We start from the raw sequence: 57,287 nt of genomic DNA, 5'->3' as shown, positions 1-57,287 counted from the left end.
TGCCATGCGCCGCACAGCCCGCCGCCAGGCGCTGCTCGGAACCAGGCACCTTGAAGTGATCCTGCACGCGGGCAATCACCACGATCAGCAACGGCGCCCGCAACGGCATGGCACGCGCCTTGTCCAGTGCAGCCTGGCTGGCGTCCCCCTTGCTCTGCAGCGCTTCGGCGAACAGCTCGCCCAGTTTCTCGCGGCCCTGGCCTTCGATGGTCAGGAACCGCCAAGGCCGCAGCTGGCCGTGATCCGGGGCACGCAGGGCGGCCTGGAACAGCGCCTCGCGCTGGGCGGCATTGGGCGCCGGGTCGGTCAGGCGTGGCACGGAAACACGGTTGAGCAATGCGTCGAGAGCCTCCATCGGCTACCCTCCTGGCAGGTGAATGTGGCGCCATTCTAGCGTTTACATCACCAGACCCATAGGTAGAATGGCGCCCTTCCGTTTCGAGTCAGAGCAGATCACATGGCGTTGCCGACCTTAAGGATCATTGGTTTCATCATCGGCATCTTCCTGATTACCCTCGCTGTCAGCATGGCCGTGCCAATGACGACCCTGGTGATCTTCGAACGCACCGCTGACATGCCGTCGTTCCTCTGGTCCAGCCTGATCACCTTCATCGCCGGCCTGGCCCTGGTGGTCCAGGGCCGCCCCGAACACGTCCACCTGCGCCCGCGCGACATGTACCTGCTGACCGTCAGCAGCTGGCTGGTGGTGTGCGTGTTCGCCGCCCTGCCCTTCCTGCTGACCCAGCACATCAGCTACACCGACGCCTTCTTCGAAAGCATGTCGGGCATCACCGCCACCGGCGCCACCGTGCTCAGCGGGCTCGACAGCATGTCGCCGGGGATCCTGATGTGGCGCTCGATGCTGCACTGGCTCGGCGGCATCGGCTTCATCGCCATGGCGGTGGCGATCCTGCCACTGCTGCGCATCGGTGGCATGCGCCTGTTCCAGACCGAATCGTCCGACCGCTCGGAAAAGGTCATGCCCCGCTCGCACATGGTTGCCAAGTCCATCGTCGGGGTCTATGTCGGCTTCTCGATCCTCGCCGCGCTGGCCTTCTGGTGGGCCGGCATGAGCCCGTTCGATGCGATCAACCACGCCATGTCGGCGATCTCCACCGGCGGGTTTTCCACCTCCGACCAGTCGCTGGCGAAATGGGACATCCCCGCCGTGCACTGGGTCGCCGTGGTGGTGATGATCATGGGCAGCCTGCCGTTCACGCTGTACGTGGCGACCCTGCGCGGCAACCGCAAGGCGCTGCTTCGCGACCAGCAGGTACAGGGCCTGCTCGGCATGCTGGTGACCACCTGGCTGGTGCTCGGCACCTGGTACTGGGCCACCACCCAGCTGCATTGGCTCGACGCCCTGCGCCACGTGGCCCTGAATGTCACTTCGGTGGTCACCACTACCGGCTTCGCCCTGGGTGACTACAGCCTGTGGGGCAACTTCTCGTTGATGCTGTTCTTCTACCTGGGCTTCGTCGGTGGCTGCTCCGGCTCGACTGCCGGTGGCATCAAGATCTTCCGCTTCCAGGTCGCCTACATCCTGCTCAAGGCCAGCCTCAACCAGCTGATCCACCCGCGCGCCGTCATCAAGCAGAAGTACAACGGCCACCGCCTGGACGAAGAAATCGTACGCTCGATCCTGACCTTCTCGTTCTTCTTCGCCATTACCATCTGCGTGATGGCGCTGCTGCTGTCGCTGCTGGGGGTGGACTGGATGACCGCCCTGACCGGCGCTGCAGGCACGGTCTCGGGGGTCGGCCCGGGCCTGGGTGAAGTGATCGGCCCGTCAGGCAACTACGCCAGCCTGCCGGACGCTGCCAAATGGATTCTCGCCAGCGGCATGCTGCTCGGCCGCCTGGAGATCATCACCGTGCTAGTGCTGTGTATGCCAGCGTTCTGGCGTCACTGAGCGTCTCGGCCGGCGCGCCCCGGCGGGCACGGTACTCGCTGGGCGTGGCGCCAAACCAGCGGCGGAACGCCCGGTAGAAGTTGCTGGGGTCGGCAAAGCCCAGCAGGTAGGCGGTTTCCAGCAAGGTCATGCCGGGCTGGGCCAGGTACTGTTCGGCCAGTTCGCGACGGGTTTCGTCAAGCAATGCCTGGAAGCTGGTGCCCTCTTCCTGCAGGCGCCGCTGCAAGGTGCGCTGCGACAGATGCAGCGCCTGGGCCAGGGTTTCGCGCTTGGGCTCGCCCTGGGGCAGAATGCGGCACAGTACCTGGCGCACGCGGTGGGTGACCCGGGTTTCGGAAAAACGCGCCAGGTATTCCCCGGCAAAACGGTCGTGCAGCACCGCCATGGCTTCGTTGGCGGTGGGCAGCGGTGCCTCCATGTCGGCCCGCTCGAACAGCAGCGCATCGTGCGCCGCGCCGAACACCAGCGGGGCATGGAACGCCAGCTTGTAAGGCTCGACATGCTTGGGTTGCGGCCCCTGCAGCAGCACCCGGCGCGGCTGCACCGGTCGGCCGCTGAGCCATGAGCACAAAGCCAGGCCGCAGGCCAGCGACGCTTCGGCACTGTGCCGGGTGGGTGGCAGATGGTCGCCGTGCACGGTGAGGATCAGCGAATAGCCTTCGGGGTCGGCGACGAAGCTCAGGTCGCAACTTTCGGCAATGATGCGCTGGTAACGCACCAGGCGCTCGAAACCCTCGGCCAGGGTGCGGCTGGACATCAACGCATAACCCGCCACATGGAACGACGCCGGGCGCACCACCCGCGCCATGTTCAGGCCGATGGCCTCGTTGCCCGACAGTTCCACCGCCAGTTGCCACAGGCGGGTCATGGCGTCCTGCGGGAAGCGCGCATCGGGGTCATCGAGGGCGGCGAAGTCCAGCCCCAGTTGCTTGAACATGGCCCGGCAGTCCAGCCCTTCCAGCTCGAGTGCCTTCACGATCCCAGTTGCCCAGCAGGCTGACGTGGTTCTTTCGCTCATGACAGGCTTCTTATGCAGACCGCTCCTGCGGTGAACCCCAAGGATATTCAATTGGCGCCTATTGTCACTGGAAGGCACCGCCAGTCACTCTAGACTCGAATCAGGCTCCACGCCGTGCATCCTGTCCAAAAGTATCTGCCGGAGCAGTGCCATGAACCGCACAGCGCAGTTTCGCAGTTTTGCCGAGTTCTATCCGTACTACCTGGAGGAGCACAGTAACCCGACCTGCCGCCGCCTGCACTTCGTCGGTACCAGCCTGGTGATCGCCCTGCTGGCCTATACCATCGGCAGTGGCAAATGGGCGTTGCTGCTGGCCGTGCCCGTGTGCGGCTACGGCTTTGCCTGGGTCGGGCATTTCTTTTTCGAAAAGAACCGGCCTGCGACCTTTACCCATCCGCTGTACAGCCTGATCGGGGATTTCGTGATGTTCAGGGATATCCTGCTGGGCAAGATCAGCCTGTAGACGTTTGGGGGCCGCTTTGCGGCCCATCGCGACACAAGGCCGCTCCTACAAGGCCCACGTAAATTCCAGGCTTGCGCGGTCATTGTAGGAGCGGCCTTGTGTCGCGATGGGCTGCAAAGCAGCCCCTGGGCCCTCAAACCCTACGCCGGTTCGCGCACCGCCGCCGCTGCCTGCGCTTCACGCGCCTGCGCCTCGGCCAACCGGAACAGCTCGATCGAGCCATCCCAATGCTCGATCAGCGCCGTGCACGACTCCACCCAATCCCCGCAATTGAGGTACTCCACCTCCCCCACCTGGCGAATCTCGGCATGGTGGATATGCCCACACACCACCCCATGAAAACCACGACGGGTGCACTCGTGGGCAATGGCATCCTCGAAGTCGCTGATGAAGTTAACCGCCCCCTTGACCTTGTGCTTCAGGTAAGCCGACAGCGACCAGTAACCATAACCGTAACGGGCCCGCCAATGGTTGAGCCAGCGGTTGAGCACCAGGGTGAATTCATAGGCACGGTCGCCGAGAAACGCCAGCCAGCGGTGGTAACGGGTAATCACATCGAACTGGTCGCCATGGATCACCAGCAGCCGGCGGCCATCGGCGGTCAGGTGCTCGGCCTCGTCCACCAGCTGGATGTTGCCGAGGATCAGCCTGGAATAACGGCGCAGGAATTCGTCATGGTTGCCGGTGACGTAGACCACCTCGGTACCGCGCTTGCTCATGGTCAGCAGGCGGCGCAGCACGTTGGTGTGGGCCTGCGGCCAGTAGATCCCGCCGCGCAGTTTCCAGCCATCGATGATATCGCCCACCAGGTAGATGCGGTCGGCCTGGTAGCCCTTGAGAAATTGCGCCAGGTGTTCGGCCTGGCAATCACGCGTACCCAGGTGCACATCGGAGATCCACAAGGTTCGCACACGCTGCTTGCGCGAGGGACGGGACAGTTCGGCATGGGTCATGGGCAGGCTCCGGCGCAGTTTGCTGGAGACTGGCAGGCGCGGATGACAGTGCCGTGGCAATACCGTGACGAGTGATGGGCTGCCGGGATTCAGGCACAATGCGTGTCTGCCCTGCCAGGACACTCCCATGAGCGGCCCGATCCTCTCGCTGCGCCATTACCGCCACAGCCTGATCGCCCACAGCCACGAACACCCGCAACTGGTGTTCGGCCTGCGCGGCCGCCTGGAGTTCGAAGTCCAGGGGCGTGGCGCCGGGATCGATCGGCAGGGGCTGGTGGTGGTACCGGCGGGTGCCCATCACACCTGCGCCAGCACCGGCGGCAGCGACTGCCTGGTGCTGGATGTGCCCGGGGAGCACTGGTTGTGCGAACAACTGGGCGAGCATGCCGATGCCAGCCGCCGGCTGCTGGACCGCCCCGCCGCCCTGGGCCTGAATGAGCGCCAGCAACAGCTGGTGGACTGGCTGGCGGCCAGCCCGGTGCACGACCCGCTGATTGCCCGGCAAGGCGCGGCGCTGCTGCTGGCCAGCCTCACCTCCACGGCGGCTGCCAGCAGTAGCGCCTGCCAGCGGCTGCCGTATGCGGCGTTCGATGCGCATATCGAGCAGCATGCCGCCTACCCGCTGCAGGTCGCCGACCTGGCACGCATCGCTGGGTTGTCCTGCACCCGCCTGCATGCACGCTTTATTGCCGAATGCGGCATGACGCCGATGGATTACGTGCGCCAGCGGCGCCTGCTCAAGGCGCGGCGGCTGGTGCTGCAGACCTTGTTGCCGATGGGGGAGATTGCGGCGCAGGTGGGGTACGGCTCGCAGAGTGCATTTTCAGCGGCGATGTTGCGCGCGTTTGGTTGCACACCGCTGGCATTGCGGCGAGCGTCTGGCGACAACGCGCACTAGCCTGGCGACAGAACGCGTTCGCCTGAGCCTTTACACTATGGCTGTGCCGGCCTCTTCGCGGGTAAACCCGCTCCCACAGGTACTGCACAGGCTCCGAAAGCGGTGCGATACCTGTGGGAGCGGGTTTACCCGCGAAGAGGCCGGCACTGTCAGCAGAGATCTTGAGCAAGGACCCTCCATGAACCACCGCACCGCCCTCGGCGCCCTGCACATTGGCGCGCTGTTCTTCGGCCTCACCGGCGTCTTCGGCAAGCTGGCCGCCAGCGCCAGCCCGGCGATCATCGTGTTCGGCCGCGCCGCCTTCGCCGTGCTCGCCCTGGCCCTGTTCGCCAGCCTGACCGGCCCGGGCTGGCAACGCCTGAGCGGCGAGGATGGCCGCCGCCTGCTGCTTGGCGGCGTGCTGCTGGCTGGCCACTGGGTGAGTTTTTTCGTCGCCGTGAAAGTCGCTGGCGTGGCCATTGCCACCCTCGGCTTTGCCAGCTTCCCGGCCTTTACCGTGATCCTCGAGGGCCTGCTGTTCCGCGAGCGTATCCGCCGCAACGAAGCCATGCTGGTGCTGCTGGTGAGCATCGGGCTGGTGTTGGTCACTCCAGCGTTCGACCTGGCCAGCCAGGCCACCGGCGGCCTGCTCTGGGCACTGCTGTCAGGGCTGCTGTTCGCCTTGCTGTCGCTCACCAACCGCGCCGGCTCCGGGCGCCTGCCGGCGGTGCAGGCGGCGCTGTGGCAGAACCTGGTGGTGGGCCTGTGCCTGCTGCCGTTCGCGGGCCCGCAGTTGGCCAACGTAGCCAGCCGGGACTGGCTGTGGATCGCCCTGCTCGGCATCTTCTGCACCGCTGTCGCCCACAGCCTGTTCGTCGCCAGCCTGGCGGTGATCAAGGCGCGCACTGCCGCCGTGGTGTTCGGCATGGAGCCGGTCTACGGCATTGCGGTGGCCTGGGTGGTGTTCGCCGAAACCCCGACCCTGCGCATGCTGCTGGGCGGCGCGCTGATCATCTTCGCCATCGTGCTGTCCAGCCGCCTGGCCGCCGAGCAGGCACCCCGGCAACGGCCTGCGGCCGAGGGCAACTGATCAGCGATCGTTGTGCCCCAGGTCACGCTGCGGGTCGATCTGGTCACGCACCCGCTGCTTCAATACCTTGGCCTCCGGGAAGCCACCGTCCGCCTTGCGCTCCCAGATCTGCACGCCGTTGCAGGTGATGCGGAAGATCCCCCCGGTGCCCGGCTCCAGCGCCACCCGCCCGAGGTCATCGGCGAAGGTGCTGAGCAGTTCCTGGGCCAGCCAGGCCGCACGCAGCAGCCATTGGCACTGGGTGCAATAGGTGATCACGATTTCGGGTTTGCTGTCGGCCATGGTGCAACGTCTCCAGGTGAGTGGCCGCTTATACTAGCGGTCTTTAGCCCACGGTTTGAGACTCACAATGCGCCGTTTGCTGTTCTGTTTGCTGCTCGCCCTCACCGCCTTCACGGTTGGCGCTGCCGAACCGGCCAGGCCCAAGGTTGGCCTGGTGCTGTCGGGTGGCGCAGCCCGCGGCCTGGCCCACATCGGTGTGCTCAAGGCCCTGGAGGAACAGGGCGTGCGCATCGACGCCATCGCCGGCACCAGCATGGGCGCAGTGATCGGCGGCCTGTACGCCTCGGGCTACAGTGTCGAAGAGCTGGAAAAGCTCGCCACCACCCTCGACTGGCAACAGGCGCTGTCCGATGCCCCGCCGCGCAAGGACGTGCCGTTCCGGCGCAAACAGGATGACCGCGACTTCCTGGTGAAGCAGAAACTCAGCTTTCGCGACGATGGCAGCCTGGGACTGCCATTGGGCGTGATCCAGGGCCAGAACCTGTCCTTGCTGCTGGAAAGCAAGCTGGCACACACCGCCGACACCCGCGACTTCGACAAGCTGCCGATTCCTTTCCGGGCAGTGGCCACCGACATTGCCAGTGGCGAAAAAGTGGTGTTCAGCCGTGGCCACCTGCCCCAGGTGATCCGCGCCAGCATGTCGATCCCGGCGGTGTTCGCCCCGGTCGAACTGGACGGCCGGCTGCTGGTGGACGGCGGCATGGTCGACAACATCCCCGTGGACGTGGCCCGCGAAATGGGCGTGGACCTGGCCATCGTGGTCGACATCGGCACCCCGCTGCGTGACCGCAAGCAACTGGCCACGGTGGTCGACGTGCTCAACCAGTCGATCACCCTGATGACCCGACGCAACTCGGACGAACAGCTGGCCAGCCTGCACCGCGACGACATCCTCGTCCAGCCACCACTGAGCGCCTTCGGGGTTACCGATTTCGGTCGCGCCCGGGAGATGATCGACGCCGGCTACCGCGCTACCCGCCTGCTCGCCCCTCGCCTGGCCGCCCTGCGCCAGCCCGAGGGCGACAGCAGCCTGGCGGTGGCCCGCTCGCCGCGCCAGCGCACACCAATCATCAGCGCGATCAGGATCGAGAACGACTCCAAGGTCAGCGACGAGGTCATCCGTTCGTACATCCGCCAGCCAATCGATGCGCCGCTGGAACTGGACCGGCTGCAGACCGACATGGGCACGCTGTATGGCCTGGACTACTTCGACCGGGTGCAATATCGCGTGGTCCACAAGGGCGACGACAACACCCTGGTGATCAACGCCCGGGGCCGACGCGGAGGCACCGACTACCTGCGCCTGGGCCTCAACCTGTCGGACGACCTGCGCGGCGACAGCGCCTTCAACCTCGGCGCCAGCTACCGGGTCAACGGCATCAACAGCCTCGGTGCCGAATGGCTGACGCGTGGCCAGATCGGTGACCAGCAGGAACTCTATAGCGAGTTCTACCAGCCGCTGGACGTGGGCTCGCGCTATTTCATCGCGCCGTACCTGGACTTCAATTCGCAGAACATCGAAGCGACCCTGGACAACGACCCGGTCGCCGAGTACCGCCTGGAACGTTACGGCTTTGGCCTCAACGTGGGCCGGCAGATCGGCACCAACGGCGAAGTGCGCCTGGGCGTGGGCAAGGCCTGGGGCGAGGCGCAGGTGCGCATTGGCGACCAGGACTTGCCCAAGGTCAGTTTCAACGAAGGCTTCTACGAGCTGAAGTACTCGTTCGACACCCTCGACAACGTGTACTTCCCGCATCGCGGCGAGGATATCGGCCTGACCTTGCGCAAGTACGACAAGTCGCTGGATTCCGACCAGGATTACCGGCAGTGGCTGATCAACCTGGACAAGGCCATCAGCAGCGGGCCGAACACCTTCGTGCTGGGTGGGCGCTACGGGCGCACGCTGGACGCTACCGAAGTGGTCACGTCGAGCTTCGTGCTGGGTGGGGCGAGAGAGCTGTCCGGCTTCCGCCAGGACTCGGTGTCCGGGCAGAACATGAGCCTGCTGCGCATGGTCTATTATCGCCGCCTGACGCCACGGGCCTACCTGCCGCTGGACTTCCCGTTGTACCTCGGCGGGTCACTGGAACGTGGGCGGGCGTGGAACAACGACAACGCGTTCGACAGCGGCTACATCAACGCGGCAAGCATCTTCCTGGGGCTGGAGACGCCGTTGGGGCCGTTGAATTTCACCTACGGCGCCAACAGCGCGCATGAGCAGGCGGTGTACCTGAACCTGGGGCATACCTTCTGAACCGTCGGGGCTGCCTTGCAGCCCATCGCGACACAAGGCCGCTCCTACAGGAGTTCGCGATCCCTGTAGGAGCGGCCTTGTGTCGCGATGGGCCGCAAAGCGGCCCCAGGGCCCCTCAGGATTTCTCCAGGTTGGCCAGGATCCTGGCATGCACCCGCATGCACACCTGCAGGTCCGCCTCATCCACCCCGGTGAACAACTCCACCCGCAGCTGGTTGGCAATGGTCTCGATCTGGTCGATCAGCGGCTTGGCCGGCGGGCACAGCACGATCTTCTTCGCTCGCCGGTCCTCCAGCACCGCCTGCCGGCGCACCAGCCCCTGCGCCTCCAGGCTGTCGAGCAGGCGCGCCAGGGTCGGGCCTTCGACACCCACGCTCTGGGCCAGCTCGCGCTGGGTCGGGGCCTCTTCGAAACGGGCCAGGTGCAGCAACACCAGCCAACGCGCCTGGGACAGGTTGAGCCCGGCCAGGCGGCGGTCCAGCTCGGCACGCCAACCCCGGGACATCTGGGCCAGCTGCATGCCGAAGCGGTGTTGATTGTCGGTCAAGGGCATAAGCAACTCATTGAACAGATCTAATTATTAGGCAGCTAACCATGGCCCGCTCCACGAGGCAAGGCTCGGGCCCTGGTGACTGGCCGATTATCGTGCAAAAACATGACAAAGGTCAGTAGAGGGCACTGCCGTCGAGCCTAGCGCCGGTCACAGCTCGAACTCCGCCGCCAGTGCCGCCCGTACGCAATACAGCACGCCTTCGGGCACGCGGCCACCGAACAACGGCGCAACGGCCGACACCGGTGGCAGCTCGCCCTCGCCGTCGAGGAAGGCATCCTGCACCTCCATCATCAGGTCTTCCGGCAGGTCCAGGGCCTGTTCCAGGCTCAGCTCCTGGCGGCCAAGTGCCTCGGCCAGCAGGCTGTAGACGTTCTTTTCGCTGCAATCGAGCTGCCCGGCGATCTGCGCCGGGGTCATGCCGGCGCGGGCCAGGCTGACCAGTTCGTGGCGCAGGTCGAGCACCACTTTCGGCGCCTCGTCGGTGCCGCCGCTGTTGTTCAGCACTTCGAGGAAGGCCTGGCCATAACGCTCCAGCTTGCGCGCCCCCACGCCGCTGACCTGGGCCATGTCGCTGAGGCTGACCGGCTGGCTGCGCAACATCTCCAGCAGCGTCGAATCGGGGAAGATGACGTAGGGCGGCACGCTGTGTTCCTCGGCCAGCTTGCGCCGCAAGGTGCGCAGCGCCTCCCACAGTTCGCGCTCCTCGGCACGCACCAGTTGGCTGGCCGGGCTGCCACCGCCGGACGACGAAGTCCTGGCGCTGGTCTGCGGCTTGAGGTCGCGGCGCAGCTGCAAGGTCACTTCGCCACGCAGCAGCGGCCGGCAGCTGTCGGACAGGCGCAGGCCGCCATAGCCTTCCAGGTCGATATCGACCAGGCCACGCGCCACCAACTGGCGGAACAGCGAACGCCACTCGACCTCGGCCAGGCCCTTGCCGACGCCAAACACCGAGAGCTTCTCATGGCCGAAATTGCGTACCTTCTCGGTGTCCTTGCCCAGCAGCACGTCGACCAGGTGGCCGACACCGTAGCGCTGTCCGGTGCGGAACACTGCCGACAGCGCCTGGCGAGCTGGCTCGGTGGCGTCCCAGGTCTGCACCTGGTCGACACAGTTGTCGCAGTGCCCGCACGGCTGTTCGAGGGTTTCATCGAAATAGGCCAGCAGTGCCTGGCGCCGGCAGCGGGTTTCTTCGCACAGCGCCAGCATGGCGTCGAGCTTGTGCTGCTCGATGCGCTTGTGGCGCTCGTCGCCTTCGGAGTTCTGCAGCATCTGCTTGAGCATCACCATGTCCTGCAGGCCGTAGGCCATCCAGGCATCGGACGGCAGGCCGTCACGCCCGGCACGGCCGGTCTCCTGGTAGTACGCCTCCAGCGACTTGGGCAGGTCGAGGTGGGCGACGAAGCGCACGTTGGGCTTGTCGATACCCATGCCGAAGGCAATGGTGGCGACCATGATCAGCCCCTCCTCGTTGAGGAACCGGTGCTGGTTGGCCGCGCGCGTCTCGGCAGGCAGGCCAGCGTGATAAGGCAGCGCCGGGAAGCCCTGGTCGCAGAGGAAGGCGGCGGTTTCGTCGACCTTCTTGCGCGACAGGCAATAGACGATGCCGGCGTTGCCACGGCGTTCGCCGAGGAAGGCCATCAGCTGCTTGCGCGGCGCCTCCTTGGGCACGATGCGGTAGAAGATGTTGGGCCGGTCGAAGCTCGACAGGAAGCGCTCGGCACCTTGCAGGTGCAGGCGCTGCACGATCTCTTCGCGGGTGCGCATGTCGGCCGTGGCGGTGAGGGCGATGCGCGGCACATGCGGGAACAGCTCGGCCAGCTGGCCAAGTTGCAGGTACTCGGGGCGGAAGTCGTGCCCCCATTGCGACACGCAGTGGGCTTCGTCGATGGCGAACAAGGCGATGTCCAGGTCGCGCAGGAAGTCGAGCATGCGTGGTTGCACCAGGCGCTCCGGCGCCAGGTACAGCATTTTCACTTCGCCGCGGCGCAGGCGCCCGGCCAGTTCACGCTGCTGCTCCGGGGTCAGCGTGGAGTTCAGGGCGGCGGCCGGCACCCCCAGTTCATCGAGCGTGGCAACCTGGTCGTCCATCAGCGCGATCAGCGGCGAGACCACCACCGTCAGGCCCGGACGCAGCAAACCCGGTACCTGGAAACACAACGACTTGCCGCCACCGGTGGGCATCAGCACCAGGGCATCGCCGCCATTGGCCACGCAGTCGATGATCGCTGCCTGGCGCCCGCGGAAACTGTCGTAGCCGAAGACGTCCTTGAGAACGCGCTGAGCCTGTTCGAGCATGTGCAACTCCACAAATCGCCGTACCATCCTGGACACAGGCTGGACGAAAAACCCGCCCCGCACACGCCAAATGCGTAAGCGGTTTTTGCCAGGCAGCCGGCAAAACCTGCCCCTGGATGAAAAATCGCGGAGTATACCGCAGCACTGCACCGCGCAGGGCACACGGTGATAGACGTTCCCTTTCCCCCGCCGCCGCCGCAAGGTGCTAGAATTCGTTATCGTTTATTCCCAAGGTAGCCCCGTAATGTCCTTCGCCGAGCAACTGACCCGCCTGCAAACCTTCCTCGACGCCGACGAGCTGCACGAAGAAGCGCTGGACTACGTCGCCGCCCACGGCTACCTCACCGCCTTGTCGATCAACGCTGAGGAGGTGCCGGAGCGCGAGTGGATCGACGCCCTGTTCGCCGAAGAACCGCATTACGCCAGCGAGGCCCAGCGCACCGAAATCGAAGCCACCCTGGTGGCGCTCAAGGCGCACATCGCCCGCCAGCTGGCCAGTGACGACGAGTTCGAGCTGCCGTGCGAACTCGACCTGACCGACGAGCCGGACGATTCCGACCTGCGCGGCTGGTGCATCGGCTTCATGGAAGGCGTGTTCCTGCGTGAAGAGGCCTGGTTCGAGAACGCCGAAGAAGAAGTCAGCGAGATGCTGCTGCCGATCATGGTCGGCTCGGGCCTGTTCGACGAGCAGCCAGAGTTCGCCGACATCGCCAGCAACCCCAACCTGCAGGACGACATGATCGTACAGATCCCTGAAGCGCTGACGGCGCTGTTCCTGCTGCTGCACGCACCTGACGAAAAGCCGGCGCTGCTCAAGCCTCGCCACCACTGAGTCGCCTGTGCGCTACGTGCTGCTGGCCACCGGCTGGCTCAGCGTCGCGCTGGGGGTGTTGGGGATCTTCCTGCCGGTATTGCCGACCACCCCATTCCTGCTTCTGGCGGCGGCCTGCTTTGCCCGCAGCTCGCCGCGCTTTCACCACTGGCTGGTCCACCACCCCAAGCTCGGGCCGTGGATTCGCGACTACCTCAGTGGTGAAGGCATTCCCCTCAAGGGCAAGCTCTACGCCATCGGCCTGATGTGGGCCAGTATCGGCCTGTCATGCTACCTGGTCCCCCTGTTCTGGGCTCGCAGCTTCATGCTGGCCAGCGCCGTATTGGTCAGCCTGTACATCCTCAGCCAGAAGACCCTCCGCAAGCCGAAGTGACAATATTTTGTCGCCAAATATCAATTTCGCCTAGCGGCTGTCCTATTTATCCGAAATCATTCTGGAACCCGCGCAAAGCCCGTATTTACTGGCTTTAACGCCTTGCCTCGGCGCCTTGAAACGTGCACGTACACCTGTTTTTTAGATTGAACAGGCCTTACATGGCTTTTTGATATGAATAAATCTTCTTATTTATCATGATGAATGTACTTAGCTGTGTCGTTAAAAACCTGCAACACTATGTCCGATAACTTTTTCGTCATTTTTTTGGCGAGCAGCAGGATCAATTCCAGGATCAGGGAGATGTACCATGCGCGTTTTGAACCCCATCACCAGTGCGTTACTGTTGGCCCTGGCGAGTGCCAACGTACAGGCGATGTCGATCACCGAGGCTGTCCAAAACGCCGTGGACTACCATCCGCAAATCAGCTCCAACCGCAACAGCAAGCTGTCGGCCGATGAAGATGTGAAATTTGCGCGTGGTGGCTACTACCCTTCCGTGGATCTGGTCGCTGGCTATGGCCGCCAGCGTTCGGACAACACCAGCACCCGTGCCCAGGGCAACCACAACAAGGAAACCCTCAACTACACCCAGTCCGAGCTGCGCCTGCGGCAGATGATCTTCGACGGCTTCAACACTTCCAATGAAGTCGGCCGCACCGAAGCGGTCTCGACCTCTCGCGCCTACTACACCCAGGCCGTAGCGCAGGATGTTGCCCTGCGTGCAGTCGAGGTGTACCTGGAAGTGCTCAAGCGCCGTGAGCTGGTCACCCTGGCCAAGAACAACCTGCAAGCCCACCTGCGGGTCAACGACCAGATCGGCCTGCGCAACGAACGCGGTGTCGGCAGCACCGCCGACCTCGACCAGTCCCGCGCACGTCGCGCCCTGGCGGAAAACAACCTGGACACCGCGGAAGTCGACCTGGCCGACGCCGAGGCCAACTTCTTCAGCGTGGTCGGGCGCATGCCGGACGAGCTGGAAGCCCCGCCGTCGATCAAGGTGGCAATGCCCGCCAACCTCGAGGAAGCACGCGAGGGCATGCGCCAGAACAACCCGTACATCAAGTCGGCTCAGGCAGATGTCAACGCTGCCGAGAAGCAGTACGAAGTGGCCAAGTCGACCTTCTACCCACGCTTCGACGCCATCCTGGCCACCGGTGCCAACAACAACACCGGCGGCGAAAAAGGCCACAACAACAACGACTGGCAGGCCGGCGTGGAGATGAACTACAACCTGTTCCGCGGCGGCAGCGACAAGGCTCGCCTGCAGTCCGACGCGCACAAGATCAACCAGGCCCTGGACATCCGCAACAACGCCCTGCGTGAGCTGACCGAGAACCTGAGCCTGGCGTGGAACGCCATGAACAACGCCAGCAAGCAGCTGCCGACCGCACGTGAATACGCCGAAACGACCAAGCGCGTGCGTGCCGCCTACCAGGACCAGTTCGGCCTGGGCCAGCGTACCCTGCTGGACGTACTGGACAGTGAAAACGAGCTGTACAATGCCGACCGCCGCTACACCGAAGTGCGTTATACCGAGGAATTCTCGCGTTACCGCGTGCTGGCGACCATGGGCGAGCTGTTGAGCAAGCAACGCATTTCGCTGCCGCCGGAGGCGCTGGCTTCTACCGAAGTGACCACCGAGGCGCGTTTGCCCGAGATGCGTTGATCGGTTTGCGATTGCCGGGGCCGCTTTGCGGCCCCCAGTTTCACTCGGTACCGTGGTTACGCTGGTATGTCTCGACACCCATGGCCTTGATCTGCCCCTCGATCAACGCCTCGAACGGCGCCAGCAGCGCGTCGAAGCAGGCCGGCTGTTCCAGCGCATTCAATGCCCCCACCACCGCCTCGATGGTCGACAACGCCCCCGCCTCCGGCGCCTTGCGCAACCGATAGCGCGACGGCGCAACAGCCCCCAGCGTCACCCTCGGCAACGCCTCCAGCAGCGGGTTCAGGTACAACAGCTTGCGCGCCTTGCGCCAGGTACCGTCAGGCACGATCAGCAGCAAGGGTTCGTCGTGCGCCTGGTCATAAGGCGCCGGCACCTGGGCCTGATCGCCCGGGAACAACAGCGCCGGCCGATAGCCGGGCGTGGCCAGCAGCGCGTGCAGGTCATCGAACACCTCGCCGACCCGTAACTCGGCATTGGTCAGGCCTAGGGCAGCCAGGCGGGCGGTGTTGAGCGCATGGTTGGTTTCACTGCGGTGCTGCAGCAGGACGACGCGGGTGCGGCTGTCGAGTGCCGGGATCAGTGGGCAGAGGCAATGGTCGAACGGGCGCTGGCAGCGCTCGCAGCGGGGTCTGGGCATGGGGTTCTCCTTGGCCGGAGCAGTTTGCCACAAACCCGGGGCCGGCAAAGCGGCCCCGGCCAGCTCAGCGGTTGAAGCGCTCGGCCAGGCTGTGCAGGTACTCGGCCATGCGCTCCAGGTCCTGGCTGATTTCCGCGCCTTGCCTGGCCTGCCCGGCGCTCTCGTCGCACAGGTGAGCAATCCTCACGATCTGCTGATTGATGTCCTCGGCGACATGGCTTTGTTGCTCCGACGCAGTCGCCATCTGCTGGCTCATGCCAGTGATCCGGCTGACCGCCTGGGCAATACCGCTCAACGCTGCCTGCACCGCCTCGACACTGTGCACGCTGTCGCGGGAAATCTGTTCGCCACGGCTGGCAGTGCTCACCGCCCGCTCGGCCCCGGCACGCAACGAGGCGATGATCTGGTGGATCTCCTCGGTCGACGCGCGGGTACGCTGGGCCAGCGAACGCACTTCATCCGCCACCACGGCAAAGCCACGCCCCTGCTCGCCGGCGCGGGCCGCCTCGATGGCCGCATTGAGCGCCAGCAGGTTGGTCTGCTCGGCGATCGAGGTAATCACATCGACCACGCTGCCGATCGACTGGGTCTGTTCGGCCAGAGCATTGACCGCCTGGCCGATGTCGTTCACCGCATCGCTCATGCTGCCCATGGCCTTCAAGCTCTGCAGCGCCAGCTCGCTGCCCTGCTGCGCCAGCTGGTCTGCATCGCCGGCGGCATGGGCCGTGCTCTGCACGTTGTGGGTGACTTGCTGGATGGTCGCCGCCATCTGCGCGATGGCGGTGGCGGACTGGTCGGTCTCGTTGCGCTGACGGTCGAGCATCTGCGCCTGGGCATCGGACAGGCCAGCCGACTGCGCGGCTCGCGACTTCACCCCGACGCCGGCGTCGACCAGGCGGGTCAGGGCGGTTTGCAGGCGCGCTTCCTCGCTGATGATGGCCAGGTCGAGCTGGCCCTGCAGGCCTGGATTGTCGCTGTAGGTCAGCGCCACCAGCGGGCTGGTGAAGGCCTTGGGGTGTTCGGCCAAAGTACGGCGAATGGCCTGGTTCTGGCGCAGCTCGACCAGGTACCAGGCCAGCAGCAGGCTGGCCATCAGCACGCCCAGCGCGGCATAAGGCGGCAGCCACAGGTAGCCTGCCGCCGACAGCAGGCCAGCACCGATCAACGGCCAGCCGTGGCCCAGCCCATGCCCCAGCCGGGCCGCCCACGGCACCGGCGCACGGCCGGCGCGCAAACGCGCATACAGCGCTTCGGCGCGGCGGATCTGCTCGCGCGTGGGTACCGAGCGCACCGACTCGTAGCCGCTGATGCGGCCTTGTTCGTAGATGGCCGTGACATACGCGCTGACCCAGTAGAAATCACCGTTTTTCGCCCGGTTCTTGACCACGCCCATCCACGGCTTGCCCTGCTTGATGGTGTCCCACATATGGCCGAACACTGCCGGCGGCATGTCTGGGTGACGCACCAGGTTATGCGGTTGGCCGACCAGCTCGTCATAGGTGAAACCGCTGATCGCCACGAAGGCGTCGTTGCAATAGGTGATGCGGCTGTTGAGGTCGGTGGTGGAAATCAGGCGTTGATCGCTGGAGAAAGTTCTTTCGAGCTCAGTGACGGGCAAATTCATGCGCATCTTGGGCGATCCTTGCAGGATAATTTAGTGGGAAAATCATCAGCGCAAGTTGATATGTAGCAGAGCGCTATCAGTTTAGCGGCCTGCATTTGCAGGAAATTAGGGCATCCCGACGGAATGTTATGAACGCCGTGTTTATCAGCCCACGTTGAGCTGGCTTTTCAACAGGTCGCGGAAGGTCTGGATCAACGGCTCGCGGCTGCGCCCGCGGCGGATGATCAACGAAAACGGCGCCTGGTAGCCGAAGGTGGCAGGCGACAGCACGCGCAGGTCACCCTTGTCGACCCAAGCCTGGGCATAGTGCTCGGGCAGGTAGCCGATGTAGGCCCCGGAAAGAATCAGGATCAGCTGCGCTTCCATGCTCTCCACCGTCGCCGCGCTGTGCTTGAAGCCATGCCGGGCCAGCTCGGCCTGGCTCCAGTAGCCGCGCCCGACCATGCGTTGCTGGGTCACCACCTGCTCGGGGATTCGCCGCTCGCCATACAGCGGGTGGCGGCTGCTGCAGTACAACCAGTGCTGTTCGCGGTACAGCGGTTGATACAGCAGCCCGCTCATGCGCGAGGAAAACGCCCCGATGGCCAGGTCCAGGCGGTTGTCCTGCACGCCCAGCTGCAGTTCGTAAGGGCTGGACACCGACAGGTGCAGGTGCACCGCCAGGTGTTCCTGGCTATAGGCGCCGATGGCCTCGGCCAGCGGCAAGGCCCGGTCACCGACCGTGGAGTCGATCACGCCAAGGTTGAGCGTGCCGCGCAACTCGCCCTTGAGCGCAGCGGCGTACTGTTCGAAACCGTCCAGCTCAGCCAACAGGCGCAGGGTTTCCTGGTGGAACAGCTCGCCCTTGCTGGTGAGGCTGAAGCCGCCACGGCCCCGGTGGCACAGGACGATGCCCAAGGCGCCTTCCAGCTGACTCATGTAGGTACTGATGGCCGAGGTCGACAGGTTCAGCTCGCGCTGGGCGTTGGCGAAACCCTGGTGGCGCACCACGCTGACGAAGATGCGCAGCAGTTTCAGGTCGGGCAAGGTCGAGGCCATGGGGCAGCAGTTCCACAACAGTGTTTTCGCGCAGTCTAACCGCTGCGCCCGCGTTTAGTTCAGAAATTCCTGAACTAAGTATTTGCCGGCAGCGATTTGTCCCCGACAGTACCTTCAGCAGACTTGGCCGAAATGTCCCTGCCCGCCGTCAAGCAACAGGCGTGCGGCGGCACAGGTTCGAACAAACAGAACAATCGACCGACTGATGAGGCCCACCGTGGACAAGATTCTCCACCAACCACTGGGCGGCAACGAAATGCCGCGTTTCGGCGGCATCGCCACCATGCTTCGCCTTCCCCACCTGCAGAGTGCCCAAGGCCTGGACGCCGCTTTCATCGGCGTCCCCTTGGACATCGGTACTTCGCTGCGCTCCGGCACCCGCTTCGGCCCACGGCAGATCCGCGCCGAATCGGTGATGATCCGCCCGTACAACATGGCTACCGGGGCTGCCCCGTTCGACTCGCTGTCGGTGGCCGACATCGGTGACGTGGCGATCAACACCTTCAACCTGCTGGACGCCGTGCGCATCATCGAAGAAGCGTATGACGAGATCCTCGAACACGACATCATCCCGCTGACCCTGGGCGGCGACCACACCATCACCCTGCCGATCCTGCGCGCACTGCACAAGAAGCACGGCAAGATCGGCCTGGTGCATATTGATGCCCACGCCGACGTCAACGACCATATGTTCGGCGAGAAGATCGCTCACGGCACCACCTTCCGCCGCGCCGTGGAAGAAGGCCTGCTCGATTGCGAGCGCGTGGTGCAGATCGGCCTGCGCGCCCAAGGCTACACCGCCGATGACTTCAACTGGAGCCGTCGCCAGGGCTTCCGCGTGGTCCAGGCCGAAGAGTGCTGGCACAAGTCGCTGGCACCCCTGATGGCCGAAGTGCGGGAAAAGGTCGGCGGCGGCCCGGTGTACCTGTCGTTCGACATCGACGGCATCGACCCGGCCTGGGCGCCAGGCACCGGCACCCCGGAAATCGGCGGCTTGACCACTATCCAGGCGATGGAGATCATTCGCGGCTGCCACGGCCTGGACCTGATCGGCTGTGACCTGGTCGAAGTCTCCCCGCCCTACGACACCACCGGCAACACCTCGCTGCTCGGTGCCAACCTGCTGTTCGAGATGCTCTGCGTGCTACCGGGCGTTGTCCGCCGGTAAACGACGGCCCTTGGTAGGAGCGGCCTTGTGTCGCGCCTACCAAAAGCGCCCGCAGTAGTTGCTACACCCCCGGCAGGAGCCATGAGGGAGGGCCACTGAGGCCCGCCAACACACGACAGGACCGCCGGGCGCCGTGAACCCGCCCGGGTGGTCGATCTCGCCATAATAAAGATAATCGGGAGACCCCCAATGGCCTTGGACATCATTGTTGTAATGATCTACACCGCCGGCATGCTCGGGCTTGGCTGGTATGGCATGCGCCGCGCGAAAACCCACGAAGACTACCTGGTCGCCGGGCGCAACCTCGGCCCGGTGCTGTACATGGGTACCATGGCCACCACCGTGCTCGGTGGCGCCTCCACCGTTGGCACCGTACGCCTGGGCTATGTGCACGGCATTTCCGGCTTCTGGCTGTGTGCCGCCCTGGGCCTGGGTATCATCGCGCTGAACCTGTTCCTGGCCAAACCCCTGCTGCGCCTGCGCATCTTCACCGTGACCCAGGTGCTGGAACAGCGCTACAACCCCACTGCACGCCAGGCCAGCGCGGTGATCATGCTGGCTTATGCGCTGATGATCGGCGTGACCTCGACCTTGGCCATGGCCACCGTGTTGCAAGTGCTGCTGGACCTGCCGTTCTGGGCCTCGCTGCTGCTCGGCGGCGGTGTGGTGGTGCTGTATTCCACCATCGGCGGCATGTGGTCGCTGACCCTGACCGACATCGTGCAGTTCGTGATCAAGACCGTCGGCCTGATGTTCATCCTGCTGCCGGTGTGCCTGTACAAGGCCGGTGGCTGGGACACCTTGGTGGCCAAGCTGCCGGCGGCCAGCTTCCAGCTGACCACCATTGGCTGGGACACCATCATCACCTACTTCCTGATCTACTTCTTCGGCATCCTCATCGGCCAGGACATCTGGCAGCGGGTATTCACTGCCCGTGACGAGAAGGTCTGCCAGCGTGCCGGCACCACCGCAGGGGTGTACTGCGTGCTGTACGGCCTGGCCTGTGCCACCATCGGCATGGCCGCGCATGTGCTGATGCCTGACCTGGCCAACCCGAACAACGCCTTTGCCGAAATGATCAAGACCACCCTGCCCGATGGCATCCGTGGCTTGCTGATGGCAGCGGCGCTGGCGGCAATGATGTCCACCGCGAGTGCCGGCCTGCTGGCCGCGTCGACCACCCTGACCGAAGACCTGCTGCCCAAGCTGCGTGGCGGCAAACAATCGAGCCTGGCCGTCAGCCGCCTGTTCACCCTGCTCACCGGCCTGGTGGTGCTGGGCATCGCGCTGGTGGTGAACGACGTGATCAGCGCCCTGACCCTGGCCTACAACCTGCTGGTCGGCGGCATGCTGATCCCGCTGATCGGGGCGATCTTCTGGAAGCGCGCGACCACCGCCGGGGCCATCGCCAGCATGTCGCTGGGCTTTGCCACCGCGTTGCTGTTCATGTTCCTGGACGGCCTGGAGGCCAACACACCGATCTACTACAGCCTGGTGGTTGGCCTGCTGAGCTTTGTGGTGGTGAGCCTGATGTCGCGTAAGTCGGTGGCGGCGGCGAAGCTGGCCTGATAGATCCCGGCTGCCTTTACTGGCCCTTTCGCGGGTAAACCCGCTCCTACAGGAATATCACAGGCCTCGAGTGCTGTGGGTTACCCTGTGGGAGCGGGCAAGCCCGCGAAGAGGCGGTATAGGCAACACACAACTGGCAGACACAAAAAGGCCGCTGCACCCACCCAGGTGCAGCGGCCTTTGTCTGTATCAGCGACGACGCGGTTGGCGTTTGCGCTGCTCTTCATCAGTCGGGATCGGCACCGGCTGCAAGGGTGGTGGAATCAGCCCCAAGGCGACAGCCAGGTCATGGAGCCAGTTGGACAGTGGTTTATTCATAATGCCCCCTTGACGGGTCAGCCTCACGGCAATTCAATCCTGCGATGCTTCATACAGATCATAGCCCCATGTTCTGTATAACGCATGCCTCTGTGCCTACAGATACGGGCCATTTTGATACGGATCAAGCCGTAACGGGGCATTCCGACGACTGGTTAATCGTTTCGCTTTGTTGCAGGTCGATCCACGCCTGCAAATTCGCCCCGCGCATGCCCTGGCGCCACATCAACCAGGTGACCGCCTGATCGAACGGCGCCTGCAAGCGGTGCACCCGCACCCGGTCACGCCCGGGCAGGCTATCGAGCATCGACTGGGCCATCAGCGCCACCCCCGCACCGGCGATCACGCAGGCCAGCATGCTTTGGTACGACTCGATCTCCATCACCCGGCCCATCGGCGTATGGGCATGGGCATACCAGGCCTCCAGGCGCATACGGTACGAACAGCCCTGGCGGAAGGTGAACACCGCCTTGCCCGCCACGTCCCGGGCCGTGTGCACCGGCGGGTGCTCGGGGCTGGTGATCAGCACCAGTTGTTCATCGCATAGTGGTACCCCATCCAGCCCGGCCAGGCTCGGCGGCCCGTCCACCAGGGCCGCGTCCAGGCTGTGGTTGAGCAGACCCTCCAGCAGCTCGCCACTGGGCGCCGCACGCACCTGCAGGTTTACCGCCGGGTAAGCCTGGTGATAACGCGCCAAGAGCCCCGGCAGGTGCGTCGCCGCCGTGCTGTACATGGTCCCCAGCACAAAATCCCCGGCTGGCTGGCCGCCGCGCACGGCGGCCTGGGCCTCGTCGCGCAAGGCGGACAGGCGCTGGGCGTAGTCCAGCAACACCTTGCCCGCAGGCGACAACTGCAGGCGCTGGCGTTCACGCAGGAACAGCTCGACGCCCAGGTGTTCTTCCAGCTGGCGCAAGCGCGTCGACAGGTTCGACGGCACGCGGTGCAGGCGCTCTGCGGCACGGGTGAGCGAGCCCTCCTCGGCCACGGCCTGGAAGATACGCAGTTGGCTGAATTCCACGACATTCTCCAAAACAGAACAACTTCATCATCATTATTCAATTTTATTGAAAATAAAACCGCCCTAACCTGCCGGTCATCGCTTACATCCGTGCAGGAGACTTGTCATGTCGCCACTCATTCAACTGCTGGCCAGCGCCGTGGCGCTGATGATGGCCATGGGCATCGGCCGTTTCGCCCTGACCCCGCAGCTGCCGCAACTGATCGCCGAAGGCCAGTTCGACCTGACGGTCGCCGGGCTGGTGGCCGCGGCCAACTACCTGGGTTACTTCATCGGCGCGGTCGATGCCATGTTCGCCCGCTCGCCGGGCCAGGTGCGCCTGCGCCTGCACGGTGGGCTGTGGCTGTGCGTACTGCTGACCCTGGCCTCATGGGCCGCAGACGGGTTCTGGAGCCACCTGCTGTTGCGCTTCGGCACCGGCGTGGCCAGCGCCTGGGTGCTGGTGATGATCACCAGCCTGAGCCAACAGGTGGCCAATGCCGACAACCGCCAGCGCCTGGGTGCCCTGGTGTTCGCGGGGCCCGGCCTGGGCATTGCGCTGACTGGTTTGCTGGCGCTGGTGGCGCATTTGTGGGGGCTCGGCTCGGCAGCACTGTGGCTGATCTATGCCGTGGCCGCGCTGGTGATGCTGCTGGCGGTCAGGCCCTGGCTACCCCAGGCACTGCAGGCAGCGCCCGCACCGTCTGTACACCAGGGCCCGCAACGCCGCGTCGGTATCGGCCGCCTGGGGCTGGTGTATGCCCTGTATGGCGTGGGTTACATCCTGCCGGCCACCTTCCTGTCGCAAATGGCCAGCCAGCAGTTTCACGGGCAGTGGCTGGCCGACCTGTTCTGGCCGGCGTTCGGCCTGGCGGCGGCGCTGGGTGTGCTGCTGGTGAGCCTGCGCCGCGGCGGGCGTACTTCGACCTGGCTGACCGCCACCCTGTGGCTACAAGGGTTGGGTGTGCTGGCCTGCCTGATCGGTGGGGGTGTCGGGTTGGCCTTGGGCGTGCTGCTGTGTGGCGCGCCATTCCTGGCTTGCATGCAGTTGGTGATGCAACGTTCGCGAGAGCTGGCGCCGCATGCCACGCAGCGCAATGCCGGGTTGCTGACGGCGTGCTTTGCCCTGGGGCAGTTGAGCGGGCCGCTGCTGGCGGCGCTGAGCAGCCATTACAGCGGCGGGCTGCAACCCGCGTTGATGCTGGCGGCGGGTGGGTTGGTGGTGGCTGGTGGGCTGGTGCAACTGGCGGGTAATGCACGGCAGGGCAATGCCTGCCAGGCCAGGACCACATCCTGAATAGCGGTTGCCGGTACTGGCCTTCGCAGTCAAACCCGCTAAGTGGCCAGTACAGGCGACAATTCATCCCACAAACCGCCGCAATTGCTGCTTCACCCAAGGCTCGGCACTCACCAGGATCACCCCCAGCAGCACCATCACTGCGCCGATCACGAAGTTCATGCTCAACGGTTCATCCAGCAGCAACACGCCAAAGGTGACCCCGAACAGTGGGGTGATGAACGAAAATACCGCCAGGTTCGACGCCAGGTATTTGCGCAGCAACCAGAACCATGTCAGGTAACTGATGAACGACACCACGATACCCTGGAACAGCACGCTGCCGATTGCCAGCGGTGTCAACACCACCACACCGATCTGCCCGCTGAGCAAGGCGATCAACAGCAACCCGGCAAAGCCCACGGCCAGTTGGTAGAACAGGGTCAGGGTGGCGGGCGCTTCCGACAGCCGCGAGCAGCGCACCACCACGGTGGTCGCCCCCCAGGCCAGGCCGGCAATCACGCCAAAGGCATCCCCCAGCAGGGTACGGCCATCCATCTGCTCGAACGACATGCCGCCGGCGAATGCCGTGGCGATGCCGCCGAAGGCCAGCAGAATGCCCAGCCATTGCAGCAACCGCAGGCGTTCGCTGGGCAGGCGGAAATGCAGGCCCAAGGCAGTGAACACCGGCGCGGTATAGAGGAACACCGACATGTGCGCCGCCGAAGTCAGCTTCAGCCCTTCGGCAATGAACAGAAACTCGAGGCCGAACAAGCCACCTGCCAACACCCCGGCACGCCAGGTACCGCCGAGTTGGCCCCAACCGCCGCGCCAGCACAGCATCAGCCCTACCAGTACGGCGGCAATGCCGTTGCGCAACGCCGCCTGCATCACCGGCGCGATATCGACAGCGGCGGTCTTGATCAGCACCTGCTGGCAGCCCCAGATCAGGCACAGCCCCAGCATCACCTGCAAGGCAAAGGCGTCGGGGTTCTTGCGGACCGCGCTCATCGGCGGGCCTTCGGGGTAATCATGGGCATGGGCAAGGGCTCGGCAGTGTTCGGAGCTACCGATTATCGGGTTTCCAGGGCTGCCCTTGCCAGCCTCAAAACGACCTCAGGCAATCTGCGCCTTCGCCGACACCTGCTCGAAGGTGGTTTCGTCCAGCGCATCCTCCTGCTCGTCGAGCACCTGGCGCGGGTGCTCGAAGCCAGGGATGCTGCTGTCGATCAGGCTCATCAGCCGCGAACCGCGTTCGGTCAGCACGAAATTCTCACCGTTGCCGCCATCCTCTTCGGGGCGGCTTTCGATGTAGCCACGTTCGAACAGCAGCTTTTCGTACTCGCAGGCACGGGTTTTGAGGTGGTCCAGGTCGCCCACCGGCTCACCCTTGGCGGCCAGTGCCGCAGCGTGCTGCTCGGCATAAGGGCGTGGCGTGAAGCTGTGACCGGCGCCGTTCTGCACCTCGTGCAGCAAGCGTTCGATCAGGTCCCAGTCGTAGGTGATGCTCATGGCTATGGGCTCCTGCTGTGGACGGAAGGGGTACACAGGGTGGGACCCGTCGTGACTGCCGAGCGTTCCGAAAGATCTCAGCGTTGGCGCTGCTGCGCCTGCATGTACTGGCGCAACAACTGATTGATCCGGGTCTGGTAGCCGCTCCCCTGCCCCTTGAACCAGGCGAGGACATCGGAATCCAGGCGAATGGTCACTGCCTGCTTGGCTGGCACTCGCAATTCAGCCTCGCGGAAGAAATTTTCATCCAGTTCGGGAATATCCGAGGTATCAATAGCTCGGTCGTCCTGGCCGGCCACGCGACTCCAATCAGTTTTCGATGCTTTGGTCATAGTGTTTGGCCATCTGGTGGCTTTGCGTGCAGAGGCTGAGACTAGGCAGCAATCGACAATTATTCACTGGCCGCAGATCGCTTTGGGAAAAGGACTACTGCTTGAAGCGGAAGCAACCTAACCAACCAGCGAGCAAGCCTCGGTTAGCGCTGGGTATAGCCATCGGTCGAAGCTGCTGAACTAATGGCCAGGCACACACCTCCACCGGGCATCACCAACGCCTGAGGTATAAAGGATGAAACCGCTGCTGCCCATTGCCTGGGCCACGGCCCTGTTCTGCGCCCTGCCCGTCTGGGCCTGCACACCGGAGGAAGCGACGCAGAAGCGTGAAGAACTCGCCGGGCTGGTTACCCAGCTGACCGAGCAGAACCCGCAGAAGGCCAAGGAGATCAATGACGAGCTGCAAGGAATGGAGCTGGGAACGGCGAGCAAGGACTTGCCCGACAAGTGTCAGCTGATCGACAAGCGGATCAAGGAGCTGAAAGCGGCAGAGAAGAAGGCTGACTGACCGCTTGCCGTATAGGAGCGGCCTTGCGTCGCGAAAGGGCCGCAAAGCGGCCCCCGGATGGATGCGTCAGTGTCGGAATCTTGGGGCTGCTGCGCAGCCCTTTCGCGACGCAAGGCCGCTCCTACAAAGAACGCTAAGCCTGTGTGGGCGCTGGTTATTCCGCCGCCGCCTTGCGCTTCTTCAACGGCGCCAGGCCATCGGCGCTGGCCAGCGGTGCATTGGCCTTCGGCTTGGCGGTTGGCTTGCGCTTGGCCGCGGCTTTCTTGTCACCCGACTTCTTCTCGACCTTTTTCTTCTTGCTGCCGGCCGCCTTGCCCGAGGCCTTGACCTTCTTCGGCCCGTTGTAGGTGCCCTTCACTTCCTTGATCACCCGGCGCTCGAACTGCTGCTTGAGGTAGCGCTCGATGCTCGACATCAGGTTCCAGTCATTGTGGGTGATCAGCGAGATCGCCAGGCCTTCGCCACCGGCACGGCCGGTACGGCCCACGCGGTGCACATACTCGTCACCGCTGCGCGGCATGTCGAAGTTGATCACCAGGTCCAGGCCGTCGATGTCCAGGCCACGGGCGGCCACGTCGGTGGCCACCAGCACCTTGGAACTGCCCTGCTTGAAGCGGTCCAGGGCCAGCTTGCGGTCCTTCTGGTCTTTTTCGCCGTGCAGCACGAAGGCCTTCACGTCCTTGGCCACCAGGTGGCCGTAGATGCGGTCGGCCAAGGCGCGGGTGTTGGTGAAGATGATCGCCTTGTCGAACGTCTCGTTGGCCAGCAGCCACTGCACGATCTGCTCTTTGTGCTGGTCGTGGTCGGCGGTGATGATCTGCTGGCGGGTGCCTTCGGCCAGCTGCGAGACGCTGTTGAGCATCAGGTGCTCCGGGTCTTTCAGCACCTTGCCGATGATGTCGCGCAGCGCAGCGCCGCCGGTGGTGGCCGAGAACAGCAGGGTCTGCTGGCGGTTCTCGCACTCCTTGCACAGGCGCTCCATGTCTTCGGCGAAGCCCATGTCGAGCATGCGGTCGGCTTCGTCGAGGATCAGCACCTGCACATGGGACAGGTCGAGGTTGCCGGCATTCAGTTGCTCCAGCAGGCGACCGGGGGTACCGATCAGCACGTCCGGCACCTTGCGCAGCATGGCGGCTTGTTCCTTGAAGTCCTCGCCACCGGTGACCAGGCCGGCCTTGATGTAGGTGAACTGCGAGAACAGCTGCACCTGCTTGAGGGTCTGCTGGGCCAGTTCACGGGTCGGCAGCAGGATCAGCGCGCGGATCTCCACACGGCGCTCGCGCAGGTCGACCAGGCGGTTGAGCAGTGGCAGCACGAAGGCTGCGGTCTTGCCGCTGCCGGTCTGTGCGGTCACGCGCAGGTCACGCCCTTGCAGGGCCAGGGGGATGGCCGCGGCCTGCACCGGGGTTGGCTCGACAAAGTTAAGCTCGGCCACGGCTTTAAGCAGGCGTTCGTGCAGGGCGAATTGGGAGAACACGGAGGTAACCTCAGGCAAGTGCGGGAAATTCAGTTGCATAGGGTAACGTTTTCTGCCGCCTTAGCCGAATTTCTTTTGGCAACTTTATTGCCATCCGCGCTCTAATGGCGCTTCGTTTGGCAACAAGACTGTACGCAAGCCCATGGATATCCAACGAATCTGGCGTGACTCCCTCGACCTGTGGGGCACCCTCGACCGCCATCCAATGCTGCACGCGGCCATTGGCCTGGCGGTGCTGCTGCTGATCTCCCTGGTCATCGGCCGCCTGGCGCGCTTTTTGGTGCTGCATGGCGCCCGCCTGCTGGCCCGCCAGCCGGCGCTGAGGTGGCTGGACGACTTGCGCAACAACAAGGTTTTCCACCGCCTGGCCCAGACCACGCCGTCGCTGGTGCTGCAGTTCGGCCTGAAACTGGTGCCGGAGCTGTCCGATACCGCCCAGCACTTCCTCGGCAATGTCGCCCTGGCCTTCACCCTGCTGTTCATGACCCTGGCGCTGTCGTGCCTGCTGGATGCCCTGCTCGACATCTATGCCCGCACCGAACACGCCCGCACCCGCTCGATCAAGGGCTACGTGCAACTGGCCAAGATGATGCTGTGGATCTTCGCCGCCATCGTCATCGTCGCCACCCTGATCGACCGCTCGCCGCTGTTGCTGCTGTCGGGCCTGGGTGCGATGTCGGCGGTGCTGTTGTTGGTGTACAAGGACACCCTGCTGTCGTTCGTCGCCAGCGTGCAGCTGACCAGCAACGACATGCTGCACGTGGGTGACTGGATCGAAATGCCGCAGGTCGGTGCCGATGGCGATGTGGTCGACATTACCCTGCACACGGTGAAGGTGCAGAACTTCGACAAGACCATCGTCTCCATCCCCACCTGGCGCCTGATGAGCGAGTCGTTCCGCAACTACCGCGGCATGCAGCAGTCCGGTGGCCGGCGCATCAAGCGCAGCCTGTTCATCGATGCCGCCGGGGTGCGTTTCCTCACCCGCGAGGAGGAACACCGCCTGAGCCAGGTGCACCTGCTGGCCGACTACCTGGCCGCCAAGCGCCAGGAGCTGCAGCGCTGGAACGAGGCCATGGGGCCGGTGGCCGAGCTGTCGGCCAACCGCCGCAAGCTAACCAACATCGGCACCTTCCGCGCCTTTGCCCTGGCCTACCTGAAGAACCACCCCAACGTGCACCCGAACATGACATGCATGGTGCGGCAGATGCAGACCACCGCCGAGGGCGTGCCGCTGGAGATCTACTGCTTTACCACTACCACGGTGTGGGCGGATTACGAGCGGATCCAGGGGGATATCTTCGATTACTTGCTGGCGGTGTTGCCGGAGTTCGAGCTGAGCTTGTACCAGCAGCCGAGTGGCAATGACATGCGGGTGGGGCTGGCGGGGCGCGCGGCTCCAGAGCCAATGCCGCGCCGCCTTGAAGAAATGAACGAGGTTTGAGTTTACCGGGGCTGCTTTGCAGCCCCTTCCCTTCTCAAGGTCGCTCAGAGTGGCGCGGCTGGACTGCGGTTATCAGCGCTTTTCATCATGCCAAGTTCGGCATCATCGAGCAGGGCCTTGGCCAAGGCGCAGAGGTAGTGCGAGGCCCAGAGTAGCTGGGGTTTGTCTTCCATTAATCCGTCGATGGACAAATCGCGGGCATAACCCATCAGTTCTGAGGCCTGTTCGCGGGCATTCTGACAAGGGATGCCAGGCTCGATGCGAAACAGAGGATGGGTCTGGTTTTCACCTTGGTAGAAGGTGGTTTTGCCCACGGTGACTGGGGGTTCTTCGATTACCATTGGTTCATCTCCCTGAAATTGCAGATGCCTGGGCTGGCCCTGCCGCCTGCAAGCCGGACTCCCACCAGGCGCAGCCCCAGGCGAATCGTGATGTGATTAATGCAACGTCTGCGGGTCTGCTGGCCTTTGGACTTGAGCCAGCGCTGATTCGAGCAACCTGCGGAGGGCTTCCAGCTCGTGCATCGACGTCATGATCAACACCGAGACGGATGATTTCGGTTGCATCAATACGGCTTGCTGAGCAACGGCTTCGGCGCATAGGGCGTAATCGGCGGCCATCAGCAGCGTGTCTTCCAGGGAATGGAGGTTGCAGGGTGGGTCGGGGACTATCTTCAGCATGGTGTAACCCTCAATTTGTGATTGGGACTACCGCCATTTGCTGTCAAACAAAGGGTGGCAGCTGTGCACGGGTTGACAGACCGGTCAAATTGAGAAACCCGGCGCACCCGAAGGCGCCCCACGCACAGCTGCCATTGAAGGCAAAGCTGAGGATTGTAATTTGAGTCGGCCTGTCAAAGCCGGTCGTTGGATTGCAACGACTAGCCGAGACTAGAGGCCAACTGGGGACATCACAATGGGTGGCAGTATCTTTGGGAAATGCCCTACAAGAAAGAGTAGAAATCTGATTTCTTTAACGATAGCCGTAACAGCATGTAACGCGCACCAACCATAAGCACTGATCGGCGGTGTTAGACTCTGCACAAACCCTGAGAAACCCCGTTGCTGCCCCTTTGAATCACCCTTGGTTTCGTAGACACCTCCAAGCCTCATAACGAGGCCCAAATAGGAGGTGCCATGAGTCGTCAGCGTTACCCCGAAGAGTTCAAGATCGAAGCGGCCAAGCAAGTAACCGAGAAAGGCAAGCCTGTCGCCGATGTCGCCCAGCGCCTGGGCATGTCCGTGCACAGCCTTTACGTCTGGATCAAGCTCTACAGCAAGCCGCAAGAACAGCGTAAGCAAGAAGATGAACAGTAGGCCGAGCTGCGTAAGCTACGCGTTGAACTCAAACGCGTGACGGAAGAGCGAGACATCTTAAAGAAGGCCGCCGCGTACTTTGCCAAGGAGTGCGGCTGAAGTACGCCTTTCATCAAAAAGCACTCGACGGATTACCCGGTACGGCGCCTTTGCCAAACCCTCAAGGTGCATCCCAGCGGCTACTACGCCTGGCTGACCGAGCCTCAGTCTGCCCGTGCCCAAGAAGACCAACGGCTACTTGGCTTGATCAAGCATGCTTGGCTGGAGAGTGGGTGTGTACGGCTATCGCAAAATTCACGATGACCTGCGTGAGCTGGGAGAAAGCTGTGGGCGAAATCGGGTGGGGCGCTTGATGCCGGCAGAGGGGCTGCGTTCGCAAACGGGCTATCGGCGGCGCCCAGGATTTTATGGCGGAAAGCCAACTGTAGCCTCGCCGAACCACCTTGCGCGGCAGTTCAATGTCAGTGAGCCGAACAAGGTCTGGGTGACAGACATCACATACATTCGCACCTATGAAGGATGGCTCTACCTCGTGGTAGTGCTGGATCTGTTTTCCCGCCAAGTGATTGGTTGGTCAATGAAGCCCAGGATGTGCAGCGACCTCGCTATTGACGCATTGCTTATGGCCCTATGGCGCCGCAAGCCACAACAGCAAGTGATGATTCATTCAGACCAAGGCAGTCAATTTAGCAGTTCGGATTGGCGAAGCTTCCTGAAGGCCAATAATGTGATCAGCAGCATGAGCCGACGGGGAAACTGCAATGACAATGCCGTAGCCGAGAGCTTTTTCCAGCTTTTGAAGCGGGAGCGAATCCGACGAAAAATCTACGCAACGCGTGACGAAGCCCGAAGTGATATTTTCGATTACATCGAGATGTTTTATAACCCTAAACGCCGACACGGCAGTGCTATGCAGCTGTCGCCAGTAGAGTATGAGAAACGCCATTTTCTGATCTTGGAGAGTGTCTAGAAAACCAGGGGCGATTCAGGGTACCGTACAGTTTTTTGCTCAGTTTTATGAGCTCATGGAGTTCAAAGGGGCGACTTTCAGCGCCCCCGTGGGACTAACTCAGCTATCACTGGCCAGCAACATCGCGTCAGCACTCAAAAGCTGATCATCCGTTAATATGCTAATCCTATCATCTCGCACAGAGAACCAGAAAGCCTCAACTTTTGTTGCGTCACCATTTAAAAATGCCTCCAACAACGCCGGTGGCTTTTCCAGCGAAACAAACTCACTCCATGCCTTATCAAGCTTTTTGGAATGTTCCTCGATCCTGGCGAGGTGCCATGCTCGGCCAGCATCCTGCCAGCTATTTTGGTTATCCCATTGTTCAAGATGGTGAATTACAGCCTCATAGAACTTATTGGCCATCGTGAACATCTTGTTCCGCTGAGCGGTCAAAGTCTTATAGCTCGCCTGCATCAAGCTTTCAGAAAAATCACCGAAAAGTATAACCTCAAAGAGTTCACAAATAGCCAAAAAGCCTAGTATTGAAAATATCTTAGACCTACCAAGGCAGGATATATTGTTTATCCAGCCATCAGAATACTGACCATCCCTCGTCGCCTTTCTTACTTCATCGCACCGCTGCCCGACATGTCGTTCGAATTCTTTTAACTCTTTCTCAAAGCACCCCAGAAGCTGCCTCTTGGTCGCTCTAACATCAACCAAAAGGGTTGTCCGGTAAGACTCATTTAAAGCTGCATCACCCACTCTCGGCGCGATATCAGCCAGGGTCGAGATCGCGCTTTCTACATCTGAATGGTAGTCATCCCACCTTTCCCTCTGCAAGCGACCCAAGTCGTCTGTCAACCTATCTATGCATGCGGAAACTGCTTGCAGATGCCGAAGGGTGATTAAAGGACTGATTGAGCTCACAGAAACTGGCTTCAAACCTGCGGACCCCACAAACCCTTTAGGCCCCCTCAGCGCAGTGGTCAGCATGTTGTCCAGTTCACCTCCTCGTAGGCGCATCAGCGTGCTAGGGGACGCATCGCTAGGAAGGCACAGCCGGTAGAGTTGCTCAGACTCAAAACGAGCTCCGCATATGTCAGACGTGGTCGCAACGGACACTGTGGAAGGGATCTGCAGCTCAGAGAATGTCCGTCGGTTCATCAAAAATTTTCCTTCCTGGATCGTTGGGGTATGCCGAATATCGTGATGGTCGAACCTGTTATTGTCAATTTCCAGGAGAGCCTTTTCAGCAGCCCCGAAGCTGCTAGCTAATCTCTGGGCCTGTCCCGTGACATCGGACGCCAAGAGGCGATACTTGAATCGTTCTCTTGGCGTCCGATGTCACGGGACAGGCCCAAGGGCCGCCATGGCAAAGCGCTCAGTCTCCTTGGGGTATCTCATAAATTGCTCTCGTCTGCTGGAAATGGCTGGAGTCTAGATGGATTTACAGAAGCCTTTAGACGATGGTGGAAGGGGCTGAGAGTATCCCGCTCCGTGCGCTCTAAGCCTTACAGAGTCGTTGTCGCCGGCTCGATAGTCTGTGGAATTTGTGGTAGGTATAGCAAAACGCCACATAGGCTGTCAGCCGGTGCTAAGTAAAAATTGGGAGGGCCGATGAAGTACAGGGAAAGCAATCTAGATAAGAAACTGCGGAAGTGGTTTTGCAAAGACAACACCAAGGCATTACTCAGAAGTATTCAAGTCTCAAAAGGTGGGATTCGCGGATTGACATCATTCAAGGTGAACCTCGATTATCCCATAACGGCATTTGCCGGCGTTAATGGATCCGGGAAATCGACCATGTTAGCGCTTGCCGCCTGCGCCTATCATAATAAGGCTGATGGCTATAAGCTCCCAAAACGAACCAGAAGCTATTACACATTCTCTGATTTTTTTGTGCAGCATTCTGAAGAGATTGCCCCCCCTGGAGTCGAGATTTGGTACAGTTTCGCTCATGACAACTGGAAAAGTGCACCTGTAGGAATTGCTTCGCAAGTACGAAAGAAAAAGGCCGGCGGGAAGTGGAATGACTATGATATAAGAATCAAAAGAACAGTCGTTTTTCTGGGTATTGAGCGGATTGTGCCCCATGCTGAGAGAAGTCAGTCAAGATCCTACTCTCGAGCTTTTAAAGACCTGAGAGTTCATGGTTGGGAGGACAAGGTTAAAGACGCCGTTGGTTACGTCCTTGGCAAACGCTATGATGATTATAGGCAGTTAGAATACAGGAAGTATGGACTTCCAATTGTAAAGGTCGGTGACGTCGTCTATTCTGGATTTAACATGGGGGCGGGAGAAAATGCCCTGTTCGAGATTTTTTCCACTATCTACGCTTGTGGGGAGGGTGCATTATTAGTTCTTGACGAGATTGAACTTGGCCTTCATGCACGAGCTCAAAGGCTATTTATAGAGCGGCTCAAAGAGGTCTGCATGGCTACAGGCACACAAGTTGTATGCACAACGCACTCAAAACAGATTTTTCAGTGCCTTCCCGACGACGCTAGATTCTTTATAGAATCTAACGGAGGTAAAACAAAAGTCACTCCTGGCGTATCGGCAGAGTTTGCGTTCTCAAAAATGGGAGCGATTGGCGAAAAAGAACTAGAAGTCTTCGTTGAAGATCCGGTTGCCAAGGTAATGATTGAAACAATACTGGATGGCAATACTCGAAGCAGAATCAACGTTACGCGTATTGGTTCCGCTGCAGCAGTCGCACGGCAGTTGGCGGCCACCTTTTTGAGAGATGAGCATGCGAATATATTGGCCGTATATGACGCTGACCAGAGAAAGCTCCAAGCCAAAAACATTGAACACGCTAAAAGCATGGCGGAGCGGAAGGACGATGAAATTACGAACTGGTTATTAGAGCGGACGAGTTATTTGCCAGGTGACACATGGCCTGAGGCTTGGCTTTTGCAAAAGTGCGGCGAGGTTCCTCAGGAGGTCGGTGTGGCGTTAGGGGTTGATTCTGAACGCGCCTCAACAATCGTCGAGTATGCTCTGCAGGCGGGCAAGCATGATGAGTTTGCTGAGGTGGGTGAGCAAGTCAATTTAGACCCGGAAAGATGTCTCATACTGGTGTGTGGCGTTGTTTATAAGAATTTTCCTGAAGAGTTCGACAATCTCAAGGAGACGATTTCTCTAATGTTGCCTTGAGATAGTAAGCATAACGTTCATATGGGCTCCCCCTGCGCTAAGCAGTTTCTCGGAGGAAGAGAGGATCCAAGCTATCAGCGGATGCTAAGAGAAGCGACGTTTCTGAAGGCTCGCCGGCCTCTGCCATGCCTAGGATCGTTCTCTTCATCGTGATCTACTACTGAAAGGCGGCGCCAGGTTCTCAACAACAGCCTTCTCAAGACTACTCCTCAGATGACAATAACCCTCCCAATCATGAAACTCGCAGGCCTGGGGGTGGCCCAGGTCCTAGGTGAAGAGAATCTGACATCACGAGGGAACGTTCAACGCTCCGGAACATGCGGCCCTGATACAGGGAAGTGGCCCGAATGAAACTCAAGGCTGCCTATTACCGAGTATCCGTGATCGTGGATCCATCCCTCGCGCATGCCAGCACCCACAATCAGATACCGAGAACAGCAGTGTGAAATCAATATGCTGCTCCGTTTTTATTGGTGCCATTTCCTGATGTACACATTTTACTTATTTAAACTCTCACAAAAAGGGAGTTGTTTCAGACGGGCCGGGCTGGCGGGGCGTGCGACGCCAGAGCCGGCGCCGCACCGGCTTGAGGAAATGAACGAGGTTTGAGAATACCGGGGCTGCTTTGCAGCCCCTTCCCTTTTCAAGGCCGCGTCAGGGAACCGCATTCCTTGTTTGCCAAAAGTGACTTGCTTTCACGGCTGTGAACCATGCAGTACAACGCGCCAGCCAGAATCAGCCCCATCGCCCAACTGATATCCGCCCCCAGCCACTCAGCAACAAAGCCCGTATAGAACGACAGCTTCATGAACGGGATGGTACCGATGATCGACACCGCATACACCGCCAGGCTCCGACGATTGAAGCAGCCGTAACGCCCCTTGGCGTCATACAGCGCCCCCACATCATAGTGGCCACGGCACACCCAGTAGTAATCCACCAGGTTGATCGCGCTCCATGGGATCAGCAGGTACAGCTGGCCGATCAGGATGTCGGCAAAGAACGTATCGAAATTGTACTGGGTGGCGACGGCAATCACCGTTGCCGCTGCGGTCAGGCCAGCCATTACCAGGGCCTTGGCCGTCGCAGTCACGCGGCGGATGGTCTTGAACGCGCCAAAGATCGTGACCGACGACATGTAGGCGCTGTACAGGCACAGGACGTTGTACTGGATCACCCCCAGCGCAATCACTGCCAGCGCCAACGGCGCCCACGGGCCAAACAAGGCGGCGATGGCTGTGGCCGGGTCATGGCCCAGGGCCGAGGGCAGTTCCACGGCCACCAGCGCGCCCAGTGCCATCATGGCGAAGGAGCCCAGCGCACAACCGCAGTAGGTGGCCCAGAACGTCGCGCGCGGGTTGACGTTGGCCGGGAGGTAGCGCGAATAGTCGGCCACATAGGGGCCATAGCCCAGCGTCCACGAGGCCGACTGGGCCACGATCAGGTTGAACGCGGTGAACGAAAAGCCGGTACTCACCGCCGTCGTGGTTGCCATGTCGCCAGGGTGCAGCAGGATCAGCACCAGGGCGCCGGCAAACACCAGCGTGGACAACAGGCTCATCCACGCCCCCAGGCGGTGGATGAGTTCGTAGCCGACAAAGCCGATGACAAAGGTCAGTACCCCGACCACCACGATGGCCTGGTCATCACTCATCGGCACCAGCGCCTGCAGGGCATTGCGCATCAGCACGCCGCTGGCGGCGAGGAACAGGACTGCGGCGGTGACCATCACCAACAGCGGAAGCGCCGCACCGTGGACGCCGAACTGGGCCCGGCTCTGGATCATCTGTGGCACGCCCAGGTGTGGGCCCTGGGCAGAGTGCGCGGCCATGAACACGGTGCCGATCAGGTTGCCGACCAACAGGCCGAGCAAGGTCCAGCCCAGGCTCAGCCCCGAGGCGACGCCCAAGGTGCCGACCATCAGGGCGGTTATCTGGAAGTTGGAGCTGAACCAGATGGTGAACAATCGTTTAGGCGTACCATAACGCTCAGCGTGTGGGACAAATTCGATACTTCGCGTTTCTAACTTCACGCCGGTCTCCCGCTTTTATTTTTTTGATTATCGGGTAGCCACCGACGGCTTTCGCGTTCAGTAACGAACGCGTCATAGCTAGCTGCGCCATGCCTTGCCCGATAACGGCAGGCTACCCAGGCGGCTCATCCACACCGACGCCAGGATCACCGCCCCGCCGAGCAACAGCCGGCCCAATGGCTCGTGCTGGTTCCAGATCAGCAGGTTCAGCAGCAAGCCTACCGGCACATGCAGGTTGTTCATCACCGCCAGCGTCGCGCCGGAAACCAGGCAGGCGCCCTTGTTCCACCAGTACAGCCCCAGCGCTGTCGGGCACAGGCCGAGGAACAGCAACACCAGCCATTGCACGTTGGTGCTCGGCAGGTGCTGGGCGTTGCCGAACAGCAAGAAGGCTGGCAACACCACGATCAGCGCGCCCAGGTAGAAGTAGCCAAAGCGCTTGTAGTGCGGCAGGTCGCTGGGGTGGCGTGCGACCAGGTGGCGATACAGCACCTGGCCGGCGGCGTAGGTGAAGTTGGCCAGTTGCAGCAGCAGGAAGCCGATGAAGAACTCGCCGCTGATGGTGTCGAAGCGGATCACCGCAGCACCGGCCACCGCCACCAGCGCTGCCACCAGGGCCCACGGGTTGAAGCGGCGGTTCATGGCATCTTCGATCAGGGTCACGTGCAATGGCGTGAGGATGGTGAACAGCAACACCTCCGGGACGGTAAGCACGCGGAAGCTGAGGTACAGGCAGACGTAGGTGATGCCGTACTGCAGCGCGCCGATCAGCAGCATCGAGCGCATGAAGCGCGGTTCGACCTGGCGCCAGCGGGTCAGTGGCAGGAACACCAGGCCAGCCAGCACCACGCGCGCGAGCACGGCGAAGTAGCTGTCGACGTGCCCGGCCAGGTACTCGCCGATAAGGCTGAAGGAAAACGCCTGGATCAGCGCGACGATAATCAGGTAGCCCATGGGTGCCTCTCGGGGATCAAGGGCGCGACCTTAGCGGGTTGCGGGGGATGAGTTCAACCATGAGGAATGTAAGGACGGCAGCGCACGCGGTCTTTGTAGGAGCGGCCTTGTGTCGCGAAAGGGGTGCGAAGCAGCCCCAGGATCTCAGCACAGCAGCACAAATCGCCGGGGCAGCTTCGCAGCCCTTTCGCGACGCAAGGCCGCTCCTACACAGAACCACAGCAGAGCGCATGTACACAGACATAAAAAAGCCCGGCCAATGGCCGGGCAGGTACACCCAAAGGAGCAAAACCAGGTGTCAGGGTTGGGAATTCGTTGCGCCTCAGGCCACCGCTGCCAGCCTGGCCTTGGCCTGGTTCACGCCTTTCTCGTGGAACTCGCCGCTCATGTTCAGGCCTTCTGCGTGGATGAAGTCGACATCGTGAATGCCGATGAAGGCCATCACCTGGCGCAGGTACGGTTCCTGGTGGTCGCTGCTGGCGCCGGCGTGGATGCCGCCACGGGCTGTCAGGACAATGGCACGCTTGCCAGTCAGCAAGCCCTGTGGGCCGGTGGGGGTGTACTTGAAGGTGATGCCGGCACGCAGCACGTGGTCCAGCCAGGCCTTGAGCGTGCTGGGGATGGTGAAGTTGTACATCGGCGCAGCCATCACCAGCACGTCGGCAGCGAGCAGTTCATCGGTCAGCTCGTTGGAGCGGGCCAGGGCCTCCAGCTCGGCGGCGCTGCGCTGCTCTTCGGGCTTCATCCAGCCACCCAGCAGGTTGGCGTCCAGGTGCGGCACCGGGTTCACCGCCAGGTCACGCACGCTGATCTGGTCGGCCGGGTGGGCGGCCTGCCACTGCTGGATGAAATCACGGGTCAGCTGGCGGGAAACGGAATCCTGCTGGCGGGCGCTGCTTTCGATGATCAGTACGCGGGACATGGGGTGCCTCCATCGGCAAAAAGGGTTGCGATTCGATGGAGGTGAGATTAAGGCTTGACCTATCGATAAAAAAGCGTAAAAAGTGGGTGCAATCAATCGATTTATCAGTTTATTCCGCGCTACAGCTCAGGGCGATCCGCAGTTTGATGATTTGCCGGTTGAACTTGGCGGTGACATCGACGCTTTTACCGGCCGGCACATTCACCCGCCGTACCCGCGGCGCCTCGGGGCCGTTGCGGAAGGTGACCTTGCATGCAGCCGGCACCTGCCCATAGTTGTTCAGGGTGATGGCGCCAATGTCGTAAGCCGTGTCGTAGGCGGTGTAGTCGAGCTTGACCCCGGTCAGTTCCTTCTCCACATCGATGGGATACGCCATGGCCCCGAGGGGCAGGCACATCAGTATTGCCGCACAACATTTCTTCATGGGCCGCTCTCCTTGAAAGAGCGCAGCTTAGGACAACAGGAGCGAAACATGAAAGCGCCGCGCGTAACCCTTGACCAGTGGCGAACCCTGCAGGCAGTGGTCGATCACGGCGGGTTTGCCCAGGCCGCCGAGGCACTGCACCGCTCACAGTCGTCGGTCAGCTACACCGTGGCGCGCATGCAGGAGCAACTGGGCGTGCCGCTGCTGCGTATCGATGGCCGCAAGGCCGTGCTCACCGAGGCCGGCAATGTGCTGCTGCGCCGCTCGCGCCACCTGGTCAAGCAGGCCAGCCAGCTCGAAGACCTCGCCCACCACATGGAACAGGGCTGGGAGGCCGAGGTGCGCCTGGTGGTCGATGCCGCCTACCCCAGCGCCCGCCTTGTGCGCGCCCTGGCCGCGTTCATGCCGCAGAGCCGTGGCTGCCGGGTGCGCCTGCGTGAAGAAGTACTGTCTGGGGTGGAGGAAGTGATGCACGAAGGCATCGCCGACCTGGCCATCAGCAGCTACAGCATCGGCGGCTACCTGGGTGCCGAACTGAGCGCAGTAGAGTTCGTCGCCGTCGCCCACCCGGAACACAGCCTGCACCGCCTGGGCCGCGAACTCACCTTCCAGGACCTGGAAAGCCAGTTGCAGGTGGTGATCCGCGACTCCGGCCGCGCCCAGCCGCGCGACGTCGGCTGGCTCGGTGCCGAGCAGCGCTGGACGGTCGGCAGCCTGGGTACCGCCGCGACCTTCGTCAGCAGCGGCCTGGGCTTTGCCTGGCTGCCCCGGCACATGATCGAGCGCGAGCTGCGCGAAGGCGTGCTCAAGCCGTTGCCATTGGACCAGGGTGGCAGCCGCCACCCACTGTTCTACCTTTATTCCAGCAAAGAGAAGACCCTGGGCCCGGCGACGCAGATTCTCATCGACCTGCTGCGCAATTTCGACACCGCGCCACTGGACGTGCCCTTCGCAGCCCCCGCACAAGCCTGAGAGGACCGCGCCCATGGCCTATTTCGAACACGAAGGATGCGCACTGCATTACGAAGTCTATGGCCAGGGCCAACCGCTGGTGCTGTTGCATGGCCTGGGCTCCAGCTGCCAGGACTGGGAGATGCAGGTGCCGGCGCTCAGCCGCCACTACCAGGTCATCCTGATGGACATTCGCGGCCATGGTCGCTCCGACAAGCCCCGCGACGGCTACCAGATCGCCACCTTCAGTGCCGACCTGCTGGCCCTGCTCGAACACCTGGATACCGGCCCGGTGCACTTCGTCGGCCTGTCCATGGGCGGCATGGTCGGCTTCCAGTTCGCCGTGGACCATCCGCAATGGCTGCGCAGCCTGTGCATCGTCAACAGCGCCCCCGAGGTCAAGCGCCGCACCCGCAGTGACTGGGCCTGGTGGTTGAAGCGCTGGGGCCTGGCGCGCCTGCTCAGTGTCGAAACCGTCGGCAAGGGCCTGGCCGAACGGCTGTTCCCCAAGCCCGAGCAGGCCGGCCTGCGCCAGGAAATGGCCCAGCGCTGGGCACGCAACGACAAACGCGCCTACCTCAAGAGCTTCGACGCCATCGTCGACTGGGGCGTGCAGGAACGCATCGGGCAGATTCACTGTCCTACCCTGGTAATCGCCGCCGACCACGATTACACGCCGATAAAACTGAAACAACGCTATGTCGCCTTGATGCCCCACGCCAGGCTGGTGGTCATCGAGGATTCCCGGCACGCTACGCCCCTCGACCAACCCGAGGTCTTCAACCAGACCCTGCTGCAATTCCTTGCAGCCGCTTCCACCTCTCAAGGATCTTTGAGCCCATGCTGAAAAAACTTCTGCTCACCGCCTGCTCGGTCGCCTTTGCCACCAGCGTCATGGCCTCCGACAAGACCCCGCACGTTGTGCTGGACACCAGCTTCGGTCAGGTGGAAATCGAGCTGAATGCCGAGAAGGCGCCGATCAGTACCAAGAACTTCCTCAGCTATGTCGACAGCGGCTTCTACAACAACACCATCTTCCACCGCGTGATCCCCGGCTTCATGGTCCAGGGCGGCGGGTTCACCGAGCAGATGGTGCAGAAACCCACCAAGGACCCGATCAGGAACGAAGCCAGCAACGGCCTGCAGAACACCCGCGGCACCTTGTCGATGGCGCGCACCTCGGACCCGAATTCGGCCACCAGCCAGTTCTTCATCAACGTAGCCGACAACGACTTCCTCAACCCGGGCCGTGACGCCGGTTATGCCGTGTTCGGCAAGGTGACCAAGGGCATGGAAGTGGTCGACCAGATCGTCAACTCGCCGACCACCATCAAGAAAGGCATGCGCGATGTACCGGCCGACCCGGTGTACATCAAGTCGGCCAAACGCATCGACTGACCACAGGCTTCACAGGGACGTGAAACCGCCTGGGGTCGGATGGAACAGGAGTGTCGTCACCCATGCTGTACCGCCGTTTCGAGCAACTGATCGACATTTTCCGCGACGCGCCGAGCGAAGCGCCCCCCAGCCGGGTATGGCCGTTCTACCTGTATTACCTGCGCCAGGTCTGGCCGAGCTTCCTGGCCCTGCTGGTGGTCGGCCTGTTCGCCTCGCTGATCGAGGTGGCGATGTTCAGCTACCTCAGCCGCATCATCGACCTGGCCCAGGGCACGCCCAACGCCAACTTCTTCAGTGAGCACAGTGGCGAGCTGATCTGGATGCTGGTGGTCATCCTGCTGCTGCGGCCGTTGTTCTTCGGCCTGCACGACCTGCTGGTGCACCAGACCATCACCCCCGGCATGACCAGCCTGATCCGCTGGCAGAACCACACCTACGTGCTCAAGCAGAGCCTGAACTTCTTCCAGAGCGACTTCGCCGGGCGTATCGCCCAGCGCATCATGCAGACCGGCAACTCGCTGCGTGACTCCGCCGTGCAGGCGGTGGATGCACTGTGGCATGTGCTGATCTACGCCATCACCTCGCTGGTGCTGTTCGCCGAGGCCGACTGGCGCCTGATGCTGCCCCTGCTGCTGTGGATCGTCGGCTATATCGCCGCGCTGTTCTACTTCGTGCCCAGGGTGAAGGAACGCTCGGTGATTTCCTCCGACGCGCGCTCCAAGCTGATGGGCCGTATCGTCGATGGCTACACCAACATCGCCACCCTCAAGCTGTTCGCCCACACCGACTACGAGCAGCAATACGCCCGTGAAGCGATCAGCGAACAGACCGAGAAAACCCAGCTGGCGGCGCGCGTGGTCACCAGCATGGACGTGGTCATCACCACCCTCAACGGCCTGCTGGTGGTCACCACCACAGGCCTGGCCCTGTGGTTGTGGAGCCAGTCGCTGATCACGGTCGGCGCCATCGCCCTGGCCACCGGCCTGGTGATCCGCATCGTCAACATGTCGGGCTGGATCATGTGGGTGGTCAACGGCATCTTCGAGAACATCGGCATGGTCCAGGACGGCCTGCAGACCATCGCCCAGCCGGTCACCGTCACTGACCCGCCCAACGCGCCGGCGCTGAAGGTCAGCCGCGGCGCGGTACGCTTCGATGACGTGGATTTCCACTATGGCCAGGCGGCCAACGTGATCGAAGGGCTGAACCTGGACATTCGCCCAGGCGAGAAGATCGGCCTGATCGGCCCGTCCGGGGCCGGCAAGTCGACCCTGGTCAACCTGCTGCTGCGGCTGTACGACGTGCAGGGCGGGCGCATCCTCATCGACGGCCAGGACATCGCCCAGGTCAGCCAGGCCAGCCTGCGCGCGCAGATTGGCATGATCACCCAGGACACCTCGCTGCTGCACCGCTCGATTCGCGACAACCTGCTGTACGGCCGCCCGGGTGCCAGCGAGGCCGAGCTGCTCGAAGCGGTGCGCCGGGCGCGGGCTGACGAGTTCATTCCGCAGCTGTCGGATGCACTGGGCCGCACCGGCTTCGATGCCCACGTGGGCGAGCGCGGGGTCAAGCTGTCGGGCGGGCAGCGCCAGCGCATCGCCATTGCCCGGGTGCTGTTGAAGAATGCACCGATCCTGATCATGGACGAAGCGACCTCGGCACTGGACTCGGAAGTCGAGGCCGCCATCCAGGAAAGCCTGGAGACGCTGATGCAGGGCAAGACGGTGATCGCCATTGCCCACCGGCTGTCGACCATCGCGCGGATGGACCGGCTGGTGGTGCTGGACAAGGGGCGGATCGTCGAGAGTGGCAGCCACAGTGAACTGCTCGAGCAGCAAGGGCTGTATGCCCGCTTGTGGCATCACCAGACCGGGGGCTTTGTCGGGGTCGACTGATCTGGGCCACAACGCGCCCTGTAGGAGCGGCCTTGTGTCGCGATCGGGCCGCAAAGCGGCCCCGGCAATTCTGTTGCGAAGCTGAAAACTGGGGCTGCTGCGCAGCCCTTTCGCGACACAAGGCCGCTCCTACAGGGCGCGTTGTGGCCCGATCGCGACACAAGGCCGCTCCTACAGCATTTGCGCCAGCCTTGCGCCAGGATCAGTCCCGGCGATAGGGCAGCATCCCCCGGGCCTCCTCGGCATAGGCCCGCACCCCTTCCCGCTCCTGCGCCAGGAAATCTTCCACCGCTCGGCGCAGCCCCGGGTGCAGCAGGTAGTGCCACGACCGCGTCAGCACCGGCTCGAACCCGCGTATCAGCTTGTGTTCGCCCTGTGCCCCGGCATCGAAGCGCTGCAGGCCCTCGGCAATGGCAAAGTCCATGCCCTGGTAGAAACAGGTCTCGAAATGCAGCCGGTCGAACTCGTCCAGGCAGCCCCAGTAACGCCCGAACAGGCTGTCGCCGCCCACCAGGCTCAAGGCCATCGCCACGTCCCGCCCAGCTTGCCGCGCCATCACCACGCGCAGTGCCTCGGGCATGCGCTCGGCCAGCAAGCTGAAGAACTCGCGCGTCAGGTAAGGCGCTCGCCGGCGCACCGCGTAGGTGTTGGCGTAGCAGCGGTAGACGAAGTCCCACTGCGCCTGGTCCAGCTCCGCGCCGTGGTACCAGCGAAAATCGATGCCCTGCCCGGCTACCTGCTCACGCTCCTTGCGCATCTGCTTGCGCTTGCGTGAGCTGAGGCTGTCGAGGAAGTCCTGGAAGTCACGGTAGCCATGATTGCGCCAGTGGAACTGGCAACCCAGCCGCTCCATCCAGCCCGGCACCCCGGCCATCTGCGCATCCAGCTGCGGGTCGGTGAAGTTGATGTGTGCCCCGGACAACCCGCCCTTGCCCAGGTACTCCGGCAACGCCTGCAGCACCAGCAAGGCGTCGGCAGGGTCGGCGGCCAGCAGGCGCGGGCCGCTGACCGGGCTGAACGGCACGGCACCGAGCAGCTTGGGGTAGTAGGCAATGCCGGCCCGCTCACAGGCATCGGCCCAACCATGGTCGAACACATACTCGCCAAACGAATGCCACTTGCGGTACGCCGGCAGCAGCGCCCGCACCTGCCCGTCACGCTCCAGCACCAGGTGCTCGGCGGCCCAGCCGGTGTTGCGCGCGACGCTGCCGCTGTCCTCCATGGCACTGAGGAACGCATGGCGCAGGAACGGTTGGCCGGGCGGCACCAAGGCATCCCAGGTAGCCGCCGGCAGGTCACGCAGATGAGCAAGGCTGTACAGGCTGGTCACGGTTTCGACTCGCTGTTTCAAGGTACCCAGTATCCCCAAGGACGGCCCGCCACTCAATTCACCAAGGCCGTGGCGATCCTTTTATTCTCAATTACTTAACCGCAGTGCCACTAATTCGACATTAATCTGTCATTCGCCCCCGCAATACTTGCGCCTGTTTTCCGGAACCCCAGAACCTGTCTATTCAGGCCCTTTCCGAAGACATGCCAATACAGGGGTGGGCGCCTGAGCCTCCCCCATCTTATTCAACAGGGAGAACCTTATGCGTCTTGTTTCTACACTTACCGGAGTGAGCCTCACCGGCATGATGCTGGCTCTGAGTACTCCGGCCAGTGCAGCTGTCGACGCCAAGCTGCTCGAAATGCTCCGCGCCAATGGCTCGATCAACCAGGCGCAGTACAACGAACTGCAGGCAGACCTGGCTCAGGAAACCAAGGAAAAGGCCGCTCAGAAAGCTCAGTCCGACCGGATGAGCTCCTTTGAACAGAAAGTGGCATGGGCCGCCAAGACCCAGGTCAAGGGTGACTTGCGCCTGCGTTACGAAGACGTCAACGTCGACGACCCGAACAGCAGCAGCGGCAACCAGGACCGCCAGCGCGTGCGTGCGCGTGTCGGCTTCTACAGTGAAATCAACCCGCAGGTGGACGCGGGCATCCGTATCGCCACCGGCAGCAGCGCCGACCGCCGCTCGACCAACCAGAGCTTCGACAACTACTTCGACAAGAAGTCGCTGTGGGTCGACCAGGCCTACCTCGACTGGCACCCGACCGCCGTCCCCAACCTGCACCTGATTGGCGGCAAGATGGCCCAGCCGTGGGTGAGCATGGGCGACATCATCTGGGACAGCGACATCAACCCGGAAGGCGTGGCCGCTACCTACAAGACCGACCTGGGCGGCGCCGAAGTGTTCGCCAGCGCCGGCCAGTACACGCTCAAGGACAACGTCGATGGCGACGGTGTGCAGTACAAGCATGACGCACAGGTCTATCACGGCCAGCTGGGCGCCAAGTTCGCCCCGGCAGACGCGCTCAAGCTGACCGTAGGTGCCAGTATCTATGGCTACGACAACGACAAGGAAGCCACCATCCTGCAGTCGTTCGGCAACACCACCAACGAGTTCAACCTGGTGGAAGGCTTTGGCCAGCTGGACTTCACCGGCTTTGCCATCCCGCTGTCGGCTTACGGCCAGTATGTGAAGAACACCGAGAGCACCGATGGCGAAGACCAGGCCTGGCTGGCCGGCCTGAAAACCAAGGTTGGTGCCTGGAGCCTGGACTACAACTACCGCGACGTACAGCGTAACGCCGTGGTCAGCCTGTTCACCGACTCGGACTTTGGCAACGGCTTTACCGGTTCGCGCGGGCACAAGTTCAAGGTCGGCTATGAAATCGACAAGAACTTCTCGCTGGGCGCTGCCTACCTGATGGCCAAGACCGACCTGTCGCAGTTGCCCAACAGCGATGCCGATGTCGATACCCTGCAGGTCGACCTGGAAGCCAAGTTCTAAGCACCACCACTTGCGCTTCACCTGAAGCGGGAAATGCCGACCCCATCCGGCGTTTCCCGCTTTTTTTTGCCTGCCAGACATGCGCCGGCCTCTTCGCGGGTAAACCCGCTCCCACAGGTACCGTGCAGTGCTCAAAAGCTGTGCCGAACCTGTGGGAGCGGGTTCACCCGCGAAAAGGCCAGAACGGGCGCCCGGTGAATCAGCGCTTGCGCAGGATCACGCTGCCAATCGAATACCCCGCGCCGAACGAACTCAACACCCCCAGCGAGCCCTTGGCCAGGTCGTCCTGGTACAGGTGGAAGGCAATCACCGAGCCCGCCGAGCTGGTGTTGGCATAACGGTCGAGAATCACCGGTGCATCTTCCTCGGCCACTTCACGCCCCAGCAGTTTCTTGACGATCAGCTGGTTCATGCTGAGGTTGGCCTGGTGCAGCCAGAAACGCTTCACATCGCTCGGCTGCAGCCCGTTTTCCTGCAGGTGCTCACCGATCAGCTCGGCCACCTTGGGGCACACTTCGCGGAACACCTTGCGGCCTTCCTGGATGAACAGTTTGTCCGCTGCACCTTCGCCTTCTTCCGCCGCGCGGTTGAGGAAGCCGAAGTTGTTGCGGATGTTGTTGGAGAACTCGGTCCACAGCTTGCTGCTGACTATCTCGAACTGGTGCGCCGAGGTCGCCTTGTCGGCACGCTCGAGCAGTACCGCGGTAGCGGCATCGCCAAAAATGAAGTGGCTGTCGCGGTCACGGAAGTTCAGGTGCCCGGTGCACACCTCCGGGTTGACCATCAGCACCGCACGGGCCTGGCCCAGGGCCACGCTGTTGGCAGCGGTCTGGATGCCGAAGGTGGCCGATGAGCAGGCCACGTTCATGTCGAAGGCAAAACCCTGGATGCCCAGTGCCTGTTGCACTTCGATGGCGATCGCCGGGTATGGCCGCTGCAGGTTGGAGCAGGCGACGATCACTCCGTCGACGTCGGCCGCGCTGCGGCCGGCACGTTCCAGCGCCTGGCGGGCAGCGGCCACGGCCATTTCGCAAAGTACCGACGGCTCGTCGTTGGAGCGCTCTGGCAGGCGTGGCTTCATGCGCTGCGGGTCGAGGATGCCGGCCTTGTCCATGACGAAGCGGCTCTTGATGCCCGAAGCCTTTTCGATGAAGGCGGCGTCGGACAATGGCGCGGCTTCGATCTCGCCGCGCTCGATGGCCGTGGCGTTGTCCTGGTTGAACTGCTGCGCCCAGGTGTTGAAGGAGGCTACCAGTTCTTCGTTGGAGATGCTCTGGGCCGGGGTGTACAGGCCGGTGCCGCTGATCACGACGTTATGCACGGTCGTTCCTCTGGTCAAAGGCCATCGCCACGGGGCGCTGGCTGGAATATGGCAAGTTAATGGCACTTTAGTGCCAACTCAAAGGCAAAGCTGCTCCCCCGTGCGCTGCGCCTGTGGGAGCGGGCTCGCCCGCGAAGGGTCGCAACGCGACCCAAATTGCCTTAATAGTGCCACAAACAGGGAAGTTTAGCCCTCCACCTGGCTCCACTGTTTACTCAAACGTTTGTCAGAAATCGGCACCTTGGTCCCCAACTGCTGGGCAAACAGCGATACCCGATATTCTTCCAGCCACCAGCGGTAGAGGGTCAGCTGCTCATCGCGCTTGCCTTCCTGGGCATGCTTGTCGGCACGCGCCTTGTACTGCGCCCACAGGTTGCCCAGCTCGGCGCTCCACACCCGGTCCTTCTGTACCTGTGCGCCGAGCTTCTCCAGGCGCAGCTCCACCGCCTTGAGGTAGCGTGGCAGTTCCTTGAACCAGGCACCGGGGGTTTCGCGCACGAAGCCCGGGTACACCAGGTTGCCCAGCTGCTGCTTGATGTCGTTCAGCGCCACCGCCTGGCTCAGGTCGATCTTGCCCTTGAAACGCTTCTGCAAGCCGTGCCACAGCTTCAGCACTTCCAGAGTTTGCCGGGCCAGGCGCTCGGCATGTTCGGCCCAGCTGCCGCGCTTGCGCTCCGCCAGCCCGGCCAATGCGGCACCGTCGCGCGGCAGCGCTTGTTCGCCGTCGAGGATGCAGCTGTCCAGGCTGGCCAGCAGAATATCCTCGACCAATGCCTCGACGCGACCCATATCGCGGTACAGCAGGCCCAGTTCGGTCAGCCCCGGCAGCTTGCCACGCAAATACTTGGCCGGCTCGGCCAACTGCTGCAGCAACAGGCGTTGCAAGGCGCGGCGGTGCTGGAACTCGGCTTCGGCCTGGGTCGAGAAACGCCCTTCGCGCACGCTGCCGTTATCTTCCACCAACGCCGGGTATACGGTCATCGACAGGCCAGCGATGTTCTGCTGGGCGGTCTGCTTCACTTCGCTGAAGGCCTTGGCCTGCACCGGCTGTTCGCTGCTGGCGTCGCGCGGCACGGCCAGCGCAGCCTGGCTGGCGGCGGCAAAGCGTGCGGTCAGCTCGGCCAGGTCGCGGCCTTCGCCAAGGAACTTGCCCTGCCCATCGACCACCTCGATGTTCATGCGCAAATGGCCTTCGACCAGGTTGACCGACTCGTCCCAGGCCTGGTCGGGCACCCGCGCACCGGTCATGCGCAGCAGCTCCTGGCCCAGGGCCTGCGGCAGCGCCCCGTGGCCGAAGGCCATGCGCGCCAGCGAGGCCTTGACGAAGTCCGGCACCGGCACGAAGTTCTTGCGCAGGGCCTTGGGCAGGTTGCGCACCAGCGCCACGCACTTGGCTTCCAGCAGGCCCGGCACCAGCCACTCCAGGCGCTCGCCCGGCAGGCTCGGCAGCAGCGGTGCCGGCACCCGCACGGTCACGCCATCGCGGGGATGGCCGGGCTCGAAGTGGTAGCTCAGCGGCAGGCGCAGGTCACCCAGCTGCAGGCTGTCGGGATATTGCGCGGCGGTCACTTCACTGGCCTCGCGGGCCAGCACGTCTTCCTCGCGCATGATCAGCAGGTTGGCGTCCTTCTGGCTGCCCATGCGGTACCAGCTGTCGAAGGTCGCGGTCTGGTGGATTTCCGCTGGCAGGCGCGCTTCGTAGAAGGCGTACAGGGTTTCTTCGTCGGCGAGGATGTCGCGGCGGCGCGCCTTGGCCTCCAGTTCGTCGAGCTGTTCGAGCAGGCGCTTGTTGGCCGCCAGGCACTTGGCCCGCGACTGGATTTCGCCGCCGACCAGGCCTTCGCGGATGAACAGCTCGCGCGAGGTGACCGGGTCGATCGGGCCGAAATGCACCGGCCGGCGGCCGACCAGGATCAGGCCGTACAGGGTGATCTGCTCGTAGGCCACCACCTGCCCGCGCTTCTTCTCCCAGTGCGGTTCGAAGTGGTTCTTCTTGACCAGGTGGCCGGCCAGCGGCTCGATCCAGTCCGGTTCGATCTTGGCCACCATGCGCGCGTACAGCTTGGTGGTCTCGACCAGTTCGGCAGCCATCACCCACTGCGGGCGCTTGCGCCCCAGGCCAGAGGACGGATGCACCCAGAAGCGCCGCTGACGGGCCCCCTGGTAATCGCCCTCTTCGGTCTTCTGGCCGATCTGGCTGAGCAGCCCGCTGAGAATGGCCTTGTGCATCTTCGGGTAGTCGGACGGCTCCTTGTTCACCGTCAACTGCAGGTCGCGGCAGATCAGCGCCAGCTGGCGATGGGCGTCGCGCCACTCGCGCAGGCGCAGGTAATTGAGGAAGTTCTTGCGGCACCAGTTGCGCAGCGGGTTGGCGGTCAGCGCCTGGCGCTGCTCTTCGAAACCGCGCCAGAGGTTGACCAGCGCCGCGAAATCGGAGTCGACGTCCTTCCATTGCGCGTGCGCCTGGTCGGCGGCCTGCTGGCGCTCCGGCGGGCGTTCGCGCGGGTCCTGCACCGACAGCGCACTGGTGACGATCAGCACTTCCTGCAGGCTGCCCAGGCGCGCGCCTTCGAGCAGCATACGGCCCAGCCGCGGGTCGATTGGCAGGCGCGCCAACTGGCGGCCGATCGGGGTCAGCTGGTTTTCGCGGTTGACCGCCGACAGCTCCTGCAGCAGGTTGAAACCATCGCTGATGGCCTTGCCATCCGGCGGCTCGATGAACGGGAAGGCATCGATCGCGCCGAGGCGCAGGTGGAGCATCTGCAGGATCACCGCCGCCAGGTTGGTGCGCAGGATCTCCGGGTCGGTGAACGCCGGCCGGCTGTTGAAATCCTCTTCGCTGTACAGGCGCACGCAGATGCCCGGCTCGACCCGCCCGCAGCGGCCTTTACGCTGGTTGGCACTGGCCTGCGACACGGCCTCGATGGGCAGGCGCTGGACCTTGGCGCGGTAGCTGTAGCGGCTGATACGGGCAGTGCCGGTGTCGATCACGTAACGGATGCCCGGCACGGTCAGCGAGGTTTCCGCGACGTTGGTGGCCAGCACCACGCGGCGCCCGCTGTGCGGCTGGAAGATGCGCTGCTGTTCGGCCGGCGACAGTCGCGCGTACAGCGGCAGGATCTCGGTGTGGCGCAGTTGCGCCTTGCGCAGGATCTCGGCGGCATCGCGAATTTCCCGCTCGCCCGGCAGGAAGATCAGCACATCGCCCGGCCCCTTGCCGACGCTGCGCTCGTGCTGCGCCAGCTCGTCCAGAGTGGCGAGGATGGCCTGGTCGACGGTGAGGTCGTCCTCGATCTGGTTGCCTTCTTCGTCCTGCTCGCTGGTCAGCGGGCGGTACCAGGTTTCCACCGGGAAGGTGCGCCCGGATACTTCGATGATCGGCGCACCGTCGAAGTGTTGGGAGAAACGCTCCAGGTCGATGGTCGCCGAGGTGATGATCAGCTTCAGGTCGGGGCGTCGGTGCAGCAGGGTCTTCAGGTAGCCGAGCAGGAAATCGATGTTCAGGCTGCGTTCGTGGGCTTCGTCGACGATGATCGTGTCGTAGCGTTCGAGAAAGCGGTCGTGCTGGGTTTCGGCCAGCAGGATACCGTCGGTCATCAGCTTGACCAGGGTGTTGGCGTCGCTCTGGTCCTCGAAGCGCACCTGGTAGCCGACCAGCCCGCCCAGCGGCGTGCCCAGCTCTTCGGCGACCCGCGCCGCCACACTGCGCGCGGCGATGCGGCGTGGCTGGGTGTGGGCGATCATGCCATGGCTGCCTCGGCCGAGTTCCAGGCAGATCTTCGGCAACTGGGTGGTCTTGCCCGAACCGGTTTCGCCGGCGATCACCAGCACCTGGTGTTCGGCCAGGGCCTTCTTGATTTCGTCACGCTTGGCGGCGATCGGCAGGTTGTCGTCGTAGCGCACGGTGGGCACGCTCTGCTGGCGCGCGGTGACCTGGGCGCAGGAGGCCTGGACCTTGTCCACCCACTGCGCCAGCTTCGCCTCATCGGGGCGCTTGCGCAGGTCGTGCAATTGCCGGCGCAGGCGATGGCGGTCGGCGATCATGGCGTGGTCGAGGTTTTGCAGCAGTTTGTCGATGGCGTGGTCAGTCATGGGGCTTTTTAGTGATGCAGGTGAGCCTGCTTTTTCATGATCGGCATTCGAAAGATGCGCGATTGTCGCAGATTTGCGCCTGCTTTGCTGTCCAGGCTGGCGCTGTCCCCTGTAGGAGCGGCCTTGCGTCGCGATGGGGTGCGCAGCAGCCCCTGGCAATTTGTGCCGGGGCGGAAATCCTGGGGCTGCTGCGCACCCCATCGCGACGCAAGGCCGCTCCTACAGGGTTCGCAGCAAGGCTGAAAGTTTAGCAAGGGCTTATGTAAAGGTTGCCATTCACTGCTTTAATCAACCTTACCCAGCATGTGAGTATCCAAGGCATGACTCCCCTCCAGCCCAGCGCCCCACCCTCGCCCCGCCCTTCGCTACCGAAGGCCCGGCGCCGTGCCGGTGAAAATCCGCTGGTCCACGTCATCCTCGCCTTCTGGGCCCTGTGGCACTGCCGTCACGCGCGCCCACCGGATTACTCACGCACGCCTTCATGACCGAACCCGGACCCCGTCCGGCCGTTTGACCCAGCTGGGCCGCCTGCCTGTGCGGTGGCCCCGTGCGCCCATGAGCGAATCCATCATGCACTTTGCACCTGTAGAGCAGGCCAGGCGTTTCCTGGCCGACAACCCCGATATCGAGCTGTTCGAACTGTTCATCCTCGACGCCAACGGCGTACCGCGCGGCAAGCTGCTGCACCGCGACGAACTGCTGGCCGTGTACCAGAGCGGCCGGCCGCTGCCCAGCACCATCCTTGGCCTGACCCTCAACGGCGACGATGTGGAAAACTCCGGGCTGGTGTGGGACGTGGGCGATATCGACTGCCGCGCCTACCCATTGGAAGGCAGCCTGGTACGCCTGCCCTGGCGGCGGGTGCCGACTGCCGCGGTACAGGTGAGCATGCACCCGAGCGAAGGCCTGCCGGCCAGTATCGCCGACCCACGCCATGTGCTGCTGCGCACCATCGATGCGCTGAAGGCCGACGGCTACCACCCGGTGATGGCCTGCGAACTGGAGTTCTACCTGCTCGACCAGCAGCGTGACGCTTTCGGCCGCCCGCAACCGGCGCTGGACAACGATGGCGGCCGCCCACGCAGCACCCAGGTCTATGGCTTGCGCGAACTGGAGCAGATCGAGCCGTTCCTCGCCGACCTCTACGCCGCCTGCAAGGCCCAGGGCATACCAGCCCGCACGGCGATTTCGGAATATGCCCCCGGCCAGGTGGAAATCACCCTCGAGCACGGCGACGCGCTGCAAGCGATGGACCAGGCGGTGCGCTACAAACGCCTGGTAAAAGGTGTGGCCCATGCCCACGGCATGCAGGCCTGCTTCATGGCCAAGCCATTCGCCCACCTGGCCGGCACCGGCATGCACATGCACCTGAGCCTGGCCGACGACGCCGGCACCAACCTGTTCGCCAGCGACGACAAGGCCGGCACCCCGCTGCTGCGCCAGGCCGTGGCCGGCATGTTGCGCCACCTGCACGACTCGCTGCTGCTGTTCTGCCCCAATGCCAACTCGTTCCGCCGCTTCCAGGCCAACAGCTACGCGCCGCTGGCGCCCACCTGGGGGGTGGACAACCGCACCGTGAGCCTGCGCGTACCGGGCGGCCCGGCCAACAGCCGGCATGTGGAGCACCGCATCTGTGGCGCCGACGCCAACCCGTACCTGGCGGCGGCGGCGATTCTCGCCGCCAGCCACCGCGGTATCCGCGAACAGCTTGACCCTGGTGCGCCGGTGGAAGGCAACGGCTATGCCCAGGCCAGCGAACACCTGCCCACCGACTGGCTGACCGCGCTCGACGCCCTGCAGCACTCCAATTGGGCCCGCGAAGCCTTTGGCGAGCCGTTCCTCGGCGTGTACCTGAAGGTCAAGCGCGCCGAGTACCGCCAGTTCATGGCCGAAGTCAGCGAACAGGACTGGCGCTGGTACCTGCACCAGGCCTGAGCCCCGGATAACAAGGAACACCCATGAATGCAGCATTGAACCAAGGCCCGGCGCAGCGCGCGCCGTCCTACTACAGCGCCACCCTCAACGACCACACCGCGTACCCACAGCTAAAAGGTACCGTGCAGGTGGACGTGGCGATCATCGGCGGCGGCTTCACCGGCGTGGCCACGGCAGTGGAACTGGCCGAGCGCGGCCTGAAGGTGGCCATCGTCGAAACCAACCGCATTGGCTGGGGCGCCAGCGGCCGCAATGGCGGCCAGGTCACCGGCAGCCTGTCGGGCGACGAAGCCATGCGCACGCAGATGCGCAACCGCCTGGGGGCCGAAGTCGACGATTTCATCTGGCACCTGCGCTGGCGCGGGCACCAATTGATCGAACAACGCGTGGCGCGCTACGGCATTGACTGCGACCTCAAGCGCGGCCACCTGCATGCAGCGATGAAACCTTCGCACATGGACGAGCTGCGCGCATTCGAGGCCGAGGCCCGGCGCCGCGGCATGGGCGAGCAGGTGCAGTTGCTGGACCGCAACGGCGTGGCCGAGCACCTGCAAAGCCCGCTGTACCTGGGTGCGCTGAAGAACCTGCGCAATCTGCACCTGCACCCGCTCAACCTGTGCCTGGGCGAAGCCCGCGCCGCCCATGGCCTGGGGGCGCTGATCTTCGAGAACTCCGAGGTGCTGGACATCGTCCACGGCCCGCGCCCGGCGGTGGTCACTGCCCACGGTCGGGTCGAGGCGCGCCAGGTGATGCTGGCCGGCGATGTGTATCACAAACTGGAGAAACGCCAGCTCAAGGGCAAGATCTTCCCGGCCATGGGCGGCATCGTCACCACCGCACCGCTGGGGCAGCTGGCCGAGCAGATCAACCCGCAGGACCTGGCGGTCTACGACTGCCGCTTCGTCCTCGACTACTACCGCCTGACCGCCGACAAGCGCCTGTTGTTCGGCGGCGGTGCCAACTATTCCGGCCGTGACTCACGCGACATCGCTGGCGAACTGCGCCCATGCATCGAGCGCACCTTCCCGGCGCTCAAGGGCGTGCCGATCGAGTTCCAGTGGAGCTGCGCGATGGGCATCGTGGTCAACCGCATTCCGCAGCTAGGCAAGCTGTCGGACAATGTGTGGTATTGCCAGGGCTATTCGGGGCACGGCATCGCCACCAGCCACATCATGGGCGAGATCATGGCCGAGGCGTTGACCGGGACGCTGGAGAAGTTCGACACCTTTGCCCAGTGCAAGCATGTGCGGGTGCCAATGGGGGAACTGCTGGGGAACCCGCTGTTGGCGGCAGGGATGTGGTATTACCAGATGCTGGAGAAATTGCGCTGATTTTACCGGCCTCTTCGCGGGTAAACCCGCTCCCACAGGTATTGCACAACCCTTGAGAGTTGCACAGAACCTGTGGGAGCGGGTTTACCCGCGAAGAGGTCGGTAAAGCCAGCAGAGATTCAGAAGATCAGGCGATCTTCTTCAGGCCCTGCTTCTTCAGCTCTTCATCACGCAGCTCACGACGCAGGATCTTGCCCACGTTGGTGGTCGGCAGCGCGTCGCGGAACTCGATCTGGCGTGGCACCTTGTAGCCGGTAACGTTGGCGCGCATGTGCTCCATCACCTGCTCCTTGGTCACGGTCATGCCCGGCTTGACCACGATGAACACCTTGATCACCTCGCCCGACTTCTCGTCCGGCACCCCGATGGCCGCACACTGCAATACGCCCGGCAGGGCCGCCAGCACGTCTTCCAGTTCGTTGGGGTACACGTTGAAGCCCGAGACCAGGATCATGTCCTTCTTGCGGTCGACGATGCGCATGTAGCCGTCCGGCTGGATCACGGCGATATCGCCGGTCTTCAGCCAGCCCTCGCTGTCGAGGATCTCGGCCGTGGCGTCCTCGCGCTGCCAGTAGCCCTTCATCACCTGCGGGCCCTTGATGCACAGCTCGCCCACCTCGCCCAACGGCAGTTCGTTGCCCGCGTCATCGATCACCTTGCACAGGGTCGAGGGTACCGGGATACCGATGGTGCCGACCTGGTTGGCCTCCGACGGGTTCACCGCGGCCACCGGGCTGGTCTCGGTCATGCCGTAGCCTTCGCAGATGGCGCAACCGGTGACGGCTTTCCAGCGCTCGGCCACGCTCAGTTGCAGGGCCATGCCGCCGGACAGGGTAATTTTCAGCGCGGAGAAATCCAGGGCGCGGAAGGCCTCGTTGTTGCACAGGGCAACGAACAGGGTGTTGAGGCCGACGAAGCCACTGAACTTCCACTTGCCCAGCTCCTTGACCATCGCCGGCAGGTCACGCGGGTTGCTGATCAGCACGTTGTGGTTGCCGATCAGCATCATTGCCATGCAATGGAAGGTAAAGGCGTAGATGTGGTACAGCGGCAACGGAGTGATGAGGATTTCGCAACCTTCGTGCAGGTTAGCGCCCATCAGTGCCCGGCACTGCAGCATGTTGGCCACCAGGTTGCGGTGGGTGAGCATCGCGCCCTTGGCCACGCCGGTGGTACCGCCGGTATATTGCAGCACCGCCACGTCGTTGGCCTGCGGGTTGGCCTCGGTCACCGGCTGCCCTTTGCCCAGCGCCAGCGCGTCGTTGAAACGTACGGCACGCGGCAGGTGGTAGGCCGGTACCATCTTCTTCACGTACTTGATCACGCTGTTGATCAGCAGGCGCTTGAGTGGCGGCAGCAGGTCGGCCACTTCGGTGACGATGACATGCCGGACCTGGGTCTTGGGCACCACCTTCTCGGCCAGGTGGGCCATGTTGGCCAGGCACACCAGGGCCTTGGCACCGGAGTCGTTGAACTGGTGTTCCATCTCGCGTGCGGTGTACAGCGGGTTGGTGTTGACCACGATCAGCCCGGCACGTATGGCACCGAACACCGCCACCGGGTATTGCAGGACGTTGGGCAGCTGCACGGCAATGCGGTCGCCCGGCTTGAGGTCGGTATGCTGTTGCAGCCAGGCGGCAAACGCCCCCGACAGCGCATACAGCTCGCCATAAGTGATAGTCTTGCCCAGGTTGCTAAAGGCCGGTTTATCGGCAAAGCGTTGGCAGGATTGCTTGAGTACCGCCTGGATATTGGGGAATTCGTCAGGATTGATTTCCGCCGTAATCCCGGCTGGGTACTTATCCTTCCAAAAATGTTCGATCATGGAAGCCCACTCCTTCAGCAACAGCGAAGTTCGATTCACGCGTCGATGCGCTTATTATTGATATGAGATGACGGCTCGTTGCAAACCGGATCATCTGAAAGCGGGCCGAGAGTATCAGCTTTACCTGGGGTCGCCTAGGGGCCAAAACAGGCCTTGCAGTCACAAAAATGACTCAATGAACAATACAAGTCATTTTTAGAGTATTTAGCCAAAATGTCGCAGATCGGGCTGTAAGCAGCCTGTTAGAGCGGTTTCACGGCATTCGCCGGCTTGCCCGCTCCCACAGGGGCCTCACAGTTCTCGAATGCTGTGCAGTACCTGTGGGAGCGGGCAAGCCCGCGAACAAGCCAACCCGCTATCAAGCTATATCACGCAGCTCCCGCCGCAGGATCTTGCCCACCGGCGTCATTGGCAAGGCGTCGCGCAACACGATGTGCTTGGGCACCTTGTAGCCGGTGAAGTTGGCCTTGCAGAAGGCCTTGAGCTCTTCCACGCTCACCCCGCCCTCGCGCGGCACCACGAACAGCTTCACCGCCTCGCCGGAACGCTCGTCCGGCACGCCGATGGCTGCGCAATTGGCCACCTTGGGGTGACCCATGACCACGTCCTCGATCTCGTTGGGGTACACGTTGAAACCGGAGACGATGATCATGTCCTTCTTGCGGTCGACGATGCGGGTGAAGCCGTCCGGGTCGATCACCGCAATATCGCCGGTCTTGAACCAGCCCTCCGCATCCAGGGCCTGGGCGGTGGCCTCGGGCTGCTGCCAGTAGCCCTTCATCACCTGGGGCCCCTTGATGCACAACTCGCCACGCTCGCCCAGCGGCAGCTCGTTGCCGTCATCGTCGATCACCTTGAAGGCGGTGCCCACCACCGGGATGCCCACCGTGCCCAGGCGCGCCAGTTGGCCATAGGGGTTGGTGCTGGCCACCGGCGAGGTTTCGGTCAGGCCGTAGCCTTCGACGATGCGGCAGCCGGTCAGGCTCTCCCAGCGCTCGGCAGTGGCCTTGACCAACGCAGTGCCGCCCGAGTTGGTGACTTTCAACGCCGAGAAATCCAGCTGGCTGAAGCCTGGGTGGTTCATCAGCGCAACAAACAGGGTATTCAGGCCCAGCAGCCCAGTGAACCGCCATTTGCCCAGCTCCTTGATGAAGCCGGGGATATCCCGCGGGTTGGTGATCAGCACGTTGTGGTTGCCGGTGACCATCATGCACATGCAGTTCGCGGTGAAGGCGTAGATGTGGTACAGCGGCAGTGGCGCGATCATCACCTCCTGGCCTTCCTTGATCAGCTTCTGCCCATCCGGCCCGTGCTGCGAGAGGCAGGCCAGTACCTGCAGCATGTTGGCCACCAGGTTGCCGTGGGTGAGCATGGCCCCCTTGGCCAGGCCAGTGGTACCGCCGGTGTATTGCAACACGGCGATGTCGTCCAGGCTCAGCGGCACCGGCTTGGCAGACAGCTCGCGG

48 protein-coding genes and 1 pseudogene (2 of these 49 only partly in view) are annotated in these 57,287 nt (G+C 62.9%); 22 read left to right on the top strand and 27 right to left on the bottom strand.

What is annotated here, in order from left to right; translation table 11 throughout:
• Window positions 1–355, bottom strand: the 5' portion of a protein-coding gene (locus JKP78_RS21055; protein WP_200627516.1) for a nitroreductase family protein. It extends 203 nt beyond the left edge of the window; only the first 355 of its 558 coding nucleotides appear in the window; its start codon is at window positions 353–355; its stop codon lies beyond the left edge, outside the window.
• 102 nt (window positions 356–457) lie between these two features.
• On the opposite strand from JKP78_RS21055, the gene JKP78_RS21050 reads away from it, so the two are divergent.
• Complete coding sequence (locus JKP78_RS21050) at window positions 458–1,912, top strand: TrkH family potassium uptake protein (RefSeq protein WP_170031266.1); 1,455 nt, start codon at window positions 458–460, stop codon at window positions 1,910–1,912.
• Here the strand turns inward: JKP78_RS21050 and JKP78_RS21045 are convergent.
• Entirely contained in the window at window positions 1,869–2,930 is a 1,062-nt protein-coding gene (locus JKP78_RS21045; protein ID WP_200627514.1) for an AraC family transcriptional regulator, read from the bottom strand. The two genes, JKP78_RS21050 and JKP78_RS21045, sit on opposite strands and share 44 nt — an antisense overlap.
• A 151-nt stretch (window positions 2,931–3,081) precedes the next feature.
• Between JKP78_RS21045 and JKP78_RS21040 the strand changes: the two genes are divergently transcribed.
• The gene (locus tag JKP78_RS21040; RefSeq protein WP_186688572.1) at window positions 3,082–3,393 is read left to right on the top strand and encodes a DUF962 domain-containing protein; all 312 of its coding nucleotides are present in this window, start codon (window positions 3,082–3,084) and stop codon (window positions 3,391–3,393) included.
• A 140-nt stretch (window positions 3,394–3,533) separates the two neighbouring features.
• Here JKP78_RS21040 and JKP78_RS21035 read toward each other — a convergent pair whose 3' ends face one another.
• On the bottom strand, window positions 3,534–4,346 hold the full coding sequence (locus tag JKP78_RS21035; RefSeq protein ID WP_200627512.1) for a UDP-2,3-diacylglucosamine diphosphatase: 813 nt from the start codon (window positions 4,344–4,346) through the stop codon (window positions 3,534–3,536).
• Window positions 4,347–4,473: 127 nt separating this feature from the next.
• Here JKP78_RS21035 and JKP78_RS21030 point away from each other — a divergent pair, with 127 nt between their 5' ends.
• Both JKP78_RS21030 and JKP78_RS21025 read left to right on the top strand, forming a co-directional pair.
• Complete coding sequence (locus JKP78_RS21030; protein ID WP_186688568.1) at window positions 4,474–5,244, top strand: helix-turn-helix transcriptional regulator; 771 nt, start codon at window positions 4,474–4,476, stop codon at window positions 5,242–5,244.
• A gap of 178 nt (window positions 5,245–5,422) precedes the next feature.
• The gene (locus JKP78_RS21025; RefSeq protein WP_200627510.1) at window positions 5,423–6,313 is read left to right on the top strand and encodes a DMT family transporter; all 891 of its coding nucleotides are present in this window, start codon (window positions 5,423–5,425) and stop codon (window positions 6,311–6,313) included.
• Here the strand turns inward: JKP78_RS21025 and JKP78_RS21020 are convergent, their stop codons facing one another.
• The gene (locus tag JKP78_RS21020; protein ID WP_003259082.1) at window positions 6,314–6,595 is read right to left on the bottom strand and encodes a SelT/SelW/SelH family protein; all 282 of its coding nucleotides are present in this window, start codon (window positions 6,593–6,595) and stop codon (window positions 6,314–6,316) included. It lies immediately after the preceding gene.
• Window positions 6,596–6,662: 67 nt separating this feature from the next.
• Between JKP78_RS21020 and JKP78_RS21015 the strand changes: the two genes are divergently transcribed.
• Complete coding sequence (locus tag JKP78_RS21015; protein WP_186688563.1) at window positions 6,663–8,849, top strand: patatin-like phospholipase family protein; 2,187 nt, start codon at window positions 6,663–6,665, stop codon at window positions 8,847–8,849.
• Between the two features lie 115 nt (window positions 8,850–8,964).
• Here the strand turns inward: JKP78_RS21015 and JKP78_RS21010 are convergent, their stop codons facing one another.
• A complete protein-coding gene (locus tag JKP78_RS21010; RefSeq protein WP_170031279.1) occupies window positions 8,965–9,402 on the bottom strand; it encodes a MarR family transcriptional regulator in 438 nt (145 codons plus the stop codon).
• 147 nt (window positions 9,403–9,549) lie between these two features.
• A complete protein-coding gene (gene recQ / locus JKP78_RS21005) occupies window positions 9,550–11,697 on the bottom strand; it encodes a DNA helicase RecQ (protein ID WP_186688560.1) in 2,148 nt (715 codons plus the stop codon).
• A gap of 244 nt (window positions 11,698–11,941) precedes the next feature.
• Between recQ and JKP78_RS21000 the strand changes: the two genes are divergently transcribed.
• From JKP78_RS21000 to JKP78_RS20990, 3 genes are all read left to right on the top strand, one after another.
• On the top strand, window positions 11,942–12,529 hold the full coding sequence (locus tag JKP78_RS21000; protein WP_186688557.1) for a YecA/YgfB family protein: 588 nt from the start codon (window positions 11,942–11,944) through the stop codon (window positions 12,527–12,529).
• 7 nt (window positions 12,530–12,536) lie between these two features.
• Entirely contained in the window at window positions 12,537–12,902 is a 366-nt protein-coding gene (locus JKP78_RS20995; protein WP_186688555.1) for a YbaN family protein, read from the top strand.
• 310 nt (window positions 12,903–13,212) lie between these two features.
• On the top strand, window positions 13,213–14,571 hold the full coding sequence (locus JKP78_RS20990) for a TolC family outer membrane protein (protein WP_170031287.1): 1,359 nt from the start codon (window positions 13,213–13,215) through the stop codon (window positions 14,569–14,571).
• Window positions 14,572–14,611: 40 nt separating this feature from the next.
• On the opposite strand, the gene JKP78_RS20985 is transcribed toward JKP78_RS20990, so the two are convergent.
• From JKP78_RS20985 to JKP78_RS20975, 3 genes are all read right to left on the bottom strand, one after another.
• On the bottom strand, window positions 14,612–15,211 hold the full coding sequence (locus JKP78_RS20985) for a tRNA-uridine aminocarboxypropyltransferase (protein ID WP_186688552.1): 600 nt from the start codon (window positions 15,209–15,211) through the stop codon (window positions 14,612–14,614).
• Between the two features lie 64 nt (window positions 15,212–15,275).
• Window positions 15,276–16,841, bottom strand: coding sequence for a methyl-accepting chemotaxis protein (locus JKP78_RS20980; RefSeq protein ID WP_186688549.1), 1,566 nt, complete (start codon window positions 16,839–16,841; stop codon window positions 15,276–15,278).
• A 138-nt stretch (window positions 16,842–16,979) separates the two neighbouring features.
• Entirely contained in the window at window positions 16,980–17,873 is an 894-nt protein-coding gene (locus tag JKP78_RS20975; protein ID WP_200627508.1) for a LysR family transcriptional regulator, read from the bottom strand.
• 217 nt (window positions 17,874–18,090) lie between these two features.
• On the opposite strand from JKP78_RS20975, the gene speB reads away from it, so the two are divergent.
• Window positions 18,091–19,041: an agmatinase gene (gene speB, locus JKP78_RS20970; protein ID WP_200627506.1), complete on the top strand. Its 951-nt coding sequence runs from the start codon at window positions 18,091–18,093 to the stop codon at window positions 19,039–19,041.
• A 189-nt stretch (window positions 19,042–19,230) separates the two neighbouring features.
• Window positions 19,231–20,610, top strand: coding sequence for a sodium:solute symporter (locus tag JKP78_RS20965; RefSeq protein ID WP_186676279.1), 1,380 nt, complete (start codon window positions 19,231–19,233; stop codon window positions 20,608–20,610).
• A 189-nt stretch (window positions 20,611–20,799) separates the two neighbouring features.
• On the opposite strand, the gene JKP78_RS25240 is transcribed toward JKP78_RS20965, so the two are convergent.
• Together JKP78_RS25240 and ptrR are read right to left on the bottom strand one after the other, a co-directional pair.
• Window positions 20,800–20,928, bottom strand: coding sequence for a PA1414 family protein (locus tag JKP78_RS25240; protein ID WP_009683677.1), 129 nt, complete (start codon window positions 20,926–20,928; stop codon window positions 20,800–20,802).
• A gap of 124 nt (window positions 20,929–21,052) precedes the next feature.
• On the bottom strand, window positions 21,053–21,946 hold the full coding sequence (ptrR, locus tag JKP78_RS20960) for a putrescine utilization regulator PtrR (RefSeq protein ID WP_200627504.1): 894 nt from the start codon (window positions 21,944–21,946) through the stop codon (window positions 21,053–21,055).
• Between the two features lie 106 nt (window positions 21,947–22,052).
• Between ptrR and JKP78_RS20955 the strand changes: the two genes are divergently transcribed.
• Complete coding sequence (locus JKP78_RS20955) at window positions 22,053–23,222, top strand: MFS transporter (RefSeq protein ID WP_186676264.1); 1,170 nt, start codon at window positions 22,053–22,055, stop codon at window positions 23,220–23,222.
• Between the two features lie 63 nt (window positions 23,223–23,285).
• Here the strand turns inward: JKP78_RS20955 and JKP78_RS20950 are convergent, their stop codons facing one another.
• The 3 genes from JKP78_RS20950 to JKP78_RS20940 all read right to left on the bottom strand — a co-directional run bounded on the left by JKP78_RS20950 (window position 23,286) and on the right by JKP78_RS20940 (window position 25,045).
• Entirely contained in the window at window positions 23,286–24,212 is a 927-nt protein-coding gene (locus JKP78_RS20950; protein WP_200627502.1) for a DMT family transporter, read from the bottom strand.
• A 105-nt stretch (window positions 24,213–24,317) separates the two neighbouring features.
• Window positions 24,318–24,713: a transcriptional regulator gene (locus tag JKP78_RS20945; RefSeq protein WP_200627500.1), complete on the bottom strand. Its 396-nt coding sequence runs from the start codon at window positions 24,711–24,713 to the stop codon at window positions 24,318–24,320.
• A 77-nt stretch (window positions 24,714–24,790) separates the two neighbouring features.
• A complete protein-coding gene (locus tag JKP78_RS20940) occupies window positions 24,791–25,045 on the bottom strand; it encodes a BrnA antitoxin family protein (RefSeq protein WP_200627498.1) in 255 nt (84 codons plus the stop codon).
• A gap of 235 nt (window positions 25,046–25,280) precedes the next feature.
• Between JKP78_RS20940 and JKP78_RS20935 the strand changes: the two genes are divergently transcribed.
• A complete protein-coding gene (locus JKP78_RS20935) occupies window positions 25,281–25,553 on the top strand; it encodes a hypothetical protein (protein ID WP_200627496.1) in 273 nt (90 codons plus the stop codon).
• A gap of 154 nt (window positions 25,554–25,707) precedes the next feature.
• On the opposite strand, the gene JKP78_RS20930 is transcribed toward JKP78_RS20935, so the two are convergent.
• Window positions 25,708–27,069: a DEAD/DEAH box helicase gene (locus JKP78_RS20930; RefSeq protein WP_200627494.1), complete on the bottom strand. Its 1,362-nt coding sequence runs from the start codon at window positions 27,067–27,069 to the stop codon at window positions 25,708–25,710.
• Window positions 27,070–27,172: 103 nt separating this feature from the next.
• Between JKP78_RS20930 and JKP78_RS20925 the strand changes: the two genes are divergently transcribed.
• Window positions 27,173–28,474, top strand: a complete 1,302-nt coding sequence (locus JKP78_RS20925; RefSeq protein WP_200627492.1) for a mechanosensitive ion channel family protein — start codon at window positions 27,173–27,175, stop codon at window positions 28,472–28,474.
• Window positions 28,475–28,518: 44 nt separating this feature from the next.
• On the opposite strand, the gene JKP78_RS20920 is transcribed toward JKP78_RS20925, so the two are convergent.
• Window positions 28,519–28,815, bottom strand: a complete 297-nt coding sequence (locus JKP78_RS20920; RefSeq protein WP_200627490.1) for a DUF3077 domain-containing protein — start codon at window positions 28,813–28,815, stop codon at window positions 28,519–28,521.
• Between the two features lie 96 nt (window positions 28,816–28,911).
• On the bottom strand, window positions 28,912–29,154 hold the full coding sequence (locus JKP78_RS20915) for a hypothetical protein (protein ID WP_200627488.1): 243 nt from the start codon (window positions 29,152–29,154) through the stop codon (window positions 28,912–28,914).
• A 456-nt stretch (window positions 29,155–29,610) separates the two neighbouring features.
• On the opposite strand from JKP78_RS20915, the pseudogene JKP78_RS20910 reads away from it, so the two are divergent.
• Window positions 29,611–30,760 (top strand): annotated as a pseudogene (locus tag JKP78_RS20910) (IS3 family transposase).
• Window positions 30,761–30,859: 99 nt separating this feature from the next.
• On the opposite strand, the gene JKP78_RS20905 reads toward JKP78_RS20910, so the two are convergent.
• Complete coding sequence (locus JKP78_RS20905; protein WP_200627486.1) at window positions 30,860–31,738, bottom strand: hypothetical protein; 879 nt, start codon at window positions 31,736–31,738, stop codon at window positions 30,860–30,862.
• Window positions 31,739–32,362: 624 nt separating this feature from the next.
• Here JKP78_RS20905 and JKP78_RS20900 point away from each other — a divergent pair.
• On the top strand, window positions 32,363–33,904 hold the full coding sequence (locus JKP78_RS20900) for an AAA family ATPase (RefSeq protein ID WP_200627483.1): 1,542 nt from the start codon (window positions 32,363–32,365) through the stop codon (window positions 33,902–33,904).
• Window positions 33,905–34,547: 643 nt separating this feature from the next.
• Here the strand turns inward: JKP78_RS20900 and JKP78_RS20895 are convergent.
• The 4 genes from JKP78_RS20895 to JKP78_RS20880 form a co-directional block, all read right to left on the bottom strand.
• Entirely contained in the window at window positions 34,548–35,936 is a 1,389-nt protein-coding gene (locus tag JKP78_RS20895) for a purine-cytosine permease family protein (protein WP_200627481.1), read from the bottom strand.
• A 78-nt stretch (window positions 35,937–36,014) separates the two neighbouring features.
• On the bottom strand, window positions 36,015–36,890 hold the full coding sequence (locus JKP78_RS20890; RefSeq protein WP_200627479.1) for a carboxylate/amino acid/amine transporter: 876 nt from the start codon (window positions 36,888–36,890) through the stop codon (window positions 36,015–36,017).
• A gap of 322 nt (window positions 36,891–37,212) precedes the next feature.
• Window positions 37,213–37,812, bottom strand: coding sequence for an FMN-dependent NADH-azoreductase (locus tag JKP78_RS20885; protein WP_170031317.1), 600 nt, complete (start codon window positions 37,810–37,812; stop codon window positions 37,213–37,215).
• Window positions 37,813–37,921: 109 nt separating this feature from the next.
• Window positions 37,922–38,236, bottom strand: a complete 315-nt coding sequence (locus JKP78_RS20880) for a hypothetical protein (RefSeq protein ID WP_025753884.1) — start codon at window positions 38,234–38,236, stop codon at window positions 37,922–37,924.
• Between the two features lie 48 nt (window positions 38,237–38,284).
• Between JKP78_RS20880 and JKP78_RS20875 the strand changes: the two genes are divergently transcribed.
• The 4 genes from JKP78_RS20875 to JKP78_RS20860 all read left to right on the top strand — a co-directional run bounded on the left by JKP78_RS20875 (window position 38,285) and on the right by JKP78_RS20860 (window position 42,480).
• Complete coding sequence (locus JKP78_RS20875; RefSeq protein ID WP_170031319.1) at window positions 38,285–39,208, top strand: LysR family transcriptional regulator; 924 nt, start codon at window positions 38,285–38,287, stop codon at window positions 39,206–39,208.
• Between the two features lie 13 nt (window positions 39,209–39,221).
• Window positions 39,222–40,034, top strand: coding sequence for an alpha/beta fold hydrolase (locus JKP78_RS20870; protein WP_200627476.1), 813 nt, complete (start codon window positions 39,222–39,224; stop codon window positions 40,032–40,034).
• On the top strand, window positions 40,028–40,585 hold the full coding sequence (locus JKP78_RS20865; protein ID WP_170031323.1) for a peptidylprolyl isomerase: 558 nt from the start codon (window positions 40,028–40,030) through the stop codon (window positions 40,583–40,585). Before JKP78_RS20870 ends, JKP78_RS20865 begins: the two co-directional genes overlap by 7 nt.
• Window positions 40,586–40,647: 62 nt before the next feature.
• Window positions 40,648–42,480 carry an ABC transporter ATP-binding protein gene (locus JKP78_RS20860; protein ID WP_200627474.1) on the top strand — a complete coding sequence of 611 codons (1,833 nt, stop codon included), beginning with the start codon at window positions 40,648–40,650 and terminating at the stop codon, window positions 42,478–42,480.
• Between the two features lie 202 nt (window positions 42,481–42,682).
• On the opposite strand, the gene JKP78_RS20855 is transcribed toward JKP78_RS20860, so the two are convergent.
• Window positions 42,683–43,810, bottom strand: coding sequence for a GNAT family N-acetyltransferase (locus tag JKP78_RS20855; protein ID WP_200627932.1), 1,128 nt, complete (start codon window positions 43,808–43,810; stop codon window positions 42,683–42,685).
• Window positions 43,811–44,072: 262 nt separating this feature from the next.
• Here JKP78_RS20855 and JKP78_RS20850 point away from each other — a divergent pair, with 262 nt between their 5' ends.
• Window positions 44,073–45,317 (top strand): putative porin, encoded by a 1,245-nt coding sequence (locus JKP78_RS20850; protein ID WP_170031327.1) that lies wholly within the window; start codon window positions 44,073–44,075, stop codon window positions 45,315–45,317.
• Between the two features lie 199 nt (window positions 45,318–45,516).
• Here JKP78_RS20850 and JKP78_RS20845 read toward each other — a convergent pair whose 3' ends face one another.
• The gene (locus JKP78_RS20845) at window positions 45,517–46,638 is read right to left on the bottom strand and encodes a beta-ketoacyl-ACP synthase III (RefSeq protein WP_200627472.1); all 1,122 of its coding nucleotides are present in this window, start codon (window positions 46,636–46,638) and stop codon (window positions 45,517–45,519) included.
• Between the two features lie 186 nt (window positions 46,639–46,824).
• The gene (gene hrpA, locus JKP78_RS20840; RefSeq protein ID WP_200627470.1) at window positions 46,825–50,730 is read right to left on the bottom strand and encodes an ATP-dependent RNA helicase HrpA; all 3,906 of its coding nucleotides are present in this window, start codon (window positions 50,728–50,730) and stop codon (window positions 46,825–46,827) included.
• Between the two features lie 570 nt (window positions 50,731–51,300).
• On the opposite strand from hrpA, the gene JKP78_RS20835 reads away from it, so the two are divergent.
• On the top strand, window positions 51,301–52,665 hold the full coding sequence (locus tag JKP78_RS20835; protein ID WP_200627930.1) for a glutamine synthetase family protein: 1,365 nt from the start codon (window positions 51,301–51,303) through the stop codon (window positions 52,663–52,665).
• Between the two features lie 23 nt (window positions 52,666–52,688).
• Entirely contained in the window at window positions 52,689–53,996 is a 1,308-nt protein-coding gene (locus tag JKP78_RS20830; RefSeq protein ID WP_200627468.1) for an NAD(P)/FAD-dependent oxidoreductase, read from the top strand.
• A 127-nt stretch (window positions 53,997–54,123) separates the two neighbouring features.
• On the opposite strand, the gene fadD1 is transcribed toward JKP78_RS20830, so the two are convergent.
• Window positions 54,124–55,821 carry a long-chain-fatty-acid--CoA ligase FadD1 gene (fadD1, locus tag JKP78_RS20825; RefSeq protein WP_170031335.1) on the bottom strand — a complete coding sequence of 566 codons (1,698 nt, stop codon included), beginning with the start codon at window positions 55,819–55,821 and terminating at the stop codon, window positions 54,124–54,126.
• A 358-nt stretch (window positions 55,822–56,179) separates the two neighbouring features.
• Window positions 56,180–57,287: the 3' portion of a long-chain-fatty-acid--CoA ligase FadD2 gene (gene fadD2 / locus JKP78_RS20820; RefSeq protein WP_186690569.1), read on the bottom strand. The gene runs 581 nt beyond the window's last position; only the last 1,108 of its 1,689 coding nucleotides appear in the window; its start codon lies beyond the right edge, outside the window; it ends in the stop codon at window positions 56,180–56,182.

The sequence above is a fragment of the Pseudomonas sp. LAM2023 genome, from assembly GCF_016620375.1.
GTDB classification, from domain to species: domain Bacteria; phylum Pseudomonadota; class Gammaproteobacteria; order Pseudomonadales; family Pseudomonadaceae; genus Aquipseudomonas; species Aquipseudomonas anuradhapurensis.
This window is presented reverse-complemented; position numbering and strand designations above follow the sequence as displayed.

Excerpts from the sequence above, each read along its gene's own strand:
- JKP78_RS21050 (WP_170031266.1), top strand. The coding sequence starts at position 458 with ATGGCGTTGCCGACCTTAAGGATCATTGGTTTCATCATCGGCATCTTC.
- JKP78_RS21045 (WP_200627514.1), bottom strand. The coding sequence starts at position 2,930 with ATGAGCGAAAGAACCACGTCAGCCTGCTGGGCAACTGGGATCGTGAAG.
- JKP78_RS21040 (WP_186688572.1), top strand. The coding sequence starts at position 3,082 with ATGAACCGCACAGCGCAGTTTCGCAGTTTTGCCGAGTTCTATCCGTAC.
- JKP78_RS21035 (WP_200627512.1), bottom strand. The coding sequence starts at position 4,346 with ATGACCCATGCCGAACTGTCCCGTCCCTCGCGCAAGCAGCGTGTGCGA.
- JKP78_RS21030 (WP_186688568.1), top strand. The coding sequence starts at position 4,474 with ATGAGCGGCCCGATCCTCTCGCTGCGCCATTACCGCCACAGCCTGATC.
- JKP78_RS21025 (WP_200627510.1), top strand. The coding sequence starts at position 5,423 with ATGAACCACCGCACCGCCCTCGGCGCCCTGCACATTGGCGCGCTGTTC.
- JKP78_RS21020 (WP_003259082.1), bottom strand. The coding sequence starts at position 6,595 with ATGGCCGACAGCAAACCCGAAATCGTGATCACCTATTGCACCCAGTGC.
- JKP78_RS21015 (WP_186688563.1), top strand. The coding sequence starts at position 6,663 with ATGCGCCGTTTGCTGTTCTGTTTGCTGCTCGCCCTCACCGCCTTCACG.
- JKP78_RS21010 (WP_170031279.1), bottom strand. The coding sequence starts at position 9,402 with ATGCCCTTGACCGACAATCAACACCGCTTCGGCATGCAGCTGGCCCAG.
- recQ (WP_186688560.1), bottom strand. The coding sequence starts at position 11,697 with ATGCTCGAACAGGCTCAGCGCGTTCTCAAGGACGTCTTCGGCTACGAC.
- JKP78_RS21000 (WP_186688557.1), top strand. The coding sequence starts at position 11,942 with ATGTCCTTCGCCGAGCAACTGACCCGCCTGCAAACCTTCCTCGACGCC.
- JKP78_RS20990 (WP_170031287.1), top strand. The coding sequence starts at position 13,213 with ATGCGCGTTTTGAACCCCATCACCAGTGCGTTACTGTTGGCCCTGGCG.
- JKP78_RS20985 (WP_186688552.1), bottom strand. The coding sequence starts at position 15,211 with ATGCCCAGACCCCGCTGCGAGCGCTGCCAGCGCCCGTTCGACCATTGC.
- JKP78_RS20980 (WP_186688549.1), bottom strand. The coding sequence starts at position 16,841 with ATGCGCATGAATTTGCCCGTCACTGAGCTCGAAAGAACTTTCTCCAGC.
- JKP78_RS20975 (WP_200627508.1), bottom strand. The coding sequence starts at position 17,873 with ATGGCCTCGACCTTGCCCGACCTGAAACTGCTGCGCATCTTCGTCAGC.
- JKP78_RS20965 (WP_186676279.1), top strand. The coding sequence starts at position 19,231 with ATGGCCTTGGACATCATTGTTGTAATGATCTACACCGCCGGCATGCTC.
- JKP78_RS25240 (WP_009683677.1), bottom strand. The coding sequence starts at position 20,928 with ATGAATAAACCACTGTCCAACTGGCTCCATGACCTGGCTGTCGCCTTG.
- JKP78_RS20955 (WP_186676264.1), top strand. The coding sequence starts at position 22,053 with ATGTCGCCACTCATTCAACTGCTGGCCAGCGCCGTGGCGCTGATGATG.
- JKP78_RS20950 (WP_200627502.1), bottom strand. The coding sequence starts at position 24,212 with ATGAGCGCGGTCCGCAAGAACCCCGACGCCTTTGCCTTGCAGGTGATG.
- JKP78_RS20945 (WP_200627500.1), bottom strand. The coding sequence starts at position 24,713 with ATGAGCATCACCTACGACTGGGACCTGATCGAACGCTTGCTGCACGAG.
- JKP78_RS20940 (WP_200627498.1), bottom strand. The coding sequence starts at position 25,045 with ATGACCAAAGCATCGAAAACTGATTGGAGTCGCGTGGCCGGCCAGGAC.
- JKP78_RS20935 (WP_200627496.1), top strand. The coding sequence starts at position 25,281 with ATGAAACCGCTGCTGCCCATTGCCTGGGCCACGGCCCTGTTCTGCGCC.
- JKP78_RS20930 (WP_200627494.1), bottom strand. The coding sequence starts at position 27,069 with ATGCAACTGAATTTCCCGCACTTGCCTGAGGTTACCTCCGTGTTCTCC.
- JKP78_RS20925 (WP_200627492.1), top strand. The coding sequence starts at position 27,173 with ATGGATATCCAACGAATCTGGCGTGACTCCCTCGACCTGTGGGGCACC.
- JKP78_RS20920 (WP_200627490.1), bottom strand. The coding sequence starts at position 28,815 with ATGGTAATCGAAGAACCCCCAGTCACCGTGGGCAAAACCACCTTCTAC.
- JKP78_RS20915 (WP_200627488.1), bottom strand. The coding sequence starts at position 29,154 with ATGCTGAAGATAGTCCCCGACCCACCCTGCAACCTCCATTCCCTGGAA.
- JKP78_RS20905 (WP_200627486.1), bottom strand. The coding sequence starts at position 31,738 with ATGCTGACCACTGCGCTGAGGGGGCCTAAAGGGTTTGTGGGGTCCGCA.
- JKP78_RS20900 (WP_200627483.1), top strand. The coding sequence starts at position 32,363 with ATGAAGTACAGGGAAAGCAATCTAGATAAGAAACTGCGGAAGTGGTTT.
- JKP78_RS20890 (WP_200627479.1), bottom strand. The coding sequence starts at position 36,890 with ATGGGCTACCTGATTATCGTCGCGCTGATCCAGGCGTTTTCCTTCAGC.
- JKP78_RS20885 (WP_170031317.1), bottom strand. The coding sequence starts at position 37,812 with ATGTCCCGCGTACTGATCATCGAAAGCAGCGCCCGCCAGCAGGATTCC.
- JKP78_RS20880 (WP_025753884.1), bottom strand. The coding sequence starts at position 38,236 with ATGAAGAAATGTTGTGCGGCAATACTGATGTGCCTGCCCCTCGGGGCC.
- JKP78_RS20875 (WP_170031319.1), top strand. The coding sequence starts at position 38,285 with ATGAAAGCGCCGCGCGTAACCCTTGACCAGTGGCGAACCCTGCAGGCA.
- JKP78_RS20870 (WP_200627476.1), top strand. The coding sequence starts at position 39,222 with ATGGCCTATTTCGAACACGAAGGATGCGCACTGCATTACGAAGTCTAT.
- JKP78_RS20865 (WP_170031323.1), top strand. The coding sequence starts at position 40,028 with ATGCTGAAAAAACTTCTGCTCACCGCCTGCTCGGTCGCCTTTGCCACC.
- JKP78_RS20860 (WP_200627474.1), top strand. The coding sequence starts at position 40,648 with ATGCTGTACCGCCGTTTCGAGCAACTGATCGACATTTTCCGCGACGCG.
- JKP78_RS20850 (WP_170031327.1), top strand. The coding sequence starts at position 44,073 with ATGCGTCTTGTTTCTACACTTACCGGAGTGAGCCTCACCGGCATGATG.
- hrpA (WP_200627470.1), bottom strand. The coding sequence starts at position 50,730 with ATGACTGACCACGCCATCGACAAACTGCTGCAAAACCTCGACCACGCC.
- JKP78_RS20835 (WP_200627930.1), top strand. The coding sequence starts at position 51,301 with ATGCACTTTGCACCTGTAGAGCAGGCCAGGCGTTTCCTGGCCGACAAC.
- JKP78_RS20830 (WP_200627468.1), top strand. The coding sequence starts at position 52,689 with ATGAATGCAGCATTGAACCAAGGCCCGGCGCAGCGCGCGCCGTCCTAC.
- fadD1 (WP_170031335.1), bottom strand. The coding sequence starts at position 55,821 with ATGATCGAACATTTTTGGAAGGATAAGTACCCAGCCGGGATTACGGCG.